This window comes from Streptomyces sp. NPDC057743, from assembly GCF_042798755.1.
Lineage (GTDB): Bacteria > Actinomycetota > Actinomycetes > Streptomycetales > Streptomycetaceae > Streptomyces.
Genome location: NZ_JBHVJX010000010.1, coordinates 1 through 56,142, shown reverse-complemented (window position 1 = coordinate 56,142; position 56,142 = coordinate 1). Strand labels below are relative to the sequence as shown.

52 protein-coding genes, 1 pseudogene and 2 riboswitches (1 of these 55 only partly in view) are annotated in these 56,142 nt (G+C 70.0%); of the genes and pseudogenes, 27 read left to right on the top strand and 26 right to left on the bottom strand.

Annotation, left to right across the window (positions count from 1 at the left end):
• A protein-coding gene (locus tag ACFVFQ_RS13530; protein ID WP_383413840.1) for a GNAT family N-acetyltransferase crosses the window boundary here: on the top strand, positions 1-1,892 show its 3' portion. The gene continues 811 nt to the left of window position 1, outside the view; only the last 1,892 of its 2,703 coding nucleotides appear in the window; the start codon falls outside the window, past its left edge; its stop codon occupies positions 1,890-1,892.
• 436 nt (positions 1,893-2,328) lie between these two features.
• Here the strand turns inward: ACFVFQ_RS13530 and ACFVFQ_RS13525 are convergent, their stop codons facing one another.
• Complete coding sequence (locus ACFVFQ_RS13525; RefSeq protein WP_383413837.1) at positions 2,329-2,997, bottom strand: GNAT family N-acetyltransferase; 669 nt, start codon at positions 2,995-2,997, stop codon at positions 2,329-2,331.
• A 23-nt stretch (positions 2,998-3,020) separates the two neighbouring features.
• The gene (locus ACFVFQ_RS13520) at positions 3,021-3,374 is read right to left on the bottom strand and encodes a VOC family protein (protein ID WP_383413834.1); all 354 of its coding nucleotides are present in this window, start codon (positions 3,372-3,374) and stop codon (positions 3,021-3,023) included.
• A 235-nt stretch (positions 3,375-3,609) separates the two neighbouring features.
• Positions 3,610-3,783, top strand: a riboswitch (M-box (ykoK) riboswitch).
• A gap of 301 nt (positions 3,784-4,084) precedes the next feature.
• Here ACFVFQ_RS13520 and ACFVFQ_RS13515 point away from each other — a divergent pair.
• Together ACFVFQ_RS13515 and ACFVFQ_RS13510 are read left to right on the top strand one after the other, a co-directional pair.
• Entirely contained in the window at positions 4,085-5,740 is a 1,656-nt protein-coding gene (locus ACFVFQ_RS13515; RefSeq protein ID WP_383413831.1) for an NRAMP family divalent metal transporter, read from the top strand.
• A gap of 125 nt (positions 5,741-5,865) precedes the next feature.
• The gene (locus tag ACFVFQ_RS13510) at positions 5,866-6,210 is read left to right on the top strand and encodes a hypothetical protein (RefSeq protein ID WP_383413828.1); all 345 of its coding nucleotides are present in this window, start codon (positions 5,866-5,868) and stop codon (positions 6,208-6,210) included.
• 104 nt (positions 6,211-6,314) lie between these two features.
• On the opposite strand, the gene ACFVFQ_RS13505 is transcribed toward ACFVFQ_RS13510, so the two are convergent.
• The 3 genes from ACFVFQ_RS13505 to ACFVFQ_RS13495 form a co-directional block, all read right to left on the bottom strand.
• Positions 6,315-6,758, bottom strand: a complete 444-nt coding sequence (locus ACFVFQ_RS13505; RefSeq protein WP_383413825.1) for an ArsR/SmtB family transcription factor — start codon at positions 6,756-6,758, stop codon at positions 6,315-6,317.
• Entirely contained in the window at positions 6,742-7,137 is a 396-nt protein-coding gene (locus ACFVFQ_RS13500; protein WP_383413822.1) for a hypothetical protein, read from the bottom strand. The genes ACFVFQ_RS13505 and ACFVFQ_RS13500 overlap by 17 nt, the downstream gene beginning before the upstream one ends.
• A gap of 71 nt (positions 7,138-7,208) precedes the next feature.
• Positions 7,209-7,652, bottom strand: a complete 444-nt coding sequence (locus ACFVFQ_RS13495; protein ID WP_383413819.1) for a winged helix-turn-helix domain-containing protein — start codon at positions 7,650-7,652, stop codon at positions 7,209-7,211.
• Positions 7,653-8,019: 367 nt separating this feature from the next.
• Positions 8,020-8,193, bottom strand: a riboswitch (M-box (ykoK) riboswitch).
• 296 nt (positions 8,194-8,489) lie between these two features.
• On the opposite strand from ACFVFQ_RS13495, the gene ACFVFQ_RS13490 reads away from it, so the two are divergent.
• Entirely contained in the window at positions 8,490-9,395 is a 906-nt protein-coding gene (locus ACFVFQ_RS13490; protein ID WP_383413816.1) for an NADP-dependent oxidoreductase, read from the top strand.
• A gap of 173 nt (positions 9,396-9,568) precedes the next feature.
• Here the strand turns inward: ACFVFQ_RS13490 and ACFVFQ_RS13485 are convergent, their stop codons facing one another.
• Positions 9,569-10,033, bottom strand: coding sequence for a hypothetical protein (locus ACFVFQ_RS13485; RefSeq protein ID WP_383413813.1), 465 nt, complete (start codon positions 10,031-10,033; stop codon positions 9,569-9,571).
• Between the two features lie 306 nt (positions 10,034-10,339).
• Positions 10,340-12,277 (bottom strand): molecular chaperone HtpG, encoded by a 1,938-nt coding sequence (gene htpG / locus ACFVFQ_RS13480; RefSeq protein WP_383413810.1) that lies wholly within the window; start codon positions 12,275-12,277, stop codon positions 10,340-10,342.
• A gap of 367 nt (positions 12,278-12,644) precedes the next feature.
• Between htpG and ACFVFQ_RS13475 the strand changes: the two genes are divergently transcribed.
• Positions 12,645-13,637: an Acg family FMN-binding oxidoreductase gene (locus ACFVFQ_RS13475; protein ID WP_383413807.1), complete on the top strand. Its 993-nt coding sequence runs from the start codon at positions 12,645-12,647 to the stop codon at positions 13,635-13,637.
• A gap of 110 nt (positions 13,638-13,747) precedes the next feature.
• On the opposite strand, the gene rdmE is transcribed toward ACFVFQ_RS13475, so the two are convergent.
• Positions 13,748-15,400 (bottom strand): aklavinone 12-hydroxylase RdmE, encoded by a 1,653-nt coding sequence (gene rdmE / locus ACFVFQ_RS13470; protein WP_383413804.1) that lies wholly within the window; start codon positions 15,398-15,400, stop codon positions 13,748-13,750.
• Between the two features lie 120 nt (positions 15,401-15,520).
• A complete protein-coding gene (locus ACFVFQ_RS13465; protein ID WP_383413801.1) occupies positions 15,521-16,525 on the bottom strand; it encodes a hypothetical protein in 1,005 nt (334 codons plus the stop codon).
• Positions 16,526-16,944: 419 nt separating this feature from the next.
• Between ACFVFQ_RS13465 and ACFVFQ_RS13460 the strand changes: the two genes are divergently transcribed.
• The 3 genes from ACFVFQ_RS13460 to ACFVFQ_RS13450 all read left to right on the top strand — a co-directional run bounded on the left by ACFVFQ_RS13460 (position 16,945) and on the right by ACFVFQ_RS13450 (position 19,524).
• Complete coding sequence (locus ACFVFQ_RS13460; protein WP_383413799.1) at positions 16,945-17,466, top strand: DUF2231 domain-containing protein; 522 nt, start codon at positions 16,945-16,947, stop codon at positions 17,464-17,466.
• 267 nt (positions 17,467-17,733) lie between these two features.
• Positions 17,734-18,474 carry a class I SAM-dependent methyltransferase gene (locus ACFVFQ_RS13455; protein WP_383413796.1) on the top strand — a complete coding sequence of 247 codons (741 nt, stop codon included), beginning with the start codon at positions 17,734-17,736 and terminating at the stop codon, positions 18,472-18,474.
• An 84-nt stretch (positions 18,475-18,558) separates the two neighbouring features.
• Entirely contained in the window at positions 18,559-19,524 is a 966-nt protein-coding gene (locus ACFVFQ_RS13450) for a nitrilase-related carbon-nitrogen hydrolase (protein ID WP_383413793.1), read from the top strand.
• Positions 19,525-19,624: 100 nt separating this feature from the next.
• Here ACFVFQ_RS13450 and ACFVFQ_RS13445 read toward each other — a convergent pair whose 3' ends face one another.
• The gene (locus tag ACFVFQ_RS13445; RefSeq protein ID WP_383413790.1) at positions 19,625-20,152 is read right to left on the bottom strand and encodes a MarR family winged helix-turn-helix transcriptional regulator; all 528 of its coding nucleotides are present in this window, start codon (positions 20,150-20,152) and stop codon (positions 19,625-19,627) included.
• A 171-nt stretch (positions 20,153-20,323) separates the two neighbouring features.
• Between ACFVFQ_RS13445 and ACFVFQ_RS13440 the strand changes: the two genes are divergently transcribed.
• The 5 genes from ACFVFQ_RS13440 to ACFVFQ_RS13420 all read left to right on the top strand — a co-directional run bounded on the left by ACFVFQ_RS13440 (position 20,324) and on the right by ACFVFQ_RS13420 (position 22,654).
• Positions 20,324-20,782, top strand: coding sequence for an SPW repeat protein (locus ACFVFQ_RS13440; RefSeq protein ID WP_383413787.1), 459 nt, complete (start codon positions 20,324-20,326; stop codon positions 20,780-20,782).
• 42 nt (positions 20,783-20,824) lie between these two features.
• The gene (locus ACFVFQ_RS13435) at positions 20,825-21,178 is read left to right on the top strand and encodes a DUF3040 domain-containing protein (RefSeq protein WP_383413784.1); all 354 of its coding nucleotides are present in this window, start codon (positions 20,825-20,827) and stop codon (positions 21,176-21,178) included.
• Positions 21,179-21,201: 23 nt separating this feature from the next.
• Positions 21,202-21,438, top strand: a complete 237-nt coding sequence (locus ACFVFQ_RS13430; RefSeq protein ID WP_383413781.1) for a DUF2180 family protein — start codon at positions 21,202-21,204, stop codon at positions 21,436-21,438.
• Positions 21,439-21,631: 193 nt separating this feature from the next.
• Positions 21,632-21,994 carry a DUF488 domain-containing protein gene (locus tag ACFVFQ_RS13425; RefSeq protein WP_383413778.1) on the top strand — a complete coding sequence of 121 codons (363 nt, stop codon included), beginning with the start codon at positions 21,632-21,634 and terminating at the stop codon, positions 21,992-21,994.
• A 60-nt stretch (positions 21,995-22,054) separates the two neighbouring features.
• Positions 22,055-22,654: a MarR family winged helix-turn-helix transcriptional regulator gene (locus ACFVFQ_RS13420; RefSeq protein WP_383413775.1), complete on the top strand. Its 600-nt coding sequence runs from the start codon at positions 22,055-22,057 to the stop codon at positions 22,652-22,654.
• A 48-nt stretch (positions 22,655-22,702) separates the two neighbouring features.
• Here ACFVFQ_RS13420 and narI read toward each other — a convergent pair whose 3' ends face one another.
• The 4 genes from narI to ACFVFQ_RS13400 are packed head-to-tail and all read right to left on the bottom strand — an operon-like array spanning position 22,703 to position 29,387.
• Positions 22,703-23,452, bottom strand: a complete 750-nt coding sequence (narI, locus tag ACFVFQ_RS13415; protein ID WP_383413772.1) for a respiratory nitrate reductase subunit gamma — start codon at positions 23,450-23,452, stop codon at positions 22,703-22,705.
• Positions 23,449-24,042: a nitrate reductase molybdenum cofactor assembly chaperone gene (narJ, locus tag ACFVFQ_RS13410; protein WP_383413769.1), complete on the bottom strand. Its 594-nt coding sequence runs from the start codon at positions 24,040-24,042 to the stop codon at positions 23,449-23,451. Before narJ ends, narI begins: the two co-directional genes overlap by 4 nt.
• Positions 24,042-25,685, bottom strand: coding sequence for a nitrate reductase subunit beta (gene narH, locus ACFVFQ_RS13405; RefSeq protein WP_383413767.1), 1,644 nt, complete (start codon positions 25,683-25,685; stop codon positions 24,042-24,044). The genes narJ and narH overlap by 1 nt, the downstream gene beginning before the upstream one ends.
• Before the next feature lie 3 nt (positions 25,686-25,688).
• Complete coding sequence (locus tag ACFVFQ_RS13400; protein ID WP_383414373.1) at positions 25,689-29,387, bottom strand: nitrate reductase subunit alpha; 3,699 nt, start codon at positions 29,385-29,387, stop codon at positions 25,689-25,691.
• A gap of 376 nt (positions 29,388-29,763) precedes the next feature.
• Between ACFVFQ_RS13400 and ACFVFQ_RS13395 the strand changes: the two genes are divergently transcribed.
• A complete protein-coding gene (locus ACFVFQ_RS13395; protein ID WP_383413764.1) occupies positions 29,764-30,264 on the top strand; it encodes a DUF488 family protein in 501 nt (166 codons plus the stop codon).
• A gap of 113 nt (positions 30,265-30,377) precedes the next feature.
• Complete coding sequence (locus ACFVFQ_RS13390; protein ID WP_383413759.1) at positions 30,378-30,845, top strand: SRPBCC family protein; 468 nt, start codon at positions 30,378-30,380, stop codon at positions 30,843-30,845.
• A gap of 52 nt (positions 30,846-30,897) precedes the next feature.
• Here ACFVFQ_RS13390 and ACFVFQ_RS13385 read toward each other — a convergent pair.
• The 6 genes and pseudogenes from ACFVFQ_RS13385 to ACFVFQ_RS13360 all read right to left on the bottom strand — a co-directional run.
• Positions 30,898-31,860: pseudogene (locus tag ACFVFQ_RS13385) on the bottom strand (PLP-dependent cysteine synthase family protein); the annotation flags it as partial.
• 302 nt (positions 31,861-32,162) lie between these two features.
• Entirely contained in the window at positions 32,163-32,957 is a 795-nt protein-coding gene (locus tag ACFVFQ_RS13380) for a VC0807 family protein (RefSeq protein ID WP_383413756.1), read from the bottom strand.
• Positions 32,958-33,176: 219 nt separating this feature from the next.
• Positions 33,177-33,650 carry a DUF3291 domain-containing protein gene (locus ACFVFQ_RS13375; protein WP_383413753.1) on the bottom strand — a complete coding sequence of 158 codons (474 nt, stop codon included), beginning with the start codon at positions 33,648-33,650 and terminating at the stop codon, positions 33,177-33,179.
• Between the two features lie 32 nt (positions 33,651-33,682).
• Entirely contained in the window at positions 33,683-34,333 is a 651-nt protein-coding gene (locus ACFVFQ_RS13370; protein WP_383413750.1) for a helix-turn-helix transcriptional regulator, read from the bottom strand.
• A gap of 154 nt (positions 34,334-34,487) precedes the next feature.
• Positions 34,488-35,618, bottom strand: a complete 1,131-nt coding sequence (locus tag ACFVFQ_RS13365) for an FAD-dependent oxidoreductase (RefSeq protein ID WP_383413747.1) — start codon at positions 35,616-35,618, stop codon at positions 34,488-34,490.
• Between the two features lie 128 nt (positions 35,619-35,746).
• Positions 35,747-36,484, bottom strand: coding sequence for a phosphotransferase (locus ACFVFQ_RS13360; RefSeq protein ID WP_383413740.1), 738 nt, complete (start codon positions 36,482-36,484; stop codon positions 35,747-35,749).
• 497 nt (positions 36,485-36,981) lie between these two features.
• Here ACFVFQ_RS13360 and ACFVFQ_RS13355 point away from each other — a divergent pair, with 497 nt between their 5' ends.
• On the top strand, positions 36,982-37,413 hold the full coding sequence (locus ACFVFQ_RS13355; protein WP_383413735.1) for a GNAT family N-acetyltransferase: 432 nt from the start codon (positions 36,982-36,984) through the stop codon (positions 37,411-37,413).
• Positions 37,414-37,651: 238 nt separating this feature from the next.
• On the opposite strand, the gene ACFVFQ_RS13350 is transcribed toward ACFVFQ_RS13355, so the two are convergent.
• On the bottom strand, positions 37,652-38,479 hold the full coding sequence (locus ACFVFQ_RS13350) for an ATP nucleotide 3'-pyrophosphokinase (protein ID WP_383413732.1): 828 nt from the start codon (positions 38,477-38,479) through the stop codon (positions 37,652-37,654).
• 366 nt (positions 38,480-38,845) lie between these two features.
• On the opposite strand from ACFVFQ_RS13350, the gene ACFVFQ_RS13345 reads away from it, so the two are divergent.
• The gene (locus tag ACFVFQ_RS13345) at positions 38,846-39,754 is read left to right on the top strand and encodes a phosphotransferase family protein (protein ID WP_383414370.1); all 909 of its coding nucleotides are present in this window, start codon (positions 38,846-38,848) and stop codon (positions 39,752-39,754) included.
• Between the two features lie 213 nt (positions 39,755-39,967).
• On the opposite strand, the gene ACFVFQ_RS13340 is transcribed toward ACFVFQ_RS13345, so the two are convergent.
• On the bottom strand, positions 39,968-40,756 hold the full coding sequence (locus tag ACFVFQ_RS13340) for a thioesterase II family protein (RefSeq protein WP_383413729.1): 789 nt from the start codon (positions 40,754-40,756) through the stop codon (positions 39,968-39,970).
• A 655-nt stretch (positions 40,757-41,411) separates the two neighbouring features.
• On the opposite strand from ACFVFQ_RS13340, the gene ACFVFQ_RS13335 reads away from it, so the two are divergent.
• The 5 genes from ACFVFQ_RS13335 (at position 41,412) to ACFVFQ_RS13315 (ending at position 47,387) form a co-directional block, all read left to right on the top strand.
• Positions 41,412-42,230: a class I SAM-dependent DNA methyltransferase gene (locus tag ACFVFQ_RS13335; protein WP_383413726.1), complete on the top strand. Its 819-nt coding sequence runs from the start codon at positions 41,412-41,414 to the stop codon at positions 42,228-42,230.
• Positions 42,231-42,498: 268 nt separating this feature from the next.
• Positions 42,499-43,623: a SagB/ThcOx family dehydrogenase gene (locus tag ACFVFQ_RS13330; protein ID WP_383413723.1), complete on the top strand. Its 1,125-nt coding sequence runs from the start codon at positions 42,499-42,501 to the stop codon at positions 43,621-43,623.
• 231 nt (positions 43,624-43,854) lie between these two features.
• Positions 43,855-44,850, top strand: coding sequence for a winged helix-turn-helix domain-containing protein (locus ACFVFQ_RS13325; RefSeq protein ID WP_383413720.1), 996 nt, complete (start codon positions 43,855-43,857; stop codon positions 44,848-44,850).
• Between the two features lie 234 nt (positions 44,851-45,084).
• Positions 45,085-46,125, top strand: coding sequence for a C40 family peptidase (locus tag ACFVFQ_RS13320; RefSeq protein WP_383413717.1), 1,041 nt, complete (start codon positions 45,085-45,087; stop codon positions 46,123-46,125).
• A 14-nt stretch (positions 46,126-46,139) separates the two neighbouring features.
• Positions 46,140-47,387 carry a GH25 family lysozyme gene (locus ACFVFQ_RS13315; protein ID WP_383413714.1) on the top strand — a complete coding sequence of 416 codons (1,248 nt, stop codon included), beginning with the start codon at positions 46,140-46,142 and terminating at the stop codon, positions 47,385-47,387.
• 88 nt (positions 47,388-47,475) lie between these two features.
• Here the strand turns inward: ACFVFQ_RS13315 and ACFVFQ_RS13310 are convergent, their stop codons facing one another.
• A complete protein-coding gene (locus tag ACFVFQ_RS13310; protein WP_383413711.1) occupies positions 47,476-48,276 on the bottom strand; it encodes an alpha/beta fold hydrolase in 801 nt (266 codons plus the stop codon).
• A gap of 99 nt (positions 48,277-48,375) precedes the next feature.
• Here ACFVFQ_RS13310 and ACFVFQ_RS13305 point away from each other — a divergent pair, with 99 nt between their 5' ends.
• The 3 genes from ACFVFQ_RS13305 (at position 48,376) to tpg (ending at position 52,423) form a co-directional block, all read left to right on the top strand.
• Positions 48,376-49,362, top strand: coding sequence for a MerR family transcriptional regulator (locus ACFVFQ_RS13305; protein ID WP_383413708.1), 987 nt, complete (start codon positions 48,376-48,378; stop codon positions 49,360-49,362).
• A 241-nt stretch (positions 49,363-49,603) separates the two neighbouring features.
• Positions 49,604-51,856, top strand: a complete 2,253-nt coding sequence (gene tap / locus ACFVFQ_RS13300) for a telomere-associated protein Tap (protein ID WP_383413705.1) — start codon at positions 49,604-49,606, stop codon at positions 51,854-51,856.
• Between the two features lie 9 nt (positions 51,857-51,865).
• Positions 51,866-52,423: a telomere-protecting terminal protein Tpg gene (gene tpg, locus ACFVFQ_RS13295; RefSeq protein ID WP_383413703.1), complete on the top strand. Its 558-nt coding sequence runs from the start codon at positions 51,866-51,868 to the stop codon at positions 52,421-52,423.
• A gap of 50 nt (positions 52,424-52,473) precedes the next feature.
• On the opposite strand, the gene ACFVFQ_RS13290 is transcribed toward tpg, so the two are convergent.
• Positions 52,474-53,439, bottom strand: coding sequence for an Lrp/AsnC family transcriptional regulator (locus ACFVFQ_RS13290; RefSeq protein ID WP_383413700.1), 966 nt, complete (start codon positions 53,437-53,439; stop codon positions 52,474-52,476).
• Positions 53,440-53,586: 147 nt separating this feature from the next.
• Here ACFVFQ_RS13290 and ACFVFQ_RS13285 point away from each other — a divergent pair, with 147 nt between their 5' ends.
• A complete protein-coding gene (locus tag ACFVFQ_RS13285) occupies positions 53,587-55,023 on the top strand; it encodes an FAD-dependent monooxygenase (RefSeq protein ID WP_383413697.1) in 1,437 nt (478 codons plus the stop codon).
• 34 nt (positions 55,024-55,057) lie between these two features.
• Here the strand turns inward: ACFVFQ_RS13285 and ACFVFQ_RS13280 are convergent, their stop codons facing one another.
• Positions 55,058-55,225, bottom strand: coding sequence for a hypothetical protein (locus ACFVFQ_RS13280; protein ID WP_383413694.1), 168 nt, complete (start codon positions 55,223-55,225; stop codon positions 55,058-55,060).
• Positions 55,226-55,327: 102 nt separating this feature from the next.
• On the opposite strand from ACFVFQ_RS13280, the gene ACFVFQ_RS13275 reads away from it, so the two are divergent.
• Entirely contained in the window at positions 55,328-55,663 is a 336-nt protein-coding gene (locus tag ACFVFQ_RS13275) for a cyclic-phosphate processing receiver domain-containing protein (RefSeq protein ID WP_383413691.1), read from the top strand.
• On the opposite strand, the gene ACFVFQ_RS13270 is transcribed toward ACFVFQ_RS13275, so the two are convergent.
• Positions 55,660-56,142 (bottom strand): integrase core domain-containing protein (locus ACFVFQ_RS13270; protein WP_383413688.1); only part of this gene is annotated, 483 nt, incomplete at its 5' end. The two genes, ACFVFQ_RS13275 and ACFVFQ_RS13270, sit on opposite strands and share 4 nt — an antisense overlap.

Genomic DNA, 56,142 nt, shown 5'->3' with positions numbered 1-56,142 from the left:
ACGCCGTTCCCCGGGTCGCCGAAGAGTGCGGCCGCGCCGGGGTGAAGGCCCTGGCGGTGGCGAGCGCCGGCCTCGACGCCGTCCGCACCGCGGAGTTGACGGCGGCCTGCCGCCGATGGGGCATGCGGATGGTCGGTCCCCACTGCCTGGGCATCGCCAACACCGCCCCCGACGTCAGCCTGAACGCGACCCTCGCCGCGGACCGACCGCTGCCCGGCACGGCCGGCATCGCCGTCCATTCGGGCGGCGTCGGGATCGCGCTCCTGGATGGGCTGTCCCGACTGGGTATCGGCGTCTCCAGCTTCGTCTCGCTCGGCGACGAGCGGGACGTCAGCGGCAACGACCTCCTTCAGTGGTGGGAGTGCGACGGCCGGACCGAACTGGCCCTGCTGCACCTGGAGTCGTTCGGCAACCCCCGCGCCTTCTCGCGCACCGCGCGGCGCGTCACCCGGCGGATGCCGGTGCTCACCGTCGACGCGGGGCGTTCGACGGCCGGCCGCCGGGCCGCCGCCTCCCACACCGTGGCCGCGGCCACCCCGACCATGACCCGGCGGGCACTCTTCCGACAGGCCGGCATCACCGCCACCGACACCCTCGGCGAACTCCTGGACACCGCGGCCCTGTTGCACTCCCAGCCGTTGCCGGGCGGCCCGCGGGTCGCCGTGATCTCCAACGCGGCCGGCGTCGGCGTACTGGCCGCTGACGCGTGCGCGGGCGCCGAACTCGCCGTGCCTGAGCTGCCGTTGGGCCTCACGGAGGAACTCCTCGGCCAGCTCCCGGCGGGCGCCACCGCCGGCAACCCGATCGACGCCACCCCGGCCGTGACCGCGCAGGCCCTGCGCCGATGCCTGGAACGCCTCGCCGCCTCCGGAGCCGTGGACGCCATCCTCGTCGCGCTGGTCCCCACTGCCCTGACCACTGCGGCGGCGGGTACCGACCCGATCGCCGCACTCACCTCCTCCCTGTCTCCCGCCAACCCCACTTCCCCCGGCGGGCGTTGCCCGATTCTCGCCGTCCGTCCCGACCAGCCCGAACGCATCCGGCTGCTGCACACGGACGACGGACGGCCCGTCCCCTCGTATGGCGAGGCGCAGTCGGCGGCCCGCGCGCTGCGCCATGCCGTGGCGCGCGCCCAGTGGTTGGCCCGACCGCCGGGCCGCCCCGTGGAACCGGTCGGCGTCGACTCCACCGGGGCCCGCGCGCTGGTCGCCGAGTTCCTCGCCGAGGCCCCGGCCGGCGGCTGGCTGGACGCCCGCCGGACCGTCCAACTCCTGGACCACTACGGCATCCCGCGCCTTCCCCAGGCATACGTCACCACCGAAGAGGAAGCCGTCGACGCCGCCGCCCGACTGGCCAGCCGCTCCGGCACGGTGGCCCTCAAGGCCCAGGGCCCCGACCTCGTCCACACGTCCCAGCGCGACGGCGTGTTCCTCGACCTCCGCGGCCGCCACGCCCTACGGACGGCCTTCCGCGAGCTGACCGCCCGCCTCGGCACGGCGATGACCGGCGCGCTGGTCCAACCGATGGCGGAACGCGGCACCGAACTCCTGGCCGGCGTCGTCCAAGACGAGGTCTTCGGTGCGCTGGTCGTCTTCGGCTCCGCAGACACCCCCGGCGCACTCCTCACCGACCACGTCGCCCGTCTCGCCCCCCTCACCGACACCGACCTCCACGACCTGCTCACCACACCCCACTGCGCCCCACCGGCCGATCCGACCTCCCTCAAGGACCTGTTGGCCCGCCTCTCCCAGATGGCTGACGACCTCCCCGAACTCGCCGAGGCCCGATGCGCCCCCGTCATCGCCCGCCCCGACGGCAGCACCGTCGTCGACGCGCGCATCCGCCTGCTGCCGCGTCGACCGACCGATCCCTATCTGCGCCGCCTTCCGTGAAGCCGACGGTGCGTTGGGGATGTTGGAGCTGTTGTTGAACGCGCCCTGGTCGGGCCGGAGTTGGCCGAGCCCCGTCGTAGGCCGTCGCCCCCCGATAGGCGCCGGCTATCGCCGGCATTCGCAAGCCGTGGATGGTGCCCGGCCGCGCACTGGGACAGCCTGGCGGCACCCAGACGTGCGACGAAGGAGCAGGACATGGCCTACGGACCGCAACGGCAACCGGTGGCGGCGCACCATCTGCTGAACTTCATCGACGGCCGGTGGACGCCGGCCACATCGGGAAGCACCCGGACCAACCGCAACCCGGCCGACCTCCGCGACACCCTCGGGGAGTTCACCGAGTCCGGCGGTGCGGACGCGGGCAGGGCGGTGGCCGCCGCAGCCACCGCCCTGCCCGCGTGGCGGGCGCTGGGGCCGATCCGGCGGGCCGTCCACCTCACCGCCCTCTGCCGTCACCCCGGCCCCGCGCCTCCGCCCGATCAGCCTGTCCGCCGCCGAGACCGCCTCCTGTCGCCCGCGGAACGGGCGTTCCTGGGCGTGCTCCGCGGAGTCCGGCACTGGCCGGGGAAGCCTGACGACGACCCCGAAGCTGCTTCTCCCATAGCGTGAACGACTTGGGCGCCCCGCCCGGCTGCGGCTTGCCCGCCTTGTGGCCGACCACGCGGTAACCGGCGTTCTCGTAATAGGCGTTGAGCGGCACATTGCCGGCCAAACAGTCCAGGCGCACGCGCTCCCGGCCGACCGCAGCCACGCGCTCTTCCGCCGCCGTCAGCAGCAGCCTCCCCGTTCCAGGCGCGGCGACCTTCCGATCCACCATGAGCCGGTGCACATAGCCGGCGACGGGTGGCTGCGGACCCCAGGCAGTCTCATCCGTCCACCACAGTTCCCAGGCACCGGCGATCCGCCCGCCGACCTCCGCGAGCCAGACCTCGCCCTTTGCCATGACCCGACGGAAGTGGCCCTCGTCCAGCTCTCCTGGTCGCCACTGCCCGGTGATGCCGCGCGCCAGCATCCAGCGCGCCGCGTCGTCGCGGAGACCGACGAGGGCGGTCAAGTCGCCCTCGCCGGCGGGGCGAACACGCACCTCATGCACTTGCGGATCCACTCACTACTCGCTTGCGGATCCACTCACTGACGTCGCTGACCAAGGATGCAGAACTCGTTGCCTTCCGGGTCCGCCAAGACCACCCACGACTGGTCGCCCTGCCCGATATTGACATGCCGGGCGCCATGAGCCACCAGTCGAGCCACCTCGGCCTCCTGGTCATCGGGCCTGAAGTCGAGATGCAGCCGGCTCTTGGCCTTCTTGTGCTCGTCAATCACCACGAAGTTCAACCCCGGCAGGCGATCCGGCTCCGGGCGGATCTCGAACTCCTCGTCAGAGGAGTGCACCACCACCCAACCAAGCGCCTCGGCCCACCACTGCCCCAAGGCCGCCGGATCCACCGCATGGACAACTACCGCTTCCCATTCCCAAGTCATCCGCCGACGATAAGCCGGCCGGGCTTTCGGGCACCGGCATTTCGGAGAAGCCGCGGCGCCGAGGCCGTTCCGGCGGGCCGACGGCCGTCAAGTCCCGTCTGGTTACGGCCAGTTAGCGGCGGCGCCCCGATCCTAGGGCACCCCTTTCGGCGGGCTGCCGGTCAAGGTTGAGTCAAAGAGTTGCGTACCGACGCAAGTACGGGGGTAGGATTTCAGCCGTTCGAAGAGAGGAACCAAGGCACCTCGTTCGGTGAGGCGTCTTCGCGGACACAGGCCACTGACCCCACGACGTCGAGAGACGCCCAGGTTCAGGACAGGTCTCCCCGACCTAAGGGGTGACCCCAAGTGGCTTCCCCGGCAAGGGGATTACGCCGAGAAGTGCCAAAGCTCTGACGAGTTGGGGTGAGCCAGTCATCGTGGACTGGTCCGCTCTTTGCCGTGTCCGTTCGGCGCCCGCGTGCGCCCCGGCCGGAAGGAGGCGAGAGACACCATGGACGGTCATTGCAGTAGTCCGGGCCACAGTCGGCCCCGTATCCGTATGTCTTCTCCGACCTCCGGTACGCGGTAACAACCTCCCCTGCGCGAAATAGCACCCTCCCCCCACGCACCCGTGCGGCCACCGGCCGTGCCGGGGCGCTGTGCTGCGCGCTCGCAGGGGGGATCGCTGCTGCGTACCCCAAACCTCCCCCGATGGGGGACGGGAGGCTTTCATGTCCGACCTGACCACGACCACCACCGCCACGCCACCGACTCCGCCGCAGTCCACCGCGGTACTCGACGACGCGCACATCGGCGACATCCGCGGCGCGCTCGGCACCATCCGGCACGACGACACCGCCCCGCGGCGGGGCCTGTCCGCCAAGCTCAAGACGCTGCTCGCGATAGTCGGCCCGGGCCTGATCGTGATGGTCGGCGACAACGACGCCGGCGCCTTCGCCACCTACGGCCAGGCCGGCCAGAACTACGGCACCCACCTGCTGTGGACCCTGCTCCTGCTCATTCCCGTCCTCTACGTCAACCAGGAGATGGTGCTCCGACTCGGCGCCGTCACCGGAGTCGGGCACGCCCGCCTGATCCTGGAGCGGTTCGGGAAGTTCTGGGGCGCGTTCTCCGTCATCGACCTGTTCCTGCTCAACGCCCTCACGCTCGTCACGGAGTTCATCGGCATCACCATGGCCGCCGACTACCTGGGTCTGCCGAAGACCGGCTCGGTGATCCTGGCCGCCGCCATCATCATCGCGTCCGCGTTCACCGGCTCCTTCCGCCGCTTCGAGCGGATCGCGGTCGCGCTGTGCGCCGCCTCGCTGCTCCTGGTGCCGCTCTACTTCATGCTCCACCCCAAGACGTCGCAGATGGCGCACGACTTCGTGATCCCCGTCATCCCCGGCGGCAGCGGGCAGTTGGCCACCGTCATGCTGCTGATCATCGGCATCGTCGGCACCACCGTCGCCCCCTGGCAGCTCTTCTTCCAGCAGTCCTACGTCATCGACAAGCGCATCACCCCGCGCTTCATGAAGTACGAGAAGGCCGACCTGTGGATCGGCATCGCCGTCGTGATCATCGGCGCGGCCGCCATGATGGGCCTGGTCGCCACCGCGTTCGCCGGCACCAAGGGGTTCGGCAACTTCACCGACACCGCGGGCCTGATCACCGGCATCGAGGCCAAGGCCGGCAAGGTCGCCGGAGTGCTCTTCGCGATCGCCCTGCTGGACGCGGCGATCATCGGCGCCTTCGCCGTCTCCCTGTCCACCGCCTACGCCATCGGCGACGTCTTCGGCATCAAGCACTCCCTGCACCGCGGCGTCGGCGGCGCCAAGGGCTTCTACGCCGTCTACGCCGGCCTGGTCGCGACGGCGGCCACCATCGTGCTGATCCCCGGCTCCCCGCTCGGCCTGCTCACCCAGGGCGTGCAGACGCTCGCCGGCGTGCTGCTCCCGTCCGCCACGGTCTTCCTGCTGCTGCTCTGCAACGACAAGCAGGTCCTCGGACCGTGGGTGAACGGGCCCAAGACCAACGCCTTCACCGCGGCGGTCGTCGGCGTCCTGGTGTCGCTGTCGATCATCCTGACCGCCTCGGTGCTCTTCCCGGACATCAGCGCGGGCGCGATCCTCGACATCATGGCCGGCTGCGGCGTCGCCGGGGTACTGGCCGCCGGCTACGCCTTCACCCGCCGGCGCACCGCCACCAAGGAAGACCCGATCGACCGCACCGGCCGCGACTCATGGCGGATGCCGCCGCTCGCCACGCTGACCCGGCCGACCATGTCCACCGGCCGCAAGCTCGGCATGGGCGCCCTGCGCACCTATCTGCTGATCGCGATGGTCCTCGTCGTCGTCAAGATCGTCGAGGTCGCGCTCGGCAACTGACGTTCCCACGACGGCACTTGACCCTTCCCCTACCGGGGTGGCGGCGGACCCTCCCCGCCCGCCGTCACCCCCCATTACCCGCTCATCACCCCTCATCACCCCCTCACGGAGAAGGGAGGACACCCGTGCGCCTTCTCCCGCACCTCACCAAGCTCACCGCACCGGCCCGCCGGCAGCACCACGTCACCGACGGCCGGCCAGCCCCGCACACCACCCACCACAACCACCCCTGCCGACACCTCCAGTTGGCCCTGCACGACGGCATCGAGCAGGGCTACCTGCTCGACGTCCCCAGTACCTGCCCCAGCCCCTCGGGCCCGTGCGCCAGGTACGAACCGCGCGTGCACCTGGCCTACCTCCTCGCCCACCAGGGCCACGACGCCCACTGGCTAGCGCACTACGCCGACCTTCCGCTGGCCGCGGCCGAGCGCATCGCCGACGCCGCTACCGCCGAATCTCCGGTCAGATAAGGCCGATTCAGCGAGGCGGTCGACGACTGCGGGGTCCACGCCCCCGCGTCGCCGACCGCCTCGCTGTGCCGTATCTCCGTGTGCCGTATCTCCGTGTGCCGTATCTACGTGTGCGGTATCTGCATGTGCTGTATCTCCGTGTGCCGTCGCTCCGCCGTGTGTTCAACCGTGGCGTCCGGCCGCACCGGAGCCGGGCGGGCCGCCAGGCGCCGGGCGGCGGTGAGCAGCGTCGGGAGGTGCGGGTTGGTGGTGCGGTAGAGCACGCGGTGGCCGCTGCGGCGCACCCCGACCAGTCCCGCGGCCCGCAGGCGCCCGAGGTGCTCGGAGACGGCGGCGTAGGGGGCGCCGACGCGCTCCGTCAGCTCCCCGATGGCAAGCTCCCGCTCCTCGGCCAGAGCCTGGAGCAACCGCAGTCGGATCGGGCCGGCCACCGCCTTCAACAACGCTGTCACGGCGGTGATTTCGGCGACCGTCAGCGGCGCGGCGAGCGGAGCTGCCGCCGTGCGCGCCGGAAGGAAGGACGCGTCGGACTCAGTGAGCGCATGCACCGAACGCTCCCCTTTCCAGCGCGGAGGCGAGGGCGCGCGGATCGTCGTGCCGGTCCGGGGCCCGGTGCCAGTGCAGGTCGCGGACGGGCGGCATGCCGGAGAGCATGTCGACGAGTCGGTCCAGCAGGCCGGTTGCCGTGCTGTCCAGCGTGACCATCAGCTGTAGGTGAGTGGTGAACGCGTCGGACGGGTCGACGCGCACGGCCTCGACGCGAGCACCGGGCCGGCTCAGGGCCAGCACGCACAGCGCGCGTATGTGGGTCTCGGCGCCCTGGTCACAGTGGACATGGAGGGTGACCAGCTCGCGGGGGCGAACGGCCGTCGCCCCGGTGTCGGGGCGCTTGGTCTGCCTGAGGAGGGAACGGGGCAGGAATCGCATGACGGTATCCCTTGCATGCTCAGCGTTGCGGGAGGGCGACCCCCAACGAGCCGGTCGCCGGGCTTCGTTCATCAGGGGCGGGGCGTGGCGGTGGCCGACGGCTCGAAGGCGTAGCCGACCTGCCGCACGGTGCGGATCAGCGCCCGATGCCCGGGGCCCAGCTTCCGTCGCAGGCGGGCGATGTGCACGTCGATCGTGCGCAGGTCCCCTACGGCGGTCTGCTGCCACACCAACGCCATCAACTGCTCGCGGCTGTAGACCCGGCGCCGGTTGGCCACCAGGTACGCCAGCAGCTCGAACTCCATGCAGGTGAGCTTGAGTTGCTGTCCGCCGACCGACACCTTTCGGGTTTCGCAGTCGACGACGAGGCCGCGGATGCGGTGGACCGGCGCCCTGGGCAGATCGGCGGGCTCGTGCGGGGAAGGCAGCGGGCGCGGAACGGCCGCGTGGCGTCGACGCGCGCTGGAGGTGCGGGCGAGCAGGGTGTGGCGGAGCGGTCGGTGGTGGAGGTTCATGGTTGTTTCCCTCGGATCGGGGGCGTGGTGGCGAAGGGCATGGCGAGGCCCCGCCATGTGCCTGGTCTGGGAGCGGGGTTGAGGCGTGCGGAAGCCGCCCGCCACGCGAGCGCGCAGCCCGACCGCCCGGGTCGGCGAAAGCCGCACGGGTGCCTGGCAAAGAGCGTTCGCGAACGCGTCGGGGGAGTGGTGTTACCGCGTACCGGAGACCGAGAAAGTCATACGGGTAGACGACCTACTGTGCCCCGGACTGCTGCAACCATCGCAACTACTGCAACTACTGCCGTCCATGTTTCTCGCCTCCTTCCGGCCGGGGCGCGCGAGCGCGCCGTACGACTCGGCAGCGAGCGGACCAGCCCGCACGGCCGGTTCACCCCTACTCGTCAGAGCTTTGGCACTGCACGGCGTAATCCCCGTACAAGGGAAGCCACTTGGGGTCACCCCTTAGGTCGGGGAGACCTGTCCTGAACCTGGGCGTCTCTCGACGTCGTGGGGTCAGTGGCCTGTGTCCGTGCAGACGCCTCACCGAACGAGGTGCCTCCTTCAAACGTCCTCAAGCCTGCCTGATACTTGCACATCAACGCAACTTGTTGACCAAGCCTTGACGGTCCCCTCCTCGTGCCCGATACCGAAGGCGTGAAGGGACGCCTCGCTCCGTCGGTGCGGGCTGGTCCGCCACCCCCTGCAGAGTGGCGCCACCCTCCGCCTCTCAGCCAACCCCTCGCTGGGAGGCGGAGGTTGGCGGGCCGGTCGGGGAATCCCGCGATCACGGCACGGGTTGCACAACACATCAGCAGTAGTTGTGTGAATCGGCAGTAGTTGTGTGAAAGGTTCCCCGTGCGCGCCATACAGATCGATCGCTTTGGCACACCCGACGTCCTCCGCCTCGTCGACGCCGCCCAACCGGAACCGGCGCCGGGGGAGGTGTTGATCCGGGCCGTCGCCACGAGCATCAACCCCGTCGACGACAAGACGCGGGAGGGCGCCATCGGCGAGGGGACGCCGCCCCTGCCGCTGCAACTCGGTTGGGACTTGGCCGGGATCGTCGTCGATGGAGGGAACAGCGGGCTGCGGGCGGGGGAGCGGGTCATCGCGATGTCGCACCAGCTCGGCTCCGGCCGCGGGACCTGGGCCGACCTGGTGGTACTTCCGGCCCAGGCGGTGGCCCCGGCCCCGCAGGCGGTCAGCCTGGTCGAGGCCGCCACCTTGCCGCTGCCCGGGCTGACGGCGTCGCAGACACTGGACTGGCTTGAGGTGTCCGCCGGCCAGCGGCTGTTGATCGCCGGTGCCGCGGGTGCGGTCGGCGGGTTGGCGTTGCAGATAGCGCGCGCACGCGGAGTCACCGTCGACGCCCTGGTCTCACGGGACGCACAGATCGCCTTCGCCCGCGACTACGGAGCCGACCTCGCCGGCACCGACCGCGACGCCTTCCAAGACCGCAGCTATGACGCGGTCTTCGACACCTTCGGCGCCTTCCTGACCGACGCCGTGGCCGACGGCGGCCGCTATGCGTCGATCGCCACCCAAGCCGGCCCGGTCCCCGACCTGTCCGCACGCGGCGTCCGCACCACCGTCAACCAGGTGCATGAGGACGGAACAGGACTGGGTGAACTGACCAAGCTCGTCGACAACGGCGCCCTGAAGCTACGCGTACACGCCACCTTCGGCCTCCACGAGATCCAAGCCGCACACCACCGCTATCTCCAAGGCGGCCTGACCGGAAAGATCGTCGTGAACTTCTGAGCGATGCACAGCGTTACACAGCGCCGCGCCTCGTCCTCCGGCTCACTCCCGGGGCCGGAGTACCAGGCGCGGCAACGGCCTGGTCGGACAGGACACGCTTCAAGAGGAAGGCGTCAGCCCGCCCACGCGCGCAACAGCTTCTCCCGCTCCGCGCTCCGCGGCGATCCGTCCTCCTAGGCACGACCCCACTCCGACATCGCCGCCAGCGTCGTGGCCATCGTCGCGGCGCCCTCCGTGAGGCGGGACAGCAGGGCTCGGGAGAGGTCGACCTCGGTCTGGGAGTAGCCGTTGGCCGCGGCCACGTAGGCCGTCAACTTGTGGCCCCCGTCGGGTGTTTCCACTCCCACCGTCAGCGTCGGGGGCGCCCCGGTCGCCCGGCCCGAGACCGTGTCCATGGCGGCCAGATTCGTGGCCAAGAGCACGGCGATGTCCTTGACCGCGCCGACCTGTCGCAGCAGGGACTTCACGGGGACGTCCGCCACCGTCAGCGCGTGCACGTCCTCCCACAGGTGCAGGCCGGACTGGCCTTCGCCGAGGGCCACCACGCCCTCGGGGGTCAGGCGTACGCCGGGCGTCGCCCCGAACGGCTTCGCGCCCACGTACACATCGCCCTCGGCGATCCAGAACAGGCCCACCATGGCCATTGGTTGCTCACTTCCCCCAAGACGGCACGGCCGTCGTGCCCCACATCAAACGATCAGGTCGTCGTCCACCGTAACGTCGGAAGAGAACGGAAAGTTTCCGCAAGTTACCGTTCCCTCTCGCGACCTTTCCTCGCTGATGAGGTGCACCGAGGCAACGGGAAGAGGCGAGGGGAAGACGCCCGCCCGCACGCCCCTCAAGTCGCGCGGCCCCCGCGTAGGACTTCGAGCCGGCGGCCTGCTCGGCACCGCAGTGCCACCCCTGAGCCAGGCCGCCGACTCCCATCGAAGCCGCCCTACGAGCTACAGCGCCCGCTCCAGCCGCTCCGCCATCAGCTTGACGAACCGTGCCGGTTCCTTCGGCTGGCCGCCCTCGGCGAGCACCGCCAGGCCGTGCAGCAACTCGGCGGTCTCGGTCAGCTGCGTGCGGTCCTCGCGCTCCTTGAACGCCTCGTTGAGGCCCTTCACCAGCGCGTGATCCGGGTTGAGCTCCAGGATCCGCTTGGAGCGCGGCACTTCCTGGCCCATCGCGCGGTACATGTTCTCCAGCGCCGCCGTCGGGTCGTTCGCGTCGGAGACGACACAGGCCGGGGAGACGGTGAGGCGGGAGGACAGGCGCACGTCCTTGATGTCCTCGTCCAACTGCTCCTTCATCCAGCCGAGCAGCCCGGCGAACTCATCGGCCTGCTTCTCCCGCTCCTCGCCGGAGGTCTTCTCGTCCTCGCCGTCGAGGTCGAGCTGCCCCTTGGCGACGGACCGCAGCGACTTGCCCTCGAACTCGCCGATGGCGTCGACCCACACCTCGTCCACCGGGTCGGTGAGCAGCAGCACCTCGATGCCCCGGTCCCGGAACGCCTCCATGTGCGGGGAGTTCTCGATGGCCTGCCGGGACTCGCCGGTCAGGTAGTAGATGACGTCCTGACCGTCCTTCATCCGCTCCACGTACTGCGCGAGCGTGGTCGGCTCGGTGTCGTCGTGCGTGCTCGCGAACGATGCGACGGCGAGGATGGCGTCCTGGTTCTCCGGCTCGGTGACCAGCCCCTCCTTGAGGACCGCGCCGAACTCCCGCCAGAACGTGGCGTACCGCTCCTGGTCCTTGCCCATCATCTCCTTGACGGTGGACAGCACCTTCTTCGTCAGCCGGCGCCGCATCCGCTCGATCTGACGGTCCTGCTGGAGGATCTCGCGGGAGACGTTGAGCGAGAGGTCCGCCGCGTCGACGACGCCCTTGACGAAGCGGAGGTACGGCGGCAGCAGCGCCTCGCAGTCGTCCATGATGAACACGCGCTTGACGTAGAGCTGCACCCCGCGCTTGTACTCCCGGGTGAACAGGTCGTGCGGAGCGTGCGCCGGCAGGAACAACAGGGCCTGGTACTCGAAGGTGCCCTCCGCCTGGAGCCGGATCGTCTCCAGCGGCTCGCGCCAGTCATGGCCGACGTGCTTGTACAGCTCGTGGTACTCCTCCTCGGACACCTCGTCGCGCGAGCGCGCCCACAGCGCCTTGGTGGAGTTGAGCGTCTCGGGCTCGGGCGCCTTGTCGCCCTCGCCGCCCTCCGCGTTCTCGTCGCCCTCGCCGGTCGTGGCGGGGGCCTCGGACGCCATCCGGATGGGCCAGGTGATGAAGTCCGAGTAGCGCTTGATGATCTCCTTGATCTTCCACGGGGAGGTGTAGTCGTGGAGCTGGTTCTCCGGGTCGGCCGGCTTGAGGTGGAGCGTGACCGAGGTGCCCTGCGGCGCGTCGTCGACCGCCTCCAGCGTGTACGTGCCCTCGCCGCGCGACGACCAACGGGTGCCCCGGTCCTCGCCGGCCCGCCGGGTCACCAGGGTGACCTCGTCCGCCACCATGAAGCCGGAGTAGAACCCGACGCCGAACTGGCCGATGAGCCCCTCCTCTCCGGCCGCGTCCTTGGCCTCCCGCAGCTCCTGGAGGAACTTCGCGGTGCCCGAGTTGGCGATCGTGCCGATGAGCTGGCCGACCTCGTCGTACGACATCCCGACACCGTTGTCCCGCACGGTCAGCGTGCGGGCGTCCTTGTCGATGTCGATCTCGACGTGCAGATCGGACACGTCGGCGTCGAGCGAGTCGTCCTTCAACTTCTCCAGGCGCAGCTTGTCCAGCGCGTCGGAGGCGTTGGAGACGAGCTCCCGCAAGAAGACGTCTTTGTTCGAGTAGACCGAGTGGATCATCAGCTGGAGAAGCTGACGGGCCTCTACCTGAAACTCAAAGGCTTCGGTCGGCATGTTCGCGCGTACCTCACAGGTCCTGTTTTGTCGGAACTGGCGGCAGCCACTGTAAAACACCACGTCAGGGCGGCGGGAGCGTTCCGCTAGCCTCGACCGTCAGAGCGACCGGCGAATCCGTCGAAACCCGCCAAAACCCCCAAAGCCCCCAAGGCCCCGAAGAGATGCCGCCGGGCTGCCGAGACCGTCGAGCACCGGCCCCACGCCCGGCTCACCGGTCCGCGGGCCAACCAGCCCCCAGTCAGGGCCCTATGACCCCTGACGCCAACGACCGGGCCCCGCAACCCTGGAGAGGACCCTGCCGACACCACCGCCGTGCCGAGCCCTGCTCCTTCCGGCACGGACCGAACCACCCGGGAGGCACCCAGTGCTCACCCAATCCACCCTCGACGACACCGCCATCAAGTCGCTGGTGACCGACGCCACCATGGCGCCCTCGATGCACAACGCCCAACCGTGGCGTCTCGAATACTCCCGTTCCTCGCGCACCATGCGGCTCTTCGCCGACCTGGACCGCGCGATGCCGCTGGCCGACCCCACCACCCGCGGGCTCCATCTCGGCTGTGGCGCGGCCCTGTTGAACCTCCGTACCGCGGCAGCTCATGCCGGTCTCCGCACCGACACCACCCTGCTGCCTGACCCGCACACCCCCACGCTCCTCGCCTCGTTACGCTTCGACGAACCGCACGAACCCCTGGGCATGGGACTGCCCGAGCTCCACCACGCGCTCCGCACCCGCCACACCAGCCGCGCCCCCTTCTCCGAACGACGCGTCCCGGCCGGCCTCCGCGCCACCCTGTCCGGGGCCGCGGCCGGCGAAGGGGCGCGACTGGCGTTCCTGACCACCCCGCACCGCGAGGCCGTGCTCGACCTCATCCTCAACGCCGAGCGCTACGACCGCATGGACGACGGCCGCGAGGCCGAACAACGCAGCTGGACCCGCAACGCCGCCGCCGAACCCACCGCGGACGGGATCCCCGAGTACGCCTTCGGCCCCACCAAACGCGGCGGCGCAGCCCCGACGCGGGACTTCGCCGGCCGCCGCCCGATCCCCGGACGCCCCTACGCCGACTTCGAAAAAAGTCCGCAACTGGCCTCCCTCAGCACCACCCACGACGGCCCGGCCGACTGGCTACGCGCGGGCCAGGCACTCCAACGCGTCCTGCTCCTCGCCACCCACCACGGGCTCGCCACCTCCTTCGCCACCCAGCCACTGGAATGGCCCGACCTGCGCTGGCTGCTGCGCGACCCACGCTCCGGCGCCGGCCACGTCCACATGATCCTGCGCCTGGGCTACGGCCCCAACGGGACGGGCACTCCACGCCGACCGGCGGACGAGGTCCTGACGATCACTTCCTGAGCCCCGATGCGAGTGGGCGGCTGAACCGCCCTGACCCATCGGACCGGCCCCAGCCCAAGGCTCACCGCCGCCTGACGTGCACGCCAGGCGGCGGTGAGCCGGCGACACCCCTACTCGGAGGCAACCGCCTTGGGGCGCTGGGGTGCTGGCGCTCCGCCCCCCGGCTCCCTTGCCAGCACCGCCGTGAGCACGTGCGTCAGCGTCCGCGCCGGGTTGTCCGGCGCCGCCGCGGTGCGCCAGGCGACGACGCCGTCCGGCCGGACCAGGCTCGCTCCCGAGGTGTCGATCCCGTACCGAGCATGGAACTGGCCGTCGGTGTCGGTCAGTTCCATGCCGATCAGGTGCGTGCGGACGGCGACACCGAGGCTCGCGGCGACCTGCTTGGCCGCATCGGTCCAGAAGCCACCCGTCACTCCGGACAGCAGCACGAAGTCGTGCCCGAACAAGTCCACCGTGGAGACGGTCGCACCGTCCCGGTTGCGCAACCACACATGTGGGGCGCGGAACCCGGGGCGTCCGGTCGGCTCGAACGGGTCCTCCGCGTCGGCCGGGTCATCGTCCTCGGTGAGCACCGCGGCCGAGCGGTAGCGGAACCCGAGCGTGAGCTCGATGGCCTTCTGCTGTTCGGAGACCTTCTCCGCGTCCTTGGCGGGTGCGGCGAACCCGCGGGTGTCCCGCAACCGCAACGACTCGGCCACCACCCGCTCGGCGATCGAGCGCCGCTCGGCGTCGTAGCTGTCGAGCAGCCCCGACCCGGCCGAACCGTCGAGCACCGCCGCGAGCTTCCACGCCAGGTCGAAGGCGTCGCCGATGGCGGTGTTGCCGCCGAACCCGCCGATCGGCGGGGTGACCTTGGCCGCGTCACCGGCCAACAGCACCCGCCCCACCCGGAACCGGTCCGCCACCGCCGCCGCCATCTCCCACGGCTGCACGGCCCTGATCCGCACCTCAAGTTCGGGCAGTTCGGTGAGCGTCCGGATCAGCTCGGCGCACCGGTCGGGGGTGAAGTCCGCGGGCGACTCGCCCTTGTCCGGATCGTACGAAGTGCTGAACAGATGCCGCCCGTTGACGGTGTCGACGGGGGCGAACACGCCGGCGACCTGACCGTTGCGCACTATGTGCAACGTGGGTCGCTCGTGGTCGATCAGTTCACTGAGATCGGCATCGAAGATCATGTTGACGTTGTGCGAGAGGCCGCCCGGACCATGCCGGTTGACACCCAGCGCCTCCCGCACCCCGCTGCGGGCCCCGTCCGCCGCGACGAGGTAGTCGGCGCGCACCTCCGTCGTCGGCTCGCCACCGCGCTCGCGCAGCACCGCCGTCACCCCGGTCGCGTCCTCGGTGAACGACACCAACTCGATGCCGAAGCGCAGTTGGGCACCGAGCTCCTCAGCACGCTCGCGCAGCACCGGCTCCGCCTTGTCCTGGCCGGCCATGCCCCACACCGCCGGGGACAGGGCCCCCGCATTGGCGATGACGTCATCGTGGACGGACTCCTGGAAGGCCGGCCCCCGCAAACTGGCCGCGATCCGGACCCGGAACCCCGTGGCCGCAGGCCCGCACGCCTGCATCGCGTCGGCGACGCCGGCGAAACCCAACAACTCCATCGTGCGCTGGTTCTGTCCCACCGCCCGCGGGAACGGCGAGGTGCCGGAGCGCCGCTCCACCAGCAACACGTCAACTCCCCGCTGAGCCAGGAACATTGCGCTGGACAGGCCGGCCAGTCCAGCGCCGACGACCAGAACTGACACCCGGTCACCCATGATTGATCCCTCTCGCCATGTACCGCTGTACCCCCGTTGCCTAACAGGCCAAATCCCCCGCCGCCAACTGGATTTCGGACGACCGCGCGCTCGCCGCGGACGCCGAGCTCAGCAGAGCTTTCAGAAGAGGTTCTTGACGAGTTCGGCGGCCAGCGGGCCGTTCGGGTCGCGGCGGAACTGGTCGAGGGCGGTCTTCGCCAGGACCATGCGCAGGGCGCGCCACGACAGGTCGGAGTAGGTCGTGAACGGCTTGACGTGGTGGGGCTCGCTCTCATCGACGTAGTAGAAGACGTCGACGCTGTCCGGCACGGCGGACTCCGGGTCGTAGGGCTCGTAGTGGTCCATCGACAACTTGTGCTCGTCGAGGTAGACATGGAAGCTGGCGGCGAAGTCGGCGGTGTTGTTGATCTGGTCGGGCGGGACGGCTCGACCGCCGTCCATGGGACAGAACACCTTGTGCACGTCGTAGGTGTTGCCGGAGAGCCAGGCACACCTGCCCGGCGTCAGCGTCACCAGGCCGCGCTTGTCGGCCTTCCAGTCCAGCTTGCTGTAGGACATCACGTCGAGTTGGCCGGCCAGACAGTAGATGATGCCGGTGGTGTTGCCGTGGGAGTGCATCGGGGAGTAGTGCCCGGCGGGCCACAGTTCCAGGACCACCGGCGAGCCGAAGTCGCCGCTGTCGCGCGCCATGGGAAGTGTCGGGTCGTATCCGTACTGCTCCGCGAGGTCGTCGTACTTGCCGCGTCCGGTGCACGCCACCCGTACGTAGGGAGGGTGACTGGGATCCTCCTGGGACTTGCGGCGCAGGATCTCCCGCAGCAGGCGCGGCCGTTCGTCGTCGGTGCGGGCCGGCTCCAACTGCTCGCGCAGTGCCTGGTTTTCCCAGGCCGCCAGCCGGATGTTGGTGGCCTTGTGGGCCAGGTCCATGACGGCCGGCGGAACCATCATCTGGCGAACGTACTCGTCGAACGACGATGCCTGGTCAATGACGAGGGAGGGACTCAACAGGTCGGCGGCGACGCGCAGTTGCCGGTCTTCGGCCTTGGTGAGGTAGAAGGGGGCCTGCCGCGAGTCCGTATCCGTCGTGATGTAGAAGGGAGCCTGCCGGGAGTCCGATTCCGTCATTCCTGGGCCTCTGCCTCTCTCCGAACGGGGTGGGGCGCGGCGCCGTGCCGTGGCGCCGGATGCCGCATGCATCGTGTCAGTGGCCGCGCGCCGCCCGGCGCAGCACCGCGACACGTACGCACGAAGGAGTGAGGCGCCGCGGCGGCCGATGTGATGCGGTGACAAGGCGTGCCGCGCCGTATCCGGCCCCGACCGGCGTTCGGCCACCCGTACCAAGCGTGGCGCACGCCGACAGGCGGCGTGCGCAGTGCCTCCAGCGGGAACTTGGCGGGGTGCCGCGGGCAGCCGATGCCGGCGTCCAGCGCGACACCGGAGTCGGGCGCCCGTCTACCGCGGTTCCTGCGTTGGAGGCCCCTATCAAGCGTCTACACGCGTGTAGTAGCTTGCGGTCGCAGGTACTACTCACACAAGGAGCGCTCATGGGACCTACGTTGATCAACGGGATACCCGCGCACGTGCTCTTCGTGCATCTCGTGGTCGTGCTCGTGCCGTTGACGGCGCTCGCCGTGGTGGTGTGCGCCAGCCGGCCCGGCCTGGCCCGGCGGTTCGGGCTTGCCCTGCCGGTGTTGGCCATGGTGTCCCTGATCAGTGTGCCGATCACCACCCACGCCGGAGAGTGGCTCAAGCACCACGTCGACAGCGACCCGCTGGTGCGCGAGCACGCCGAGTTGGGTGACGGGCTGCTGCCTTGGGCGGCGGGCCTGTTCGTGCTGGCGGCGGCGCTGTGGTGGATGCACCGCCGCACAGGGGAAGCACCCTCGACCGAAGCCGGAGGGCGACGGTCGGCGACGCGCGCACCGGGTGCGCTGCGCGTGGTGGCGATAGCGCTTGCGCTGGTGGTGGGCGCCGGCGCGGTGGTGCAGACCTATCGCATCGGGGACTCGGGAGCCCAAGCGGCCTGGCACGACAACTTCTCCACTACGTCCACGCGGCACGGCTGAGAAGGGCTCGGGTGGGGAAATCCCGCTTGTGCCGAGCGGGGCCCGGCGCTCGGATGCGGATCTCCAACGCCGGTACCAACGCCGCTACCTGTGCGCAAGACCGGGACCGCGCCCGCATCTTCGTGGCTTCTGCCAGTACAGCGGCCCGTCGCGGTGCAGGAAGACTGCCCGCCAGTGGCCGCGGCCTGTCCCGGGTACGGGGGCCGACGCCAAGAACATGGCGGCGCCAAGGACATGGCGGACGAAGCACGAGGAGGGCACGGCACGATGAGTGCACAGCAATACGACGAGATAGGCGAGGCGTTCGAGGGGTTCAAGGCCCTGCCGCTGGCGCACTACGCGGAGGTGCCCAGCTTCCTGGGCATGGTCGGCGACGTACGCGGCAAGTCGGTCCTCGACCTGGCCTCCGGCACCGGCTTCTACAGTCGGGAGTTCAAGCGGCGCGGCGCCGCGGAGGTGCTTGGAATCGACATCTCCGGCGAAATGGTCGCCGCGGCAAGGGAGTTGGAGGACAGCAATCCGCTGGGTGTGCGCTACGACGTGGGCGATGTGGCCGAACTCCGGCCCCTCGGGCGGCGCTTCGACGTCGCCACGGCGGTCCAACTGCTCAACTACGCACCGGACATCGCCGCCATGGAGCGAATGTGCCGCAACGTGCACCGGAACGTGGCGCCCGGCGCCGAGTTCTTCCTGCTCGTCCAGACGCCCGACTACCGCTTCGACGGACCGCTCCTGCACAAGTACGGCTTCCACACCGAGCTGACCGGGGAGGAAGACGAGGCCGGACCCCGCGCTCGGACCACGGCACTGCTCGACCCGCCGATCGAGATCGTCGCCACCTGCCCGCGCCGCGAGGTCTACGAAAAGTGCCTGCGGACGGCCGGGTTCAGCGAGCTGACCTGGGTCCCACTGGAGGTGTCCGACGCCGGCGTGCGCAAGTTCGGGGCGGACTTCTGGACGGACTTCCTCGCCAACCCGCCGCTGGAGATGCTGCGCTGCCGCGCCTGACGCATGGCTGACCGGCCGTGGCGGTGGCTCAGCTGTCACGATCACCGGTTGCCCGGCGGCGTGCGGATTTCTACCCTCGGTGCCATGGCCACTCAGCAAGCCGCCGACGCGGCCCGCGCCCCCCGCCGCACCGTGACCGCCGCCGTCGTCCAGGCAGCCGCCCCGCTCTTCGACAAGCAGGCCGCCCTGACTCGCGCCGACGAACTCATCCGCGAGGCCGTCGCCGACCACGGCGCGCAAGTCGTCGTCCTCCCAGAGGCGTTCCTCGGCGGCTACCCCAAGGGCCTGGACTTCGACGTCACCGTCGGCATGCGCACCCCGGCCGGCCGCGAGCTCTTCCGCCGCTACCACGATGCTGCCATCGACGTCCCCGGCCCTGAGGTCGGCCAACTCGCCGGCCTCGCCCGGGAACTCGACTGCCACGCCGTCGTCGGCGCCGTCGAACGACAGGGCGGCACCCTCTACTGCGTCGCCCTCTACTTCGGCCCCGACGGCTACCTGGGACTGCACCGCAAGCTGATGCCGACCGCCGCCGAACGCTACCTGTGGGGCCAGGGCGACGGCTCCACCCTCCCGGTCATCGACACCGGCACCGCCCGCCTCGGCGCCGTCATCTGCTGGGAGAACTACATGCCGCTGTTTCGCACGGCCATGTACGCCAAGGGCGTCGACCTGTGGTGCGCACCGACCGTGGACGACCGCGATGCCTGGCAGGCCACCATGCGCCATATCGCCCTGGAAGGCCGCTGCTTCGTCCTCAGCGCCAACCAGTACCTACGCCGCGACGGCCTCCCCGCCGACCTCCACCCCACCCAGGGCGACGCACCCGACACCGTCGTCATCGGCGGCGGTTCCGTCATCGTCTCGCCGCTCGGCGAGCTCCTCGCCGGCCCGCTGCGCAACGGCGAAGGCATACTCTCCGCCGAACTCGATCTCGACGACCTCACCCGCGCCCGCTTCGACTTCGACCCCACCGGCCACTACGCCCGCCCCGACATCTTCACCCTCCACGTCGACGAGTCCGCTCACCACTCCGTCACCAGTGACTGACTGGGCCGGCGGATGACTGGCAACATCCGGCTGATCTCAAGGGCTACTTCTGGCCGTAGCGCCAAGACACCGCGCCATGTCATCACTTCACGGCATCGTGTCAAGGCATCACGACCATGGGGGCGTGCCGTTGCGCGTCCGAAGTGAGCTCGTCCGCGGCCTCGATCAGTGCGCGTAGGGACTTGACCAGGCCGGTGCGTTGGTCGGCGGGGAGGCGGGTGACGATCGTGCCGATCTCCTCGGAGCGGTGGGCCAGGACGTCGTCGACCAGGCGCCGGCCGGCCGGGGTGAGGCGGAGGACCACCTCGCGGCGGTTGGTGGGATTGGTCTGCCGGTCGACAAGGCCGACGGCCTGCAACCTGTCGACCATGCGCAGCGCCGTGGAGGCGTTGACCTCCAACGCGGCGGCCAGCGCGGCCAGTTTGCCCGCACCGTGACTGTGCAGGACGACCAGGGTGCGGAGTTGGGGGAGGGTGAGTGTGGGATCGGTGGCGGCGAGCGAGCGGGCGGAGATCGCGACGAAGAGCCGGGAGGTTTCCATCAGGGCAGCGGTGACCTCTTCGACGGTCTCGTGCACATCGCGCTTCGGGGCCGTTGCTTCGCCGTCACGGGGAGTGGACTGCTTCATGGTCTTTCGCCATGGTCAGGTGGGGTGCCGGGGTTTCCCCTGGCAGTGAACGGGCGCCGGGAGCCGTGCCGTTGTGGGTGCCTATTTATCCACTTTTGGCTGCTTTATTGCACTGGGCAATGATACTCTGAGGGTGAGGTCATTCGAAGTATCTGAGGGGAAGCGATTCGGATGTCGGACCTCTCTCGTCACGCCCCGGACATCACCAGTCACCCCGACGTCCCCGAGATGCGTGAGCGTTACGCCAAGCTGGTTGGCGGGCGCCAGGCAGTCGCCCTCGACGGTCTGGTTCTCCTCACCGGTATCTACGCGGCGATCTCCCCGTGGGTGGTGCACTTCCGTGTGACCAGCCCGGAACTGACTGTGAACAACCTCATCATCGGCCTCGTCCTGGCCGTGATCGGCCTGGGCATCACCCGGGCACCCGAGCGCATGTACCGGCTGACGTGGACCTGCGCGGCGATCGGCGTCTGGCTGATCGTCTCGCCGTGGGTCGTGACGGCCGGCCACAGCGCGACCGCCGGAATCATCTGGAACAACGTCGTGCTCGGCGCCGTGACGCTGGCCCTCGGGTTGGCGGCAACCCGGCTGTCGATGGCGGCGGAACGGCGGCCAACGACCGGTAAGTAGCCGGCGCGTAGCGCATGGCGACTGCTCCGGAAGGAGGTGGCCATGACTCTACCCATGCGTGACCGGCGGGCTCTCGCCGAGATCGAGCAGCACTTCCTGGAGAACGACCCCGAGCTCGCGCTGCTGCTGAGCACCTTCGGCGGTGCCGGCACCGGGGGAGGGCGGACCGGGCTCGTGCGGCGGCTGCGGGCAGGTGTGGTGAGCGCTTACGTGGCGGTCACGGTGAGCGGCGTGCTGTTCGTCGCCGGGGCCGTGGCCCGGGACGTGGGGCTGTTGATAGCGGCCGGGGCCATGGTGGTGGTCTCCGGAGTCCCGTGGCTCTGCGCCCGGTTCCGGCGCGGGGCGGAACGGCCGGCTGCGCCGGATCTGCGTCGCGGCGGGCAGGCGACCCGATGAGGCGGCCGGAAAGCGGTGATTCCATGAAGTGCTACGACTGCGCGCAGGCCGGTAAGTTCGCCGATGCCGTCGGCGTCTGCCACCACTGCGGTGCCGGGGTCTGTCTGCAACACTGCCATGTCGCCCTGGAGCCCGGTCACCGGTTGGCCGGCGTCGGCCAGTCGACGCTCTCCCGACCTGCCCGCGAGGTCACCTGCCTGACCTGTCACGCCTCCCAGTCACCGCCCACTCGGGTCGCTACCAAGGGAAGCGCGCGGTGACGCTGCGGAGGGGACGGGCGAGCGGAAGGGTCGGTCGCGAACGCCAGTCACCTGGCTCCGGGCGCCGGCCGGCGCCGGTCACCACCGATAAAATGAGCCCCCGTAGCTGTTGCACCGAGCTGTTGCACTTGAACCTGCTGCTGTTGCACTTGAACCTGCACTTGTCGTGCCGTTGCAGAGGAGAGCGACACCGATGGCCACACAGATCACCTGCCGCAGGGTTTACGAGGAGACCACGGCGCGGGACGGCAAGCGCGTGCTGGTCGACCGCGTCTGGCCGCGCGGAATGCGCAAGGAGGACCTGCACCTCGACGAGTGGCTGCGCGAGGTGGCCCCCTCCACCGAGCTGCGCAAGTGGTACGGCCACGACCCGGACCGCTTCGCCGAGTTCCGCCGCCGCTACCTCAGCGAACTGCGCGACTCCGCACACCGGGAGGCCGCCGTGCACCTCCGCGACCTCGCGACCCACGACACCATCACGCTGCTGACCGCCACCAAGGACATCGAGCACAGCCAAGCCGCGGTGCTCGCAGAATGGCTGGCCGAGAAGCGGTGAGGTAGCAACAACCCCTGCAAAGAGGATCACCGCGGAGGATCGGACGGTATAACGGTCCCCATGTCTCCGCACCCATCCGCATCACCCGAGCCCGCCGACCCGCCCGCCGGCCCGCCTGCCGATCCGGCCGCGACGGGTCGCCTCGACGAGGAGGCGGAGGAGGTCACGGTCGCCGTCATGGCGGCATCCCGCCTGCTCATGGCCGTCTCGGCGCGCGCCCTGGCCTCGATAGACGACGCCGTGACGCTGCCGCAACTGCGGGCCCTGGTCGTGCTGGAGAGCTGCGAACCCCTCAAACTCGCGGCCATGGCCGCCACGTTGGGCGTCAATCCCTCGACCGCGATGCGGATGGTCGACAAGCTGGAAGCCGTCGGACTGGTCGACCGCAAGCCCAACCCGGAAAACCGCCGCGAGGTCGTGCTGCGCCTCACCGCGGACGGACGGACCATGGTCGAGCGGGTCCTTGCACACCGCAGGGCCGAGGTCCGCACACTCGTCGGCCGGCTGCCGGACCAGCAACGCGCCGAGCTGGTACCGGCGTTGCGGGCGCTCATCGAGGCCGCCGGCGAGCTGGCCGTCGACCCCTTCGACGAGGTGCGGCGGATAGGCGGGATCGTGGCGGACCCGCTCGCCCCGGGCGGCCGCGACGGACTGGCGTGAGAAGCGCGACCGGCCCCGCCGCTGGAGCGGGGCCGGCCGTCGTCTCGGTCAGCGCGGTGCGCCGGCCCGCCGCTGCCGGGTGGCGGGGCGGGCGGCGGCGGGATGCCGGTAGGGGGTGGTGCGGGCGCGGGAGCGGTAGACGATGTACGGCCGGACCAGATAGCCGACGGGCGCGGTGAAGGCGTGCACGAGCCGGCTGAACGGCCAGAGGGCGAACAGGACCATGGCGAGCAGGGCGTGACACTGGTACACGAGCGGGGCGTGCGCCATCGCCGGGACGTCCGGGTCGAGTGCGAACAGGCTCCGGAACCAGACGGCAACGCCCAGCCGGTAGTCGTAGGGGTTGGCCACCGAGGACGCGGTGGCGGTCAGGCCGGCCACCAGGACCAGGGTCAGCAGGGGGTAGACCAGGCGGTCACTGCGGCTGGTCGCCTGGCGCACGGCCGGCACCCGCAGCCGCCGCCACAGCAGGATGCCCAGACCGCAGGCGGCCGCGACGCCGGCCGCGCCGCCCATGGTGAGGGCGACCGAGTGGTACATCTCCTCGCTCACCTGGAGCCGTTGGGTGAGCGATTCGGGCACCAACAGCCCCATCACATGACCGCCGGCGACGAACAGCAGGGCGTAGTGGAACATCGGGCCGCCGATGCGCAGCAACCGGGCCTCGTGGAGCTGACTGGAGCGGGTGGTGAAGCCGAAGCGGTCGTGGTGGTAGCGCCAGACGGTGCCGGCGACCAGGACGGTCAGGGCGAGGTAGGGCAGCACGCCCCACAGGGCGATGCGGAGGTGGGTGGTCACCGGCGGACTCCTTCGTCGCCCGGGGTAGCGCGGATCGGAAACGGCACGGGGGTCGCGTCGTTGGGTACGGGTGCCGGCTGCGGACCGGCGGCGGGCAGGGTGTGTTGCAGGGCGCGCAGCACATCGGCGTAGGGGCTGTGGTAGTCCGCCAACGCCCGGGCGAGCAGGTCCACGGCGCCGCGGTAGTGATGCAGCACGGGGAGGCCCGCCTGGGGACAGCGGGCGGCGAACTCCAACACGACGGGCAGGAAGTCGGGCAGCTCGCCGTCGTCGGGTTCCCAACCGTGCTTGCGGTAACGGGACTTGAGCGCCGCCAGGGAGGCGCCGCGGCGACGGGTGTCGCCGTCGGTGTAGTGGGTCAGGTGCAGGGTCCGGCGCCGGGTGCGGTCGAAGGTGACCACATAGCGCGCGGCCAGGTCCAACAGGGGGGCGCCCGCCGCCTCGGCGCAGAAGCCGAGCAGTAACTCGACCTCGGGGCCCTTGAGTTGGTGGAGTGCGGCGGCGACCTGGGGAAGCCGCTCAGCCCAGACCGGGTCGGGGTAGGACAGGAGCAGGGCGGTTGCCTGATGGACGGCGCGGTGACGGTTCATCAGCTGCTGCCCTCCCCCTGCCGCCGCGGCGGGAACAGCCCCTGCGGCCTGCCGCGGCCGTTCCAGTTGAACAGGTTGACCCGGTCCCGGAGCCGACCGGTGGACGCCGCCGACCCGGCCAGGGGAGGCGCGTGGAACGCCTCCGGGTCGTACATGCCCGGCCCGCCCTGGCCCTCCAGGCTGCACCCGTGCGCGGTCGCGTCGTCCTCCCGGTCCCGGCCGACGGCGTAGCCGGTGGGAATGACGTAGCGGTCCTCGTACTTGGCCACGGCCAGCAACCGGTACATCGCCTCGATCGAGTGCTCGTCCAGGCCGACGCTGCGCGCGATCGCCGGGTCCTGTTCCTCGCCGAGGTTGATCCGCCGCATGTGCGCGCGCATCGCGGCCAGTCGGCACAGTGCGTCCTCCACCGGCGCCCGGTCGCCGGCGGTGAACAGGCCGGCCAGGTAGTCCAGGGGGATGCGCAGGGTGTCGATGGCACCGAAGAGATGAGCCGGGTCCTCGCCGTCGTGACCGCCGCGGGTCAGGGCCTCGACGACGGGGGAGAGCGGCGGGACGTACCAGACCATGGGCAGCGTCCGGTACTCCGGGTGCAGCGGCAGGGCCACCCGGTAACGGGCGATCAGGTCGCGCACGGGGGAGCGACGGGCCGCGAGGATCCAGTCGTGCGGGATGCCCGACTCCTCGGCGGCGCGCACCACTTCTGGGTCGTGGGGGTCCAGGAAGCAGCCGAGTTGGGCCTCGTACAGGTCCTTCTCGTCCGGGACGGCCGCGGCCTCGCCCGCCTTGTCGGCGTCGTAGAGCATGACGCCGAGGTACCGCAGCCGACCCACACAGGTCTCCGAGCAGACGGTCGGCTCACCCGCCTCGATGCGCGGGTAACACAGGGTGCACTTCTCCGCCTTGCCGGTGGAATGGTTGAAGTACACCTTCTTGTACGGGCAGCCGCTGACGCACATCCGCCAGCCGCGGCACCGGTCCTGGTCGACCAGCACGATGCCGTCCTCGATGCGCTTGTAGAGCGCGCCCGAAGGGCAGACCGCCACGCACGTCGGGTTCAGGCAGTGCTCGCAGATCCGCGGCAGGTAGAACATGAACGCCTGCTCGTACTCCCACCGCACCTGCTCGTTCAGCTGCCGCAGGACGGGGTCCCCGGCCAGGTGGTCGGGGCCGCCGCCGAGGTCGTCGTCCCAGTTGGGGCCCCAGGTCACCTCGGTGGGTCGCCCGTCGACCAGCGAGCGGGGCCGGGCGGTGGGCAGGTCGTCACCCAACGGTGCGGAGATCAGCGTCTCGTAGTCGTAGGTCCAGGGCTCGTAGTAGTCGCTGAGGGTGGGGAGTTCGGGGTTGGCGAAGAGCCGGGCCAGGCGACGGGCGCGACCGCCGGTGCGCGGGACCAGGCGGCCGCGGCCGTCCAGGCGCCAACCACCCTTCCACTTGTCCTGGTCCTCGTGGCCGCGGGGGTAGCCCTGGCCGGGGCGGGTCTCGACGTTGTTGAACCAGGCGTACTCGGTGCCCTGCCGGTTGGTCCAGGTCTGCTTGCAGGTGACCGAGCAGGTGTGGCAGCCGATGCACTTGTCGAGGTTCATGACCATCGCGACCTGTGCCATGCAGCGTCCGATGGAGGTGGCTTTGCGACGGGGCATTTCTCAGTACTCCACGTGCTGGTCGCGACGACGGATGACGGTGACCGCGTCCCGCTGGTTGCCGGTGGGACCGTAGTAGTTGGGCGCGAAGGACAGTTGCCCGTAGCCGCCGATGAGATGAGTGGGCTTGATCAGGAGGCGGGTGAGGGCGTTGTGCACCCCGCCGCGGCGCCCGGTTGCCTGGGAACGGGGGACGTTCACCAGGCGCTCCTGCACGTGGTACATGAACACCGTGCCGGGCGGCATGCGGTGGGAGACCACCGCCCGCGCGCTCACCACGCCGTTGGGGTTGACCGCCTCGATCCAGTCGTTGTCCGCGGCACCGATGGCCTCGGCATCGGCCAGGCTCATCCAGATCACCGGCCCGCCGCGGGCCAGGGTCTGCATCAGGAGGTTCTCCTGGTACTCGGAGTGGATCGACCACTTCGAGTGCGGAGTGAGGTAGCGGACGGTCACCGAGCGGGAGTCGTCGTCCACCGCATCCGCGCCGAGGACCACGGCCTGGTCCAACGGGGGCCGGTAGACCGGGAGTTGCTCACCGTACTCGGCCATCCAGTCATGGTCGAGGTAGAAGTGCTGGCGCCCGGTCAGGGTGTGCCAGGGCTTGCGGTGCTCGGTGTTGACCGTGAAGGGCGCATAGCGCCGGTCGGGGGCCTCCTTGCCGGACCACTCGAAGCTGGTGCCGACCTGCACCGGCCGGTTCTGGGTGTCGGAGAACACCACCCGACGCTCGTGGACGGCGGCGGCCAGCTCGGAGAACCCGGCGTCCGCCCCGCAACGCTCGGAGAGCTGGTGGAAACCCTCGGCGGCCAGACGCCCGTTGGTGGTGCCCGACAACGCCAGGATCGCCTCACAGAACTTCACATCGGTGTCCAACAGCGGACGCCCGCGCGCCGGGCCGGACACGGCGGTCCCGCAACGCTCGGCGAGCCACCGGGACTCCGGACCGGGGTGAACGGTCAACCCCTTGACCGTCATGCCCTGCTGCTCGGCGAGCGGACCGAACGCCGCCAACTTGGCCGCGACCGCGGTGTAGTCCCGCTCCACCAGGCTGAACAGCGGCATGTTGCGGCCCGGCTCCGGACGGATGCCGGGCTCCCGCCAGTCACACACCGTCCCGCCGGGCTGCGCCGTCTCCCCAGGCGTGTCGTGCTGCGGCACGGTGGCCACCAGGTCGTGGGCGGTGTCCAGGCGTCCCGCCGCCAACTCGCTGAACTTCGCGGCCAGTGTCTGGAAGATCTCGAAGTCGGTCCGGGCCTGCCAGGGCGGGTTGATCGCCGGCGAGAAGGCGTGCACATAGGGGTGCATGTCCGTGCTGGACAGGTCGTGCTTCTCGTACCAGGTCGCCGCCGGCAGTACGAGGTCGGCCAGCAACGTGGTCGAGGTCATCCGGAAGTCCAACGCCAACAGCAGGTCCACCTTGCCGCGCGGCCCGTCCTCGTGCCAGGCAAGATCGCGCGGCCGACTCCCGGGCGGGGCCTCCTGCGCACGGGCGTTGTCGCTCGCCCCCAACAGGTGCCGCAGGAAGAACTCGTTGCCCTTGGCCGAGGAACCGATCAGGTTGGCCCGCCACACAGTGACCACCCGCGGCCAGTTCGCCGGATCGTCCGGATCCTCGCAGGCGAACGTCAGCCGCCCGGCGGCGAGTTCGGACGCCGCCCAGTCACCCGGTTCACGCCCCGACGCGTGCGCCCGCCGGCCGAGTTCCAACGGATTGGCGGTGAACGTCGGAGCGGACGGCATCCACCCCAACCGCATCGACTGCGCCACCAGATCCGCGGTGTGCCGCCCGGCGAACGCACCCTCGCCGGTCGGCGCCGTCAACGCATCGGCATCCTGGGCGTCGTACCGCCACTGGTCGGTGTGCAGATACCAGTACGGCGTGCCAGGCACCTGCCGGGACGGGCGCACCCAGTCCGCGGCCGACTGCAACTGCTGCCAACCGGTGTACGGGCGGACCTTCTCCTGCCCGACGTAGTGGGCCCAGCCGCCGCCGTTGACACCCTGGCAGCCGGTGAGCAGCAGCAGGGTGAGGAACGAGCGGTAGATGGTGTCGGAGTGGAACCAGTGGTTGGTGCCCGCACCCATGACGATCATGCAACGGCCGCGGGTCTTCTCCGCCGTGTGCGCGAACTCCCGCGCCGCACGCACCACCGCGCGCGCCGGCACCGAGGTGACCGTCTCCTGCCACGCCGGGGTGTAGGGGAGCGAGGCATCCTCGTAGCCCTCCGCCCAGTCACCCGGCAGTCCCGACCGGCCCACGCCGTACTGGGCCAGCAGCAGATCGAAGACGGTGGTCACCCGACGCCCGCCGATCTCCCGCACCGGCACCCCGCGCCGCACGGTGCCCTGCGCATCGAACCGCGGCAGCACCACCGTGACCCCACTCCCGTGCTCCCGGTGGAAGGTCAACGCGGGTTCAATCCCGGCCAGATCCAGATTCCACCGCCCGGTCCCGCTCTTGGACCAGCGGTCGCCCAGCGTCCCGTTCGGCACCACCGGCCGGTCGGAAACCGCGTCGAGCAACACCGGCTTCCACGCCGCGGTCGCCTCCTCCTTCGGCTCCAACCCCAGGTCCGCGGCCGTCAGGAACTTCCCCGGAACGAACCCTTCGTCCCGCTCCTCCAGCGCCACCAGGAACGGCAGATCGGTGAACTGCTTGACGTAGTCGGTGAAATACGGCACCTGACGCTCGACGAAGCACTCCCGCAGTACCACATGCCCCATGGCCATCGCCAGCGCACCGTCCGTGCCCGGATGCGGATGCAGCCACTCGTCCGCGAACTTCGTCGCGTCCGCGTAGTCCGGCGAGACCACCACCACCTTCTGCCCCCGGTAGCGCGCCTCGGTCATCCAGTGCGCGTCCGGGGTCCGGGTCACCGGCACGTTCGAACCCCACAGCATCAGGTAGGCGGCATCCCACCAGTCACCCGACTCCGGCACGTCGGTCTGGTCCCCGAAGACCTGCGGCGAGGCGATCGGCAGATCCGCGTACCAGTCGTAGAACGACACCATCGGCGCGCCGATCAACGACATGAACCGCGCACCGACCGCATGCGAGGCCATCGACATCGCCGGGATCGGCGAGAAGCCGGCGATCCGGTCCGGCCCGTGCGCGGCGATGGTGTGGACGTGGGCCGCCGCCGCGAGCTCCAGCGCCTCGTCCCAACCGATGCGCACCAGACCCCCCTTGCCGCGCGCCGACTGGTACCGCCGCCGCTTGACCGGATCGCATGTGATCTCCGCCCAGGCCGCCACCGGGTCCCCCAGGCGTTGGCGCGCCTCCCGGTAGAGCTCCAACAGGACGCCGCGCACATGCGGGTAGCGCACCCGGGTCGGCGAGTAGGTGTACCAAGAGAACGAGGCCCCGCGCGGACACCCGCGCGGCTCGTACTCCGGACGGTCGGGCCCCACCGACGGATAGTCGGTCTCCTGCGTCTCCCAGGTGATCACGCCGTCCTTGACGTACACCTTCCACGAGCACGAGCCCGTGCAGTTCACTCCGTGAGTCGAGCGCACCACCCGGTCGTGGGCCCAACGCTCCCGGTACGGCGCGTCGTTCACGCCTTGGTCGGTCCGGAAAACCGCCCTCAGGTCCGGTGTGGTGGGGGCCCGCCGTAGGGCCGTCCCCACTTGCAACAACTGTTCTGCAGCCTTCGCCGCAACGCGCTCGGCTTCTCTCCGGGCGCCGCTTCGTACCACCACCGTCGCTCCTTTCACAGCACGCGGGGGAGCGGCACCGACCTCTCGGGGCCCCGTACCCGGGCGGTCGCGTTCCACCGGGACCAGCTTCACCATGCGGAGTCCCTGCTGACACGCCATCACGAGAGGCTTGATGAGAGTTATACGTAGTTTTTCTTGCGCTTTGCAATACTTGCCAATGGCATGCACTTCGCTATGAGTGACGGCCCGTCGGTCGCCCCGCACAAACACCGGCCTGACGAGGCGCAAAGCTCCAAACGACCAGGAATGGGTGAGGTGTTCCATGAGGGGAGGAAGCGGTGAGATGAGCGGAACAGAAGGGACGCCACGGGCCTCACGGGCGCCACGAGCGGGAACGGCGGGCCACGCGGCCGGCGTGACGCCGCACGGAGTCCGGACCGAATCGGTGTACGAGCCCACACGCCCCTGGCCCGGTACCCGCGTACTGGTCGACCGAAGACTGACGCTGGGACGCCTCCCCCTGATCGTGCGCCCCGACATCTGGCTGGCCGGGGTCGCCCCCTCCGCCGCACTCTGGCGCTGGTACGACCTCAACGAGGCCAACTACCCGGCCTTCGCCCACCGCTACGCCCAGGAACTCGCCGAGGCTCCGCCACGCGCCGAAGCCCTGCGCCAGCTCCGCCAACTCGCCCGCACCGGGCCGCTGATCCTCCAGACCGCGGCGACACCGCTCCACCTCAGCCACGCCAGGATCCTGGCCCGCCAGTTGGCGGCCGACGCCCCCGACCGCCCACCCGAGGACGCCGGCGACGCCGCCTGCTGGCTGAGGACGGCCTGCCCGCACTGCGGCCGCATCCCGGACGAACCGATGAGCGCGTGCCCGTCCTGCGGGATGCCGCTGCCCGGGGCCGGGTGAGGGCAGTGACGGTCGGCCGGTGGCGCCGCCGTTCAATCACCCGACCACCGACGGTCGTTCCGTGTCCGATTCCTTCAAGACGCCGAAGGTGGCTCGTCGTTACCGTCCTGGCCATGACCAATATCAACAACAGCGGCAGTAACGGCAGCGGCGACGGCACCGACGAGCTCTCCCGTCACATCGGCATTCGCATCGACCGCACCGTCGATGACGTGTACGCCTACGCGTCCAACCCGGCCAACCTGCCTGCCTGGGCCCGCGGCCTGGGGGACTCCATCGAGAGGATCGGGGACGAGTGGGTCGCGGAGTCCTCCCTGCTGGGGCGGGTGGTAGTCACCTTCGCCCCGCGCAACGCACTGGGCGTACTCGACCACGACGTCACCCTGCCCACCGGGGAGACCGTCCACAACCCGCTCCGCGTGATCAACGACGGCACGGGGAGCGGCAGCGAGGTGGTCTTCACCCTCCGCCGTCAACCAGGCATGAGTGACGCCGACTTCGAGCGGGACGCCGGAATGGTCGCCGCCGACCTGACCCGACTCAAGGAGCTTTTGGAGTCCGCCGTCGGCCGGCAACGGTGACAGGCGTATCGGCCTATTGCGCCCCGCCGGAAGGGAGTTGGTCGCCGACCTGCTCGCGCAGCCACTCGTCGTCGAACACCTTGCTCAGGTAGTTGCGGCCGGAGTCCGGAATGACCACGACCACCAGGTCGTCCGGACCGAGCCCGGCGGCGACGCGCAGCGCGCCGGCCACCGCGGTCCCCGCCGAGGTACCCACCAACAGCCCCTCCTCGCAGGCAAGTCGCCGGGCCGTCAGCAGCGAGTCGCGGTCACTGATCCGTTCGAAGTGGTCCACCACCTCGGTGTAGAACGACTGCGGCCAGGAGTCGTCCACCGTCTCGGGGTGGCGGAACAGGCCGATGCTCTCCACCGCGTACGCGGTGCCGGGCCCGCCCGAGTAGACGGATGCCTCGGGGTCGGCACCGATGACTCGGACCCGACCGCCGCTGACCTCCTTGAGGTAGCCACCGGTGCCGCTGATCGTGCCTCCGGTGCCGACGCCCGCCACCAGATGCGTGATCCGGCCCTCGGTCTGCCGCCACAGCTCCGGGCCCGTACTTCCCTGATGGGCAAGGGGGTTGGCTGGATTGTTGTACTGGTCGGCCAGCCACGCGCCGGGAGTGGTCCGGGCGATCCGTTCCGCCGTCGCCCTCGGGTGGTCGGGGTGTTCGCGGGGTACGTCGCCGGGGCAGATCACCACTTCGGCGCCGTAGGCGCGCAGCACCGCCACCTTTTCGGTGCTGCTCTTGTCCGGCAGGGTGAAGACGCAGCGGTAGCCGCGCTGCGCCGCCACCATGGCCAGGCCCACCCCGGTGTTGCCCGAGGTGGTCTCCACGATGGTGCCACCCGGCCCCAGCAGCCCGGCGTCCTCGGCGGCCCGCACCATGGACAGCGCGATGCGGTCCTTGACGCTCCCGCCGGGGTTGACGTACTCCAACTTCGCGTAGATCGGGGTCGAAAGGTCCCCGGTGATCCGGTTGAGCCGTACCAGCGGGGTGTTGCCGACCACGTCGACAAGGGATTCGTAGACGTCCATCGCAGCAGTCTGCCGGAAAGATCGAGGCCCGGGAGCAGTCTCCCGGGCTTCGGACACGAAACGCGTCAACGCACCCGCAACGCGCCAGCCGCGCCGCGTCGACAGTGGGTACGGCGACGTCGTGACGTCGACGCAGCCACGGTGTTACGGCGTGCCGCGTCTGAACCGCGTACCCGTGCGGCTACGCGCCCATGGCAAGTGGCCCGCGCTGGACGGGCGTTGGCCGGGCGAGCGGGGATGACTGTCCTTCAACGCGTTGGCCCGCAGCGGCAGACGGGGCCCGGCGGTAGCGGTAGCCGCACTCATCGCGTGGCACCCTTCAGCGCCTCGTCCGTCGTGCGCGCCCCGTCCGTCCCGTGTGCCTCGTCCGCCGCGGTGGCGGGCCGGTCCGCGTCGGGGCGAGGGCCGATGACGCCCTCGGCGGCCAGTTGGTCGTGGACCTCGTCGACGAGCCCGTGCAACACCTTGATCTGGGACTTGGTGAACAGCAGCACCGCCACGATCAGCACGATGCCCGGCAACTGGGAGAGCAGGAAAGACTCGTTGAACTTGTCGACATCGAAGCTGTAGACGACGATCACGCGCAGCACGGCGTCGACCAGTGCGGCGAGCCCGAACGCCGCCGTCACCATGCGCTCACGGGTCCGGAACGGCCGGGAGCGCTCCCATGCCTGCTCATAGGCGACGGTGCGGTCGGGATCGCCGTCGGTGGCCATCGGGGTGGCCGCCACATAGACCAGGGGCCGGCCGGCGACGCAGGTGAGGAGCAGGTAGACGGCCGCGAGCAGGGTGTAGAAGGAGGGCTTGGCGGCGACCAGGCGCGGGTCGTCGGAGAGGAACAGCAACGCGACGGTCAGCGCCATTTCGAGGACGACGAGCAGGCCGATGACGTCCAGCTTGCGCCGCCGAATGGTGTGGACCAACGCCCAGGCGCCGCCCGCCGCGCCGGCGAGGGTCAGCGCCCAGACCTGGCTGAGGCCGACCCACTGGTGCAGGACGTAGAAGCCCGCGATGGGGATGACCAGGTCGAGCACCATCGGGGCGAGGGCCCGGAACTTCTGTGTGGGGCCCGGGGACTTGACTGCCGGGGTCTTCATGCAATGGCTCCCTTGACAAGCGTTTCGGTATCAGGCGGCGGCATATCCGGAATGTGCGGCCATTACCAAGAGTTATCACGGAAACCTGCTGGTCAGAGACGTGCGGGCGCGTGCGGGGCATTCCGGGCCCGGGCCTGGCGCCGAGGGAGGGGGTGCGGCTGAGCGCCCGTCAGGCCCTTCGGCTGGGGCCGGTCCGATTGCGTCAGGGTCGGGTAGGTCCTAGACCTGTGCGGCCCCGACGCCCGGTGCCGGGTGAGGGTCGCGGAAGGTGAACGCCATTGGCCCGGAGCCGTGTTCGCGCACCCGCGCGACCCGTTCCATCGCCTCGGCGATGCTCGGGCGGTGGCCGACCGGGATCCACCACAGGGCCTGGTGCGCATCGACCATGCGGTGGAACCACTCCCGACGGCGGCTCAGTACGCGCAGGTGATCGGTGTGGTACGTGAAGTTCCGCAGGGCTTCGACCGACTCCCAGACCGAGCAGTTGATCAGGAGCAGGTCGTCGCCCTCGTCGGGGCGGAACCCGGTCGCGTCCTCGCCCGCATCGTCGACCATGCGCCAGACGAACCCCGGGCTGGACTCGGCGAGCGCGTTGATCTCTGGAAGTTGGGCGACGAAGCCGGCCAACTCCGGTCCGTCCAGCGGGGCGACGATGCGGCCGATGTTGACCTGCGCGAGGTGAAAGTCAGTCATGAGCACAGCATGGCCCGGTCCGACTTCTAACGTCAATGAGTTTTATTTTTAGAAAGTGTCACGCAACACCCGCCGGGACACGGGTCCATCGACGGCGCCCACTGCTCCGGCGCCAAGCCCTCCAACAGCGCGAGATTCATCCCGCAGACCAAGGCCGGGAACTCCTCGGCCAGCGCATGGAAGGGGCAGTTGCGCAACCGCAACGTCTCCCCGTCCCAGAAGGGTTGGTAGCCACGGGCCCGCAACACCTCGACCAGGTCATCGGCGGTCGCATCCGGGTGCGCAGCCCCCGCGGCTTTCGCCGCCGCCTGCAACTCCCGGTCCAGGCCCGCGTTCTCCACCACCTCCGCGAACAGCCGGCTGGCCTCGTCGTACGACCGGGGCGGAACGGACACGGCATGCTCACCCTCAGCACGCCGATACACCTTCGCCGGCCGCCCCGCCCCGGGCCCCGTGCGCCCGGACAGCCGCCGGAAGGACACGGCCAGCAGCCCCGCCTCGACCAGCTTGTCCAGGTGGAAGGCGGCCAACGACCGGGAAATCCCCACCGCTTCCGCGGCCGCATCGCGCCCCACCTCCTCCGGAGCGGCGGCAACGTGTCGATAGAGCCGGCGGCGCACGGGGTCACCCAACACACCCAGCACCGCGAATGCAGAATCGGAATCGGAATCTTCAGCAGTCACGCGCCGAGTCTATGACCAATGAGGGTGCGCAAAACAGCGCCGAGCGCCCACCGCACGGCCACCTAACTGAGGCCGTGACCAGGGCTTTTGTCGGCGCTCGGAGCTCGGAGCTCGGCCCGGCGGCACACGCGGCTGTCCCACGACGGGTGGCTCGTCACCTCTCCTTCAGCTCACCGAAGATCTCGACCAACCGCTGGGGCGCGTCGTCGTCGAAGACGGTCTCGTAGAAGAGGGCACCCGCGGCGGCGGCCGCGGCGCTCCGCGGGAACATGGCCTGCTCGTACGCGCTGAGCGCGGCCTCGACGTCGCCCGGGTGGGCGGCCAGGGCCTTGCCGAGCTCGGCGCCGTCGAGCATGGCGAGGTTGGCGCCCTCGCCGTTCGAGGCCGTCAGGTGCGCCGCGTCGCCGAGCAGGGTCACGCCCGGCACCCGATCCCACCGGTGCTCGTTCGGCAGGGCGTTGGCGGGACGCAGGACCGGTGCGGTGTCGGCGTCGGTGATCAGCGCGGTGAGCTCCGGCGCCCAGCCGTCGAACTCCTGCGCAATCCGCGCGGTCGCGGCGGCAGGATCGGTGAAGTCGATCCCGGCGAACCACTCCAGCGGCTTGAAGAGCATCACGTAGGCGTGCAGCGTCTCGCCGCTCTCCCGGTGGGCCCCGAGCAACTTCCCCGGCGCGGGCGCGAACATCGCACCGCCGCCAACTGCCTTGGCGGTAGCGGGGTGACGGGTGTCCCCGTCGAACAGATAGGTCTCGACGAGCGACACGCCGGTGTACTCGGGTATCGCATCGGACAGCAGCGGCCGGACCCGCGACCAGGCACCGTCCGCGCCGACCAGCAGGCTCGTGCTCACGGTGGAGCCGTCGGCGAAGGTCACCTCGTGACGGCCCTCGCCGAGGGCACGGACGCCGCTGACCTTGTGCCCCCACCGGACGGTGCCGGCCGGGAGCGAATCGAGCAGGATCTGCCGCAGGTCGCCGCGCTGCACCTCGGGGCGCCCGCCCGTACCGTCGTCGGCTGCGTCGAGCAGCACGGTGCCGTCCCGGTCGAGGACCCGGCACTGCTGGCGACCCTCCAGGATCAGGCCGCGGAACTCGTCCATCAAGTCCGCGTCCTGAAGGGCCAGTTGGCCGTTGTAGTCGTGGATGTCGAGCATCCCGCCCTGCGCCCGTGCGGTGGGGGAGGGCTCCGCCTCGTAGACGGTGGCCGGGATGCCGTGGAGGTGCAGGACGCGGGCGAGCGTGAGCCCGCCGAGTCCGGCGCCGATGATCGTGACATGAGTGGTCATGGTGATTCCTTGCAGATCGCACGCCTGCCGAGCGGGCACCCGGCAGGAACCCTGACAACGTGCCAGCCCCCGCCGACAAGCCACCGACATCGGACCGATAACTCTCCGATCTGCGGCATGCCTTGCGCTCAACGCAAGGCGCAATCCAACTCGGCCCGGTGAGCGCAGACCCACTGATACGCCGCCTGCACCTCACCCACCGCCCCGGCCGCCCGCAGGCGGACCATCGCAGGGTTTCCGGATTCCGCAGCCGACTCAATGCCGCGCCAACACCTGTCCTGCCACCACAAAATCACGGACACGAGATCACGTCGTTCGACCAACCCATAAGAGTCAGCGATCAGCCTCATTCGCCGTGCAGCTTCGGAGATATCGTCGACACCCGGCCCGAGCCCGAGAAACTGCCAACATGCATGGGCGACATCGTGAATGCGCGCACCCGGCGCGGCCAAGTCCCAGTCGATAAAGGCCACCGGACGCAGGGCGCCGCGAACAGGCCGATAGACGGTGTTCTTGGGAGAAAGGTCGTTATGGCACACGACCTCATGTGATCCGGCCAGTTCCGTGCCTGCCGTCAGGTCATGGAACTCCCGCACGAGTTCGGCAACCCGCACCAGATTCTCGTCGGAGTACACGGCCGGCGGCTGCTGCCGTTCCCAGGCCACATGCCCTTCGAGATAACCGAGAACCTCGCGCCCCTCCTCGTCGATACCGAGGTACCGCGGCGCCCCGCCCCATCCACCGGCCTCAAAGACCCGCAGCAATTCGCCGATGAAACCGGTACTGGCTGACGCGGGTCGACGCACGGTGCAACCAACGCGCACAACGCGATTGACTGCCCCACCAGACAAGGGAGACTCCGACATTCCCCCATGGTGCCCGATCGCCCCGTCGAATCTCGGCACTCAGCCGTCAGCACGGAATCGTCAGCACTCGGCACACTGCCCAAGGCGTCCGCGCTCGTGCCTGTGCCTGTGCCCGTGCCACGGAAACGGAACCCTGCAACGGGCAGCGCCGGCCCAGGTGTTGAGGTGTGGTGGCGTGTCCCGCCGTGGCAGGCCGCAGTCAAAAGCAGATGCCGTACACCGCAAGCGGGTGTAACGTGCGCTCCTTGGTAGCGTCTATTACTCGACTGGTGGCACGGCCATCGTTTCGGGAGGGCTTGATGGTTGCGGACATAGTCAGGACCTGGGTGGCGGGTTGGGCTGTTTCACGGCGGACTCCTCCGCCGGTCCACATGCCCTGGGGTTTCTACATCGAGGTGGCCGATAGCCCCACCGAAAGAGGGCGCCATGTTCTGCCGGAAGTCGGTGAGTCGTTGGTTCGCAGCGCCGCTGCCTCGGTGACCGTGCCGCGGACCTGGATGAAGATGCCCGCGGAGCCCGAGGAGATCGAGCCCTGGCTGCCGCGAGGGTGGGTCTGGGAGGAGAGCGGGCATCTGATGGCCGTTGACCTGGTGGCCTCGGCCCCGGTCGCACCCGAGGGGTACACCACGGCGGTGGAGGTCAGCGGTGCTGTTGTCTACGTCCGGGTGTTGGACGCGACGGGCGAGCAGGCGGCTCAGGGGCAGATGGCGCTCCTCGGGGAGGCCGCGGTGATGGACCGGGTGGTGACCGAGGAGTCTCATCGGCGGCGCGGACTGGGCGGCTTCGTGATGCGTACGCTCGTCGACCATGCTGTGGAGCAGGGCGTAGTCCTCGGCGTTCTTGGTGCGACCGACGCCGGTCGTGCGCTGTACGAGACGTTGGGCTGGAAGAAGCACACGACGTTGGCGGAGTGTGTCTACCGGCCCTGAGGCCACGCATGTTGGCCGTTCGAGAGGTCTGTGTGCGACCACGTCTTTGCTGGAGGCGTCGTCCGGGGCGATTCGCGGCCCGCGTAGCTGCTTCGACGCGGCGGTGTGGAGGTTCCCGCCTCGGCAGCCCCTGGTGGGACCTGGACCTGCCGAGGCGGTGGCGCTGCCCGACACGTCACAACCAAGGGGCAGCGAGGACCGGCCACTTGGCGAGCCGTGTCGGGGGGCGTGGAGTCGGTTATGCGGTTGCGGGGGAGAGGGGGAGCGGTGCGGGGGTGCGGTGGGTTGGGGCGGTGAGCTGCACGGCGCCGGCCGGCACCGGTACCGCAGTGAAGATCGCGTCCTGCTGTGCCTGGAGTTCGCGGCGACGCTCGGGTGAGGTGCTCGGCAGCCGCTGCTCCTCGTAGATCTTGTGGGTTTCCAGTTGGGCGGCCTTGCTTTCCGGGGTGTGGAACTGGACCTCGAAGACCTGCCCCGAACGCGGCGCGCGCCAGGCGGAGTTGACCGCCTTGTAACCCTTGGGGTGGCCCCAGGTGTTGGACCAGCGTTTGGTGTCGTTACCCCAGGAGGAGAGCAGCCCGGCGGCTACGGTGACGCCATGGGTGTACTGCCTGGTCGGCCACTGGAGGGTGTAGCGGACCGAGTCGTTGAGCGTGGCGAGTGAGGTCTCCACGCTCTGCCCCGGGGCCTCCTTCATCTTGGTGGCGATCTTCCGCTTGAGCGAGTCCGGGGACTTCAGCCGCTGGTCGAAGCCGACGAGCTGCGCATGGGTGAGCAGCGCGACGGCGCGGACCTGCGGGCTGATGGATCGCTCCGCCCGCCGTGCCCGGGCCAGGTAGGCGTCCACTTCCTTGTTGTCGTGGGCGTTCAGGTGCAGCCCGTCCTGACTCCAGCCGCCGTCGGACGCGGTGCCGGGGGCCTGCGCGGACGAGGTGGGCGCCGCGGCATGGGACGGGGTGGCCGGGGCGGCAGCGGCGGTCTGCACGGCGCCCGTTCCCAGGGCGGCGGCAAGGGCAGCGGCCAGTGCAGCCCGGGTGACGGAGCGGCCGATGGGGTGGTGAGACATGGGTGCGCGAAGTTCCTCTCTGCCGGGCCGTATTGCTACGGCTGCCGCACCGGGCCTGCCGGGTGTCCGTCGGGCTCAGTGCGGTCGTAGAACAAGAAGTGCAACGGGCGAGGCGCGCGTCGGTAGCGATCGGCGCGGCTATTGGCCAGTACCTGGCCGGAACCCTGCGGAGGAAGGCGCGAAACGGACGCCGCGCGGCACGCAAGCCGTGAGGCGGATCAAGCCTCCGTGCGCCCGGGGTGACGCCCCGTCATCCCTGGGGGAGCAGCGAGCCACCGCCGTCAGCGAAATGCTTTGTACGTGTCGCCATCCGGATGATGGGATGGCACGGTGCTCGACCACGATGAGGCAGCGACCGTCCGACCGATGACCCTGGCTTGGGTGAGCCGGCAGCTGGACGTCGGCGAACGGATCGTCAGGACCGAAGCGCTGCACGGCGGCATCACCGCCGAAATGCGGAGACTGACCATCGGCACCCGGGACGGCGGCACCCGTGACCTGGTGCTGCGGACCTTCGTCAATGTGCCGCACGCCGAGGGCTCGCTGAAGAGGGAGGCGGGCACCCTGACCCTGCTCAGGGGGACCAGCGTGCCGGCTCCGGAACTGGTAGCGGTCGATCCGACCGCCGTGCACTGCGAGTATCCCTCGCTCCTGATGACGTATCTCGCCGGCCGGTCGGTCCTCGACGACGAGGGAGTGGACGCGCGCGTCCCTGTGCTGGCCCGTCAGCTCGTGGCGATCCACGCGTTGCGACCCGCCGAACGGCCCCGGGAATATGAGGCGTTGACGACCGCCGACACCGTCGTCGTTCCGAAGGGGGCCGACGCGGCGGCATGGGCCGCGGCGATCGAGGTGATCCGGCAGCCCGCGCCGCCCTATGAAGGGCGGTTCCTGCACCGGGACTTCCAACCCGGCAACGTGCTGTTTGACGTGTCGTCCCCCGCGCCGGCAGGCGCCCGAATCGCCGGCGTCGTCGACTGGGTACAGACCTCCTGGGGCCCGACGGATCTCGATGTGGCGCACTGCTCCACCAATCTCGCGCTGCTGCACGGTCCCGAGTGGGGCCTACGGTTCGCCGAGGCGTATGAGGCGGCTGGTGGCGTGCTGGCCGCGGCAGCGAGCGAGCGGTTGTACTGGTGGGTGCGGGACGCGCTGGCATTCTCCGAAGAAGTGCAGTTGGTGGCGCAGGCATGGCGCAAGGCAGGGAGGGCGGAACTGACGAGGCGTGCCGTGGAGGAGCGGCTGGATGCCTATGTCACCGCCCTGATGGACTGATGGACGCGCTGCGCTGAGCCGGGCCGGGCCGGGGTGGTCCGGGGCACGGGCCCGGCGGCGAGTGTCGGCCCCGGCTTCCTGCTCCGGCAAACGCCCACCCGGCACCCGACGGGGCTCCGACTGTCTCCTACTGCACTGGCTCAACGCCCGCTAGGCCCCCTCGGGCGGTGCCAGGCAACCTCGGCAGTGCCAGGCACGCACCCTGCAGCGGCCTCAACGCTGGACGCAGGCATCAACCTCCCCTTCGACCACCGCGCTCGGGAGGGCCAGCCGGTCCATCCACCGCCAGAACTCTCCGGCCCGCTCCGGGGTGAGCAGCCCCAGATGGCCACCGCGCACCACGCAGGAGGCGAACGGGCTTTGGGACCAGACGGCCCACGCGCCGGTAGCGTCATCCTCCACGTGCCGGGGATCGTCCTCACCGCACAGTGCGGCGACCCGGCAGGGCGTGCCGTGCCGCGCGGGGCCGGTGTAACGGCTGACCAGGCGCATGTCCGCCCGCAGCAGCCCCCGGACGTACTCCCGCAACACGCTCTCCCCCCAGCCGCCGTCGTCCAACATCCGGTCCAGGTCGGCCTCGGCCGGCAACCGGTGACGCGTACCTCGCCGATGCGGAGCGGTCGCGCCGACGACGACCAACCCACAAGGACCGCAGCCATACCGCCAGTCCAACTGCAGGGCCGTTTCCAGCGCGAGCCACGCCCCCATGCTGAAACCGATCAGGACGGTTCGGGGCCTCTCCAACTCCGGCGTCGCTACCAGTGCGTCGGCGCACTGTCGGGCCAACTCCTCGAAATTGTCCGGTAGTTGCGCGTCGAGGCGGTCGGCTCGTGCTGGGTACTGGACTGCAAGCATGTGGGCTGTGGGCCGCGCGGCAGCCAGCGACCGGAACATCGTGGCCGTCCCACCGGCGGGCGGGAAACAGACATACCGGGGGCCGGGTGGAGCCGTCCCGTTCGCGACGGTGAGCGTTCTGAGGGGGGAGTCGAGGGCTGTGTTCATGGGAAACCACCCCGCATTCGGGCCGATTTGTGGTTGGGGATTGAGAAGGTCTGTGAGGCGGCAGGTCACCAACACCGTTGCGTGGCCGGTCCGCCCACACCCAGTGACGTGTTGCCCCCAGGTGCGGGCGGCCCTTCCAGTACGCGCCTGCATGGCCGGGTAAGGCAACAAGTCTCCGCCGCGAAGAGCGTGAACGTGTTGACCGTTCCCATGCCTGTGAGCACCCATGGGCGCCAAGTCGGCACCGAAGGCGCGAACCTGATCGACGCCCTGCGCGCCGCCCCGACGGCACGGCGCCGTGGGAAAGGGATTCGCAGGGCTGCGGCGCGCTGGGCGGTCGGCCCGTTGTTGTGTGGCGTTGTCAGGGTTTCCGAGAGATGGCCGAAAGTGTCTGTTTCTGGCTATGTCCGTGTCAGCGGACGATCTTGTCCGCAATGTGGAGATCGCACCGACGGGGGTGGGGCGGGGTGCCGGAGCACGCCGTTCGCGCGTCAACCTTGATCAATTCCCGTCAAACGCAGTGGAGTTGACGGCTGCGTGGATCAAGTCATTCGCGTCGCGCTGCTTGACCGGTCGCTTTTGAGATCTATATGTTCATCCGTGTTCGGACGAAGCCCGGAGATGAGCGAATTCTTTCGATTGAGGAGTTGCTGCCGTGGCCGCGGATGCCGCTGACATACGTTTCGACCAAGCTCTCACGGCTTATGAGACGGTCGCCGCCGACTATGACTCACTCGCCCTCGATCCGCTCTTCTCCCGATGGGTTTCCTTCTACCAGAAGCTCATCGAGAAGTACGGTTCGGGCGGCAAGAAGCTGCTCGATGTGGGATGCGGTACGGGAAACAGCTCGGCCGCTTTTCGCGACCTCGGGTACGAGGTGACGGGCTCCGATCTGTCCCCCGCGATGATTGACCGCGCACGGGCGAAGCCGGATAACAAAGGCATCCCCTTCCTGGTCGGCGATCTCCGCAACCTTCCGGACCTGGGCTCCTTCGACGCGGTCACATGTATGGGCGAGCCACTCAGCTACCTCACCGACGGCCACCAGCTGTTGGGGGCATTCCGCAGCGTGGCCCGGCAGTTGGCCGACGGCGGAGTATTCGTCTTCGACATGAATACCCTGGGGAGCTATCAGCGGGCCTATGCGGTGACCCGCATCATCGACGAGGACGGCCACTTCGATGTCTGGGAAGGCGGGCCGGTGCCCGTGGAGCCCGATGCCGTCATCGACGTCACCCACACCTATTTCCGGCGTGCGGGGGAGGGGGAGCGGGCCGAGGGAGTCGACGCGGATACCTGGCGGCGCGTCACCTCCCGGCACGTCTATCGGCACCATTCCGACGCCACGGTGCGACGCCTGCTGGCGGATTCGGGACTGCGCCTCGTCGCCGCACACGGACTCACGGCCGGTGAACTGACCGATTCCGGCGATGAGATCCGCGGCCGCAAGATTCTCTATGTCGTGAGCCGTTAGTACCACGCGGCTCCGCCCCATGAACCGGCTGACCGATCCGGTCGTGCTGCCTGCGCCCGGACATGGAGTTCCCCAGGTCAGCCGTACCAGAAAACAACTCTCATGAAGGAGGTGGCTCATGCGCAAGATGACGGTGAACGTGAAGCCGGTTATCACCGAGGAGAAGTACCTCGTGCTTCACTCCGCGTGACGCCCCTGTGGCCGGGCTCCAGCTGGAGCCCGGCCACAGGCCGCACTCGGGAGGAATTCCACGCCAAGGGGAGCGAGCATGCCCATTCGCCGGGCTCGAAGTATCGTCTGCTACTGGCACGACGGCGCGTTCGTCGTGGAGAATTTCCGCACCCGCAGCACCATTTCCCTCGACCCGGTCGCCGCGGAACTGCTCAACGAACTGGGCGACTGGACGGAACCGGAGAAAGTGGCAGCCCGTTTCCCGGACTTCGACCCCGAATCCGTCCGGCAGTCGCTCGCCGACCTGGAAGAGTCCGGCCTTGTCGTGCGCCAGGGCCAACCCGCCGCCGGGCACGATGAAGCTGTCGGGACGAGCTGGCCCGAATGGAACATGAGCGCCCGCTACCTCCACACCATGACGAAGAACGCTCCGTACACCGAGGACACACCGGAATTACGGGAGGAGTTGGCGAACCAAGGAGGGCGGCCCGCGCTCTTCAAGTCGTATCCGGACGCCGATGTCGTCCTCTTGCCCCGCATTCCACGCCCCATCGGCGCCTCCTTCGAGGAGGTCCTTTACGGCCGGCGGACCCACCGCGCGTTCGCCGATGAGGACGTCCCCCTCGTGGACTTCGCGGCACTGCTCTCCTCCGTTTTCGGGCCCGCGCAATTCATCGACGCCGACGCCTACGGAAGCCTGATGCAGCGCACGAGCGCATCGGGCGGAGCGCGTCAGGAGATCGAGGCGTATGTCCTCGTCCGCCGTGTCGAGGAGTTGACTCCCGGCGTTTACCACTACAACGCGCTCGTCCACGGACTCGAATTCCTCGGTGACTGCCCTCCCTGGCCGGACGTGGCCCAACTCAGCGTCAACCAGCGCGGAATTCAGGACGCCGCCTTCGTCGTCGTGCTCACCTCGCTGGTCGAGCGGATGCGGTCCAAGTACCGCACGGCGCGCACCTACCGGATCATGCTGATGGACGCCGGTCACCTCGCCCAGACCTTCGCCATGGTGACAACTGCCCTGGGGCTGGGGCCCTTTCAGACCGCGGCGTTCGCCGATACCGACGTCGAGGACCTCCTGGGCATCGACGGCGTCAACGAGACCGCGCTGTACCTGCTCAGCGCCGGGATCCCGGCCGACCCGCAGCGGGACGGCACCAACGGGCTGAAGACGCCAGCCGGCCTGGCCGCCTTCCGCCGAAGCCGCACCGGACGCTGACGAACGCAGCTGACGCAGCCAACGCAGCGACACCGCAGCGAGCCCAGCCAACGCAACCACCAGCGAGTCGGCCTCCACCGCGCGACCAGATGAACCGGAAGCGGTCCCGCACCGGGGAGCGGTGGTTGAGGCGACGTTTAACGGACGTTCAGCGCGGCCCCGGACCGTCGGAAACGGGCGCGCCCCGCGACCGCGGCGCGCCTGCCGGTACGGGATCGGGGGACGCGGGCGATGGCACTGCGCATTCATTTCACGAGCGCCGACGTGGGCCGGGTGCGGGTGGCGGAGGCACCCCACGTGCTGTGGGAAGTGCTACTGGCCGCCCACATGGTGCAGAGTCGGGACGGGCCGTTGGTCTTCGACGCCTGGCGCCGGCCGGCGCGCCGCCGGCTGACCGTGCCGATGCGACGCCTGCTGGCGCTGGCCCCGGCCACCGGCTATTCACCAGACTTCCTCACTCCGGCGCAGCCGGCCGACGGGTTGGAGGCGGGGCTGGAGGCGGTGCGCCGGGTACCGTCGGCCCGGTTGCGGACGGAGCTCGACTCGCTGGCGCCTGGACGGCGCACCCTGCCGTGGGTGCAGGCACTGTCCGAGGGAACGGCGACCGCGCTGGGGATGCTGACCGAGGCCATGGACGCGTTCTACCAGTCGCTGCTGGCACCGTACTGGCATCAGATCGAAGGCCACCTGGCGTCGGACCGCGCGCTGCGCGCCCGCGCGGCGCTCAACGGAGGCGTCGATCAGCTGCTTGCCTCCCTGCACCCCGAAGTGAGCTGGCGCCCACCGGAGTTGGTACTGGGCGGCTTCCCCTACGACCGGGATCTGCGCCTGGAAGGGCGGGGGCTGCTGCTGCTTCCGTCGTTCTTCTGCTGGCGCCGCCCCACCGTGTTGCGCGACGAGCAGTTGGCTCCGGTGCTGGTGTACCCCGTTGCGCATGATCCCCGGTGGGTGCTGAAGGCTCGGGCCGCGCCGTGCGCGTCCCGGGAGGTCGAGGCGCTCATCGGCCGCACCCGCGCGGCGATCCTCGATGCCACCGAACGGGGTGCCAGCACAGGCGAGTTGGCCCGGGAGATCCGGGTGTCCCCAGCTACGGTCAGCGCGCACATCGGCGTGCTGCGCGAGGCGGGGCTGGTCACCACCGAGCGCAGCAGCGCGACGGTGTCGCACACGCTCAGCGCCCTGGGGCGGGCGCTGCTCGACAACCCCGAGTCGACGCAGGGGAGTTGACGCGTGCCGAACTGGGGAGTTGGCACGTTCCGAGCCGCTCGGGGCCGCCCCGTCCACGTCAGGGCATATGCCCTGACGCGCCAGTGGCCAGGCACTTTAGGCCCCACTCGAATGCGTTGAACCGCGTAGGGCGCATGACGAGACTGCTGTGCCGCGGGGGGTACGCCGTCCGCCGCAGACCGTGGCGGCGGGCGGTCCATCGTCGATCGTCCCTCCGCTCAACGGAGGAAGAAAGTGCCAAAGTTCCCACGCATCAGGCGGGTTCGACGCCCCGTCGCCCTCACCGTGTCGGCGGGCATCGCCGTCGCCACCGGCGGCACGTTCGCCGCGACCGCGCTCGCCGCGCCCGATCCCGCCGCCAAGTGCGATGTCCTCCAACCCGGTGCGTCGCCGATCGCGGAGAACGCGGTGCGCGCCGCATGCGAGCAACACGGCGTGCCCTACACCTACGGCGGCGGGCACGACCCCAAGGCGCCCGGGCAGACGTTCGGGCACCGTGACCCGAGCGACCCGCGCAGCAACAACGACCCCAACATCAAGGGGTTCGACTGCTCCGGCCTGACCCGCTGGGCCTACTTCAAGGCCACCGGAGGGAAGGACATCATCGGCAGCGGGACCACCACCACCGACTACAACGCCGAGCAAGCCCTGCCCCACATCGCGGCAAACCAGGGGACCGGCCCGCTGCTTCCCGGCGATCTGCTGTACTACGGCAGCCCCGGCGCCGGGAGCAAGCACCACGTCGCGATGTACATCGGAGACGGGAAGGTGGTGCAGGCGTCCGAATCCGGCACGAAGATCGGCGTCAGCAATGCCTACGTCAAGGGTGACTACGTGGGCGCGATACGCATCGCCCCACAGACTGGTCCGACGCCCCCGACGGGAAGCCCCACGCCCCCGCCGCCTCCGCCGACCAACAACCCGACGCCCCCGCCGCCTCCACCGACCGGCCAGCCCACCCCACCGCCCCCACCGCCCACCGGCCAGCCGACGCCTCCGCCGCCACCCCCGACCGGCTCCCCGACGCCCACCCCCACGGCGCCGACACCGACCCCACCCGGCGGCGGCATCCTCAACAACCTCGGGCTGCTCAACAACCTGTCGCTGTTGAACAACGCCAACCTGCTCAACAACGCCACCGTCCTGAACAACCTCAAGGCCCTCGACCACCTCAACCTGCTGAACAACGCCCAGGCCCTGAACAACCTCGGCGTGCTCTACCACCCGCAACGCCTGGCCGACCCCCATCTCCTCGACGACCAACAGGCCGGATGAGGGCGAGGAGCGTCATGACGGAGAAACCACAGCAGCGGCGGCGACGGAACGCCGTACGCATCGCCATCGGGGTGGTCACCGCCGCCGGGATCGGCCTCGCAGCGGTCAATGCGGTCTCCGCCGCACCGGGGCCGCAGGCCGACCCCCCGCCGCCCGGAACGCCAGGCATCGACGTCAGCCACTGGAACGTGGTGACGGACTGGAATGCCGTCGCGCAGAGCGGGATGAAGTTCGCCTACGTCAAGGCAACACAGGGCACCAGCGGTACCGACCCCAAGTTCGCGGAGTACCACCAGGGCGCGCTGGGCGCAGGGCTGCTCACCGGCGCCTACCACTTCGCCGACCCCACCGAGTCCGACGGCAAGGCCCAGGCGGACTACTTCGTCGACCACGGTGGCGGCTGGACGCCGGACGGCAAGACACTGCCCGGCGCCCTCGACCTCGAACCGCAGTCCAGGACGTCCGAGTGCTACGGGCTGGGCAAGCCGCAAATGGTCGCCTGGATACGTCAGTTCACCGACCAGTACCGGGCGCGGACCGGCCGCGACGCGGTGATCTACACCGGCTACGGCTGGTGGAACGACTGCACCGGCGGCAACGCGGACTTCGCCCACAACTCGCTGTGGCACGCGGACACCTCGGGGCGGTTGCCGGGCGGGTTCACGACCGGGACGATCTGGCAGAAGGCCGATGCCGCCGGGCCCGTCCCGGGCGTCACCCCGGACCAAAAGCACCCCACCGACCACGACTTCTTCAACGGCGACGCGAACCAACTGGCCCAGTTCGCCACCGGGGGCACCGCACCCCCGCCGCCCCCGCCCCCGACCGACAAACCCACGCCGCCCACGCCACCTCCGACAGACAAGCCCACGCCGCCTCCGCCGACCGACAAACCCACCCCACCTCCCACCTCACCAACCCCCACGCCTCCGCCCACCCACCCCACACCGCCTCCCACCCAGCCACCCGGCGGCGGCATCCTCAACAACCTCGGGCTGCTGAACAACCTGTCGCTGTTGAACGACGCCAGCCTGCTGAACAACGCCACCGTCCTGAACAACCTCAAGGCCCTCGACCGCCTCAAGCTGCTGAACAACGCCCAGGCCCTGAACAACCTCGGCGTGCTCTACCACCCGCAACGCCTGGCCGACCCCCATCTCCTCGACCACCCCACCGCCCAGAACGGCCCCGACACCGCCGCCACGACCGGCGACGACAACGGCAACACCCGTGGTGGACTCCATCTGTTGAACGGAGACTGACCCACAGATCCCACCAGGGCCCGCACGGCCCGGGGAGCTCAGGGCGCTTCCCGGACCGTGCTGACCTGGCCCCAGCCAGGCACCTGCATTACGCAGCCGTCACCCGCTGCCCCTCGCCCGCAGCAGCCCGGGTCAGCACCCCGGCGAGTGCGTCGGGGACGGAGAGCATCGGCCAGTGCCCGGTGTCGAGTTCGAAGAACCGCACCCGCGGCTCGGCGAGGACCGCGAAGCGCGGGTCGCCGCTCCGCACCAGGGATTCGACCACGGCCACGTTCGTTCCGGTCCTGGTGCCGAAGACGCCGGTCATGGGCAGTTTTGCGGCGGCTCCCGACAGCCGTAGTGGTTGGGTGAGGGGGCCCAGCGGTTGCGGCGCGGCCAGGCGGGTGAGTCGGGCCAACGCGCCCGCGGGGACGCCGGCGAGACTGTTCTGGGCTCGCGGGTCGGAGCCGTCCAGCACGGGTGAGGGAATCCGCCAGCCCGCCTCGGCCTGCTCGGCCCGTCGCTGCCAACCGTCGCGGACCGCCGGGTCGGGCTCGAAGTCCCGGACCAGGCTGAGCACCGAGTAACCGTCCACCGGTAGGGGTGCGTTGACATACACCACCCGGGAGACCCGCTCCGGTCGCCGGTCAGCGGCCCCCAACACCGGGAAGCTGCCATGGCAGTGCGCAACGAGCACCACCTGCGGCTCCTGGAGGTGGTCGATGAGCTGCACCAGGTCCTCGATGTGGGTCTCCAGGTCCGTTTCCGGACCCGCCAGGTGACGCCGCTCTCCCAGTCCCGTGAGTGTCGCCGCGTACGCCTCTTCCCCCAACCCCCTCAGCCGGTCCACGACTTCGCTCCACAGCCAGCCACCCATGTGTCCGCCCGGCACCAGCACATACGCCGTCATCAACGCCTCCTTGCGCGCCTCGGTTCGCGCGGCCGGCCCCCGTTTGTCCGGCCGCGCTTGCCGTTACGGTAGGAACTCCCCTTAAGGGAGGTTCAAGGCATGACCGCATCCGTTTCCGCGTCCTTCTCCGCCGCCGTTCCCGTGTCGCCCGAGGGCACGTGGAGCATCGGCGAACTCGCCCAACAGGCAGGCGTCACCGTCAAGACCGTCCGTTTCTACTCGGACCGCGGCCTGCTGCCCGAAGCCGGCCGCAGCACCGGCGGCCACCGCCGCTACGGCCCCGAGGCCCTGGACCGCCTCCGCCTCATCCGCTCGCTGCGCGCCCTTGACCTCCCCCTCCCGCAAGTGGACCGCGTCCTTGCCGACGGCGACTCGAACGCGGATCCCGACAGCGCGCTCCAGGACGCCCTCGCCGACCAACTGAACGCACTGGGCACGCAACTGACCGCCCTGCGCTGGCGCGAGGCCGCCCTCCACCTCCTGCACGACTGCACGGCCGCGGAACGCGCCGACCGCCTCCGCCTGATAGGCGCCATGACCACCCCGCCCAACACCACCACCCTGGCCCGTTTTTGGCGCCACATCCTGCCCCCACGCCTCCCGGCCCGCCTGCTGTCCACGATCCTCGACGAGGCCGTCCCGCAGCCGCCCGCCGACCCGACCCCGCCGCAGGTCCTGACCTTCGCCCGCCTCCACGCGGTCGTCACCAACCCCGGCGTCCTGGACATCAACATCTGCGGCCCCACCCCCCGCCCCCCAAGCGACCACTGCCGCCCGGCCGTCCTCTACGAAGGTCTGCGCGAGGCTTACGGCCTGGCCGCAACAGACGTACAAACCCAACAGACCCCGCACGCGGGGGAGGCCCTCGACTGCTTCGTCGCCGCCCACGCCGGCCTCCGCAACACCCCGGACACCCCGGCCTTCCGCCGCCAACTCAGCGCCCAGCTTGCCCAGATAGCCCACCCGCTGATCGACCGCTACTGGCAACTCGCCGCCGAAATCCCCGCACTCACCCCGAAACCCACCATCGGCGCCTGCGATGACTGGCTCCGCGCCGCACTGGACACGCAACTCGCCTACGCCTAGGGCTTGTCCGATGGGCCTTGGCCGGGACCGCGGACGGCCGGGGCACTCGGCAGCCATCCGCCATGCCGGGGCGCTGGCACCTTCGACACGGCCGAGTAGACGTTCAACCTGATCGCCGCTGGGTCGCCCCCCCGCCGCTGATCAGACAGATGCGGCGACAAAATCAAGGGCAAGAACAGGCCCAAATCCAAAGGCAAATCGAGAGTCAAACTTGTGGTAGCTTTTGGGGTGGAGGTGAACCATGCCGACCGAAGACGAGCTGTTCGCGGCGGTGGACGCACTGCTGGAAGGCGAGCCGGAGATGCCGCCCCCGGCGGAGCGGGCGCGGCTGCGCGAAGCGGCCCAGATCTCACAGGCCCGGCTCGCACAGGCGCTGCGGACGTCCACGCAGACGGTGCGGAACTGGGAGGCCGGCCGCTCGGAACCGCGGCCGCCGCGCCGCCAGGCATACCAACGACTGCTGGACGGATGGGCGGAGAAGTACCCCAAGCCTGCCGACCCCAAGTCCACCGATACCAAGCCTGCCGGCGCCAAGCCTGCCGGCACCGAAGGTGCGCAGCCGTCGGAGACGCTCACCGACACGCCCGCCACTCCCGAAGCGGCGCTCGTTCCCACCGAAAAGACCACCGAGCCGAGCGCCACCCCGGCAGCCACCCCGGCACCCGCGCCGCGCCCGGCCCGCTCCCCCCGCCCGTCGTCGCCACCGCGGCGGCCGGGCGCGAAGAAGGCGGCGCCGGCCAACACCCCGGCGGGTGACCTCGACCCGCGGTTCGAGAACGGGCCGCTCGCCGTCGTCGACGTCGACGGCAACGGTCAGGTGCTGGCGTACTGCCCCGGCGGCCTGGTCCTGGACGTCCCTGCCAAGTCCGTCCCGTCCCTGGTGGATTGGGCGCTGCGTGACGCCAGGCTCGGGCAGCCGAAGCTGTCCGGCCCGGGCAAGGACGCCGACCCGCTGCTGGTGCTCACCGAGGCCGCGCTGGAGCGCTACGGCCTGCCAGTCACCCTCACGGACGAGGAGCGGGTCGCCGGGCGAATCCCGGAAGGCCACAAGGTCATCAAGCAACTGGCGCGTGCGGAATGGAAGTTGACCAAGCGCGGGTTCGGGCCGTGGGCGCGGATCTACCGTCCGGCGCAGGGCTCGGAGCGGGCCTGCGTCCAGTTGTGCATCCCGTCCTGGCACGCGCTCGACTCCCGCCACTGGGCCGACGCCGGGCAACTCCCGCCGGCGGAACTGGCCCGGCTCCTGGGGGTGTACGCATCCCGGGTGATGACGCCGCGCGGTTCCACGGCCGTGACGGGCCTGGAGCTGATGACCGCCCTGCACCCACCGACCCGCGCCTCCGCCCCCGACGCCGACGGCAGGCGGCACTCCGAGCACAACCCGGGCAGCCTGGGGAAGGACCCGGTGGACTGCGCGCCCTGCGAAGCCCCCGACGGGCACCCGTTGCTCAGGGACCTGCCGCGCTTCCACGTTCGCGGTCCGGCGGAGAAGCTCTTCGAGGAGGCGTATGACTGGGCGCGGCCGCTCACCGACGCCGAGGCGACCCAGCGGCAGCACCTGGTCGGCATCGACGTCAACATGGCCTTCGCCGCCGGCGCGAACGGACTGCCCGTCGGCCTCGGCGCACCGACGCACGTCAACGCCCCGGTGTTCGACCCGAAGTTGCCCGGCTCATGGCTGGTCGACCTCTCCCACGTCGACCTCTCGAAGGTGAAGGTCGGTAAGGAATGGGTGGAGTTGGACGGCAGCCTGCTGCCGAGCCCGTTCACCCCGAAGGGCGAGCGCCCCGAGGGCCCGGCCTGGTACGCCACGCCCACCGTCGCCTACGCGGTGGAGCTCGGCTACGACGTCGCCCCGGTCGAGGCGTGGGTGCGCTACGACAACGGCCGCTACCTGGACGCCTGGTACAACCGGCTGCGGGACGCCTACCTGGCCACGATGGCCGATCTCGGCGTGGCCGCGGACCTGGCGCCGGCGGACTTCCTGACGGCGATGGACGGCTACCGGCAGCGCGATCCTCAGCTGGCGATCGTCGTCTCGGCGATCAAGGCGACGGTCAAGGGCGGCCTGGGCAAGTTGCGCGAGCGCCCGCGGGGGGAGGGCTGGCGGCCGGGCGAGCCGTGGCGGGCGCTGTCCCGCCCGACCTGGCGGCCGGACATCCGCGCGGCGGTCATCTCCCGCACCCGGATCAACATGCACCGAAAGATCGTCAAGCACGCGGCCTTCACCGGCCAGTACCCGGTCGCGATCCTCTCCGACTGCGCCGTCTACGCGACCGAGGGGAGCTCGCCGCTGGACTTCCTGCCCTACCGGGACGGCAAACCGCTGCCCGGCGGCTTCAAGCTGGGAGTGAACCCGGGCCTGGTCAAGCACGAGGGCACCCAGACCGTGCTGTGGGGCGAAGAGGTCCGCGACCGGTTCGACGCCCCCGAGCTCAACCTCGCCCGGTACATCAAGGACGGCACCGTCACCGACGTCGACAACGGCGAGTAGGAGAGCGACATGGACATCTTCGGGGACGGCCTGGACAAGGCGGTGCAGAAGGCGTTCACCCGCCCTGCACCCAAGTCAGCCGGCGCGCAGATGCGGTACCTGGTCAAGCAGCTCAAGGGCACCAGGCGGGTCGCCGAGCTGTTGCGCGTCTCCCAACGCACCGTCGAACGGTACGTCAAGGGTCAGCTCAAGAAGCCGCGCCCGGACCTCGCCGCGCGCCTGGAGCGCGAGGTGAACAAGCGGTGGCAGCCGCAGATCCGCGCCAGGGCCCGCGAACAGGCGGCGACCACCGGCGGCATCGTCATCGACACCCGCGCCCGCCTCGGCTACACCGCCCCGATCGGCTCCACCGACCAGGACCGCATCCGCCACCTCACCGTCGCTCTCCCACCCCGCTACGCTGCCCGCCTCTTCGACGCCCAACAGTCCGGCGCCGGCGACCAACAGCTCAGGGACATCGCTGCCGACGCGCTCAAGGAGGTGTACTTCCAAGACAACGGCCGCCGCGCCGGGAGTCTGGAGGAGGTGCGCTTCACCGACGTCGAGCATGTGGAGTTCGACCTGTAGGAGTAACGCCCGAACAGCCCACGCGCCGGGGCAAGTTGAGCGGTGGGTTGCTATGCCTGGTGCGCTGCCTTCTTGACGGTCCTGATGACTGGTGCCGTTTCGAGGTGGGTGATGGCGGGGAGCGCGGCGATGCGGGTGGTCAGGTACCGGTACAGCTCCCGTTGGTTCGCGCACACCACGCTCGCGTACAGGTTGGTCGGGCCGGTCGTGGCGGCGGCGAACGCGATCTCCGGATGCCTGGCCAGTTCCTGACCGGCCTCCTCCAGGTGTGCGGGGGCGACCGAGAGCCAGAGCAGGGTTCGGGCGTGCACACCGAACATGCGCCAGTCGACGTCGATGTCGAGGTAGAGCAGGCCGAGTTCGCGCAGCTCCGCCATCCGGCGCCGGACCGTCGTCGGCGACCAGCCGGTCGCCGCGGCCAACTCCTCGTACCCGGCCCGGCCGTCGGCGGCGAGCAGGGCGAGGAGCTTGCGGTCACCGTCGTCGAGCCGCACCGGTCCCCGCCGCTGCGGCACCGGCGGCGGGCGCAGTCGCTCGACCGCCGTCTCGTCCAACGACCCGAGTTTTCCCACCAGGTTGTCCGGGCCGCCGTAGAAGGCGTGCAGCACGGAGTGTGCGGTCACGCCCTCCACGCGCGGGGTGTGGGGGAGTTTGGCCAGCAGCAGCGCCTCGCTGTCCGCCTCGCTCTCGGTGCGGACCACGCAGGTGATCTCGGTGCCGCCGGAACTGAGGCTCACCCAGGACGTGTCGGGGCGCCTGGCCAGTGCCTCGGCGACCGGGAGCGACGCAGCGGGCGCGCATCGCACCCGCAGAAACCACGAGACGGCGCCCAGCACGGTCGGGTCGACCCCGCCCAACACCCGCACCGCGCCCATCGACCGCAACCGGGCGTAGCGGCGGGCGACGGTGCGATCCGACACGCCGAGAACCTCGGCGATGGTGCTGAACGGGGCGCGGCCGTCGATCTGTAGCGCGTGCACGAGCCGTCGATCCAGCTCGTCGTAGTCGGATTCCACCGGGCAGAGGCTAGGCGATGTCAGTTTCCAGCGCAATCGAGTCGCTTTCTGGCTCGGTCGGCCCGGCCGACGGAGCGTTGCCCCTGTCCTGATCGAACACAGACAGGACCGACACAGACAGGATCGACACAGACACAAGGAGAGTCCGTGGACACCGATGTGCTCATCGTCGGAGCCGGCCCCACCGGAATGACGCTGGCCAACGAGCTGCTGATAGCGGGGATTTCGACCACGCTGGTCGACAAGCTGCCGCAGCGCAGCGACCTGTCCAAGGCAGGCGGCGTGCAGTCCCGCACCCTGGAGGCACTCGACCAACGAGGGCTGCTGGAGCCCCTGTTGGCCACCGGAGACCACCCCGCCACCACCGGCCACTTCGCCGGTATCCCACTCCCGCGCCACTCCAACCGGCACCGTCTGCCATGGCGCTCCGTGCCACAGGTGGCGATCGAGGCATTCTTCGAGCAGCATCTCGCCGCGCACGGCCTCCACGCCCACAGGGACCACGAACTGGTCGGCCTCACCCAAGACGACAACAAAGTCACCGCGGCCTTCGCCAACGGCACCACCCTCCGCTCCCGTTACCTCGTCGCCGCCGACGGCGCCCACAGCACCGTACGGTCCCTGCTGCGGGCCGAATTCCCCGGTCAGCCGGGCACGTTGACGATCGTCGCTGCCGACGTGCGGCTGAGCGGCGTCGATCCGGCCACCTCACACACCTGGAACGAGGACGGGCACTGGGCGGCGCTGTTCCCGCTCGGCACCGACCCACAGGGCAGAAAACTGCGCCGACTGGTCCTCGGCGGGCCGGGCCAGTCACTGCCGAGAGAGGTCCCGGTCACCGAGGACGAAATCCGCCGCGGCTTGCGCACCGTGTTCGGAACGCGGCTGCAACTGCGCGAACTGCGCTACGCCCGCCGGATCACCAACGCGTCACGGCAGGTCGAGCAGTACCGGCACGGGCGGGTCTTCCTCGCGGGCGATGCCGCCCATGTCCACCTTCCGCTTGGCGCACAGGGCATGAACACCGGGATGCAGGACGCGCTCAACCTCGGTTGGAAGCTCGGCGCCGCCGTGCGCGGTTGGGCACCCGACAACCTGCTCGACACGTACCACGCGGAACGGCATCCGGCCGGGGCCGCCGTATTGCGCAACGTCCGGGCACAGAGCCTGCTGATGGACTGGGCCGGCACCCGCGATCCGGAGGTGCTGGCCGCCCGGGAGCTCTTCACGACCATGGCCCAACTGCCGGACGTCCAGCACCATCTCGCCGACCTGATGTCCGGCATGGCCATCCGCTACCCGATGCCGGGCACCGAAACCCATCCGCTCGTCGGCCGGCCCGCACCGGACCTGGATCTCGGCCCGGCCCGGGTGCACGAGCTGCTGCGGTCCGGACACGGCATCCTGCTGGACCCGGCCGACGCGTTCGCCAGGGCCGCCGGCCCCTGGTCGGACCGGGTGGACCGGGCGGGCCAGGGCGCCGACACCGAACCGATGCTCATCAGGCCGGACGGCTACGTGTGTTGGGCCGGCGCGGACGACGTGGAACCGGCCCTCCACCGCTGGTTCGGCGAGCCCCGCTGAGGCTCGCGCCAACCGGGTCAGGCGGCTGTCGGGGTCAGGTGCCCATGGCGTACATGCCGATCATGAGGGCTAGGTAGAGCAGTGGCAGCCCTACCACTACGGTCGCTACGAGCAGGATGGCCTTCATCGCCTTTTCGGTTGCCTGACGGTCGTGGGCGGGGCGTGCAGGAGGGGGTTGGGGTTGGCGTTCGTCTTCGATCACACAGACATCCTGCAGGTCTGAGCGTCGAGGGACATCGGTTGACGTACTCAAGCGCGCTCGCCCACCCCAGGACCGCTGGGCTGCGGCTGCGACGATGAATGGATGACAGACGCAACCACACCGAAGCCCGTCATCCTCGGCATCGACGACCTTCGGCCGCTGCCCAGGGCCACGCGGATAGCCCGAACCAGCCGTGACGGTATCCAGCTGCTGCAAGAGCACCGCGATGGCTACATCGACGAACTCTGGCTCGACCACGACCTCGGCGGCGACGACAGCATCATGCCCGTGGTGACCCTGTTGGAAGAAGCCGCCTTCAGCGGACGGCCCTTCCCCATCGGGATGGTCTTCGTCCACAGTGCCAACCCCATCGGCGCCGAAACCGTGGTCCGGGCACTCAGGCGCTGGAACTATCCAGTGCGCCGGGCAGTGGCCTAGGTGTGTTGTTCGGAGAGGTTGGTGACGCGGCTGGCTGGGGTGTGGCCGCCGATTCCGGTGTGGGGTCGGTGGTGGTTGTACCAGTGCAGCCAGTTGGGGAAGGCTGCTTGGCGTTCGGTGTCTGAGGTGTAGGGCTGGTGGTAGGCCCATTCGTCGAGCAGGGTGCGGTGGAAGCGTTCGACCTTGCCGTTGGTCTGGGGGCGCCAGGGGCGGGTGAAGCGGGGGCTGATGCCTAGGTTTTGGCAGGTGTTGCGCCAGGTGTTCTTGGTGTAGGCCCAGGCGTTGTCGGTCAGGACCCGTTCGATGGTGATGCCGCGTGCGGCGAACCAGGCGGTGGCGCGGGTCAGGAAGCCGGCGCAGGTGGCGGCGGTCTCGTCGGTCAGGTCTTCGGTGTAGGCCAGGCGTGAGTGGTCGTCCAGGGCGGTGTGCAGGTAGGCGTATCCGGTGCCGGTTCGGTTGCGGCGGCCTTCGGCACGGCC

Bases quoted from the DNA above. Each gene is read 5' to 3' on its own strand.
- ACFVFQ_RS13440 (WP_383413787.1), top strand. From the start codon at position 20,324: ATGTCGGACCTCTCTCGTCACGCCCCGGACATCACCAGTCACCCCGAC.
- narH (WP_383413767.1), bottom strand. From the start codon at position 25,685: ATGCCCCGTCGCAAAGCCACCTCCATCGGACGCTGCATGGCACAGGTC.
- ACFVFQ_RS13460 (WP_383413799.1), top strand. From the start codon at position 16,945: ATGGGACCTACGTTGATCAACGGGATACCCGCGCACGTGCTCTTCGTG.
- ACFVFQ_RS13445 (WP_383413790.1), bottom strand. From the start codon at position 20,152: ATGAAGCAGTCCACTCCCCGTGACGGCGAAGCAACGGCCCCGAAGCGC.
- ACFVFQ_RS13455 (WP_383413796.1), top strand. From the start codon at position 17,734: ATGAGTGCACAGCAATACGACGAGATAGGCGAGGCGTTCGAGGGGTTC.
- tpg (WP_383413703.1), top strand. From the start codon at position 51,866: ATGGACATCTTCGGGGACGGCCTGGACAAGGCGGTGCAGAAGGCGTTC.
- ACFVFQ_RS13305 (WP_383413708.1), top strand. From the start codon at position 48,376: ATGACCGCATCCGTTTCCGCGTCCTTCTCCGCCGCCGTTCCCGTGTCG.
- rdmE (WP_383413804.1), bottom strand. From the start codon at position 15,400: ATGGGTGACCGGGTGTCAGTTCTGGTCGTCGGCGCTGGACTGGCCGGC.
- ACFVFQ_RS13380 (WP_383413756.1), bottom strand. From the start codon at position 32,957: ATGAAGACCCCGGCAGTCAAGTCCCCGGGCCCCACACAGAAGTTCCGG.
- ACFVFQ_RS13325 (WP_383413720.1), top strand. From the start codon at position 43,855: ATGGCACTGCGCATTCATTTCACGAGCGCCGACGTGGGCCGGGTGCGG.
- ACFVFQ_RS13515 (WP_383413831.1), top strand. From the start codon at position 4,085: ATGTCCGACCTGACCACGACCACCACCGCCACGCCACCGACTCCGCCG.
- ACFVFQ_RS13315 (WP_383413714.1), top strand. From the start codon at position 46,140: ATGACGGAGAAACCACAGCAGCGGCGGCGACGGAACGCCGTACGCATC.
- ACFVFQ_RS13420 (WP_383413775.1), top strand. From the start codon at position 22,055: ATGTCTCCGCACCCATCCGCATCACCCGAGCCCGCCGACCCGCCCGCC.
- ACFVFQ_RS13465 (WP_383413801.1), bottom strand. From the start codon at position 16,525: ATGACGGAATCGGACTCCCGGCAGGCTCCCTTCTACATCACGACGGAT.
- ACFVFQ_RS13495 (WP_383413819.1), bottom strand. From the start codon at position 7,652: ATGAACCTCCACCACCGACCGCTCCGCCACACCCTGCTCGCCCGCACC.
- ACFVFQ_RS13310 (WP_383413711.1), bottom strand. From the start codon at position 48,276: ATGACGGCGTATGTGCTGGTGCCGGGCGGACACATGGGTGGCTGGCTG.
- ACFVFQ_RS13500 (WP_383413822.1), bottom strand. From the start codon at position 7,137: ATGCGATTCCTGCCCCGTTCCCTCCTCAGGCAGACCAAGCGCCCCGAC.
- ACFVFQ_RS13365 (WP_383413747.1), bottom strand. From the start codon at position 35,618: ATGACCACTCATGTCACGATCATCGGCGCCGGACTCGGCGGGCTCACG.
- ACFVFQ_RS13450 (WP_383413793.1), top strand. From the start codon at position 18,559: ATGGCCACTCAGCAAGCCGCCGACGCGGCCCGCGCCCCCCGCCGCACC.
- ACFVFQ_RS13390 (WP_383413759.1), top strand. From the start codon at position 30,378: ATGACCAATATCAACAACAGCGGCAGTAACGGCAGCGGCGACGGCACC.
- narJ (WP_383413769.1), bottom strand. From the start codon at position 24,042: ATGAACCGTCACCGCGCCGTCCATCAGGCAACCGCCCTGCTCCTGTCC.
- ACFVFQ_RS13485 (WP_383413813.1), bottom strand. From the start codon at position 10,033: ATGGTGGGCCTGTTCTGGATCGCCGAGGGCGATGTGTACGTGGGCGCG.
- ACFVFQ_RS13360 (WP_383413740.1), bottom strand. From the start codon at position 36,484: ATGTCGGAGTCTCCCTTGTCTGGTGGGGCAGTCAATCGCGTTGTGCGC.
- ACFVFQ_RS13430 (WP_383413781.1), top strand. From the start codon at position 21,202: ATGAAGTGCTACGACTGCGCGCAGGCCGGTAAGTTCGCCGATGCCGTC.
- ACFVFQ_RS13345 (WP_383414370.1), top strand. From the start codon at position 38,846: ATGACCCTGGCTTGGGTGAGCCGGCAGCTGGACGTCGGCGAACGGATC.
- ACFVFQ_RS13340 (WP_383413729.1), bottom strand. From the start codon at position 40,756: ATGAACACAGCCCTCGACTCCCCCCTCAGAACGCTCACCGTCGCGAAC.
- ACFVFQ_RS13520 (WP_383413834.1), bottom strand. From the start codon at position 3,374: ATGACTTGGGAATGGGAAGCGGTAGTTGTCCATGCGGTGGATCCGGCG.
- htpG (WP_383413810.1), bottom strand. From the start codon at position 12,277: ATGCCGACCGAAGCCTTTGAGTTTCAGGTAGAGGCCCGTCAGCTTCTC.
- ACFVFQ_RS13425 (WP_383413778.1), top strand. From the start codon at position 21,632: ATGGCCACACAGATCACCTGCCGCAGGGTTTACGAGGAGACCACGGCG.
- ACFVFQ_RS13330 (WP_383413723.1), top strand. From the start codon at position 42,499: ATGCCCATTCGCCGGGCTCGAAGTATCGTCTGCTACTGGCACGACGGC.
- ACFVFQ_RS13350 (WP_383413732.1), bottom strand. From the start codon at position 38,479: ATGTCTCACCACCCCATCGGCCGCTCCGTCACCCGGGCTGCACTGGCC.
- ACFVFQ_RS13275 (WP_383413691.1), top strand. From the start codon at position 55,328: ATGACAGACGCAACCACACCGAAGCCCGTCATCCTCGGCATCGACGAC.
- ACFVFQ_RS13375 (WP_383413753.1), bottom strand. From the start codon at position 33,650: ATGACTGACTTTCACCTCGCGCAGGTCAACATCGGCCGCATCGTCGCC.
- tap (WP_383413705.1), top strand. From the start codon at position 49,604: ATGCCGACCGAAGACGAGCTGTTCGCGGCGGTGGACGCACTGCTGGAA.
- ACFVFQ_RS13435 (WP_383413784.1), top strand. From the start codon at position 20,825: ATGACTCTACCCATGCGTGACCGGCGGGCTCTCGCCGAGATCGAGCAG.
- ACFVFQ_RS13355 (WP_383413735.1), top strand. From the start codon at position 36,982: ATGAAGATGCCCGCGGAGCCCGAGGAGATCGAGCCCTGGCTGCCGCGA.